This is a genomic window from Acinetobacter pittii (assembly GCF_022449185.1).
In the GTDB taxonomy this organism is placed as follows: Bacteria; Pseudomonadota; Gammaproteobacteria; order Pseudomonadales; family Moraxellaceae; genus Acinetobacter; species Acinetobacter pittii_I.
The window spans coordinates 1-57,671 of record NZ_JAKUKO010000010.1 but is presented as its reverse complement, the minus strand read 5'-3'; the positions used below and the strand labels follow the sequence as shown (position 1 = coordinate 57,671).

At 40.2% G+C, this 57,671-nt stretch carries 56 protein-coding genes, 4 tRNA genes and 1 riboswitch (1 of these 61 running past the window's edge); of the genes, 38 read left to right on the top strand and 22 right to left on the bottom strand.

The genetic code is table 11. From position 1 onward, the window contains the following. A protein-coding gene (gene mocR, locus MKX14_RS17260) for a PLP-dependent aminotransferase family protein (protein ID WP_133482132.1) crosses the window boundary here: on the top strand, window positions 1–733 show its 3' portion. Its footprint begins 701 nt before the window's first position; the window shows 733 of its 1,434 coding nt (coding positions 702–1,434); the start codon falls outside the window, past its left edge; it ends in the stop codon at window positions 731–733. A 24-nt stretch (window positions 734–757) separates the two neighbouring features. Here the strand turns inward: mocR and yieF are convergent, their stop codons facing one another. The 3 genes from yieF to MKX14_RS17245 form a co-directional block, all read right to left on the bottom strand. Beyond that, a complete protein-coding gene (gene yieF, locus MKX14_RS17255; protein WP_046812235.1) occupies window positions 758–1,303 on the bottom strand; it encodes an NADPH-dependent FMN reductase in 546 nt (181 codons plus the stop codon). 101 nt (window positions 1,304–1,404) lie between these two features. Next, entirely contained in the window at window positions 1,405–2,892 is a 1,488-nt protein-coding gene (gene yifB / locus MKX14_RS17250; RefSeq protein ID WP_133482136.1) for a YifB family Mg chelatase-like AAA ATPase, read from the bottom strand. A gap of 65 nt (window positions 2,893–2,957) precedes the next feature. Then, window positions 2,958–3,185 (bottom strand): accessory factor UbiK family protein, encoded by a 228-nt coding sequence (locus tag MKX14_RS17245; protein ID WP_002121136.1) that lies wholly within the window; start codon window positions 3,183–3,185, stop codon window positions 2,958–2,960. 278 nt (window positions 3,186–3,463) lie between these two features. On the opposite strand from MKX14_RS17245, the gene glnK reads away from it, so the two are divergent. From glnK to ribC, 6 genes are all read left to right on the top strand, one after another. Further along, window positions 3,464–3,802, top strand: coding sequence for a P-II family nitrogen regulator (glnK, locus tag MKX14_RS17240; protein ID WP_000780326.1), 339 nt, complete (start codon window positions 3,464–3,466; stop codon window positions 3,800–3,802). A gap of 57 nt (window positions 3,803–3,859) precedes the next feature. Then, complete coding sequence (gene amtB / locus MKX14_RS17235; protein ID WP_017385861.1) at window positions 3,860–5,257, top strand: ammonium transporter; 1,398 nt, start codon at window positions 3,860–3,862, stop codon at window positions 5,255–5,257. A gap of 123 nt (window positions 5,258–5,380) precedes the next feature. Further along, window positions 5,381–5,839 carry a transcriptional regulator NrdR gene (gene nrdR, locus MKX14_RS17230; RefSeq protein WP_000543541.1) on the top strand — a complete coding sequence of 153 codons (459 nt, stop codon included), beginning with the start codon at window positions 5,381–5,383 and terminating at the stop codon, window positions 5,837–5,839. A 15-nt stretch (window positions 5,840–5,854) separates the two neighbouring features. After that, complete coding sequence (gene ribD / locus MKX14_RS17225; protein ID WP_240283071.1) at window positions 5,855–6,940, top strand: bifunctional diaminohydroxyphosphoribosylaminopyrimidine deaminase/5-amino-6-(5-phosphoribosylamino)uracil reductase RibD; 1,086 nt, start codon at window positions 5,855–5,857, stop codon at window positions 6,938–6,940. Further along, the gene (locus tag MKX14_RS17220) at window positions 6,937–8,229 is read left to right on the top strand and encodes a DNA adenine methylase (protein WP_002121221.1); all 1,293 of its coding nucleotides are present in this window, start codon (window positions 6,937–6,939) and stop codon (window positions 8,227–8,229) included. The genes ribD and MKX14_RS17220 overlap by 4 nt, the downstream gene beginning before the upstream one ends. Window positions 8,230–8,272: 43 nt before the next feature. After that, complete coding sequence (gene ribC / locus MKX14_RS17215) at window positions 8,273–8,932, top strand: riboflavin synthase (RefSeq protein ID WP_002121149.1); 660 nt, start codon at window positions 8,273–8,275, stop codon at window positions 8,930–8,932. A 61-nt stretch (window positions 8,933–8,993) separates the two neighbouring features. Here ribC and MKX14_RS17210 read toward each other — a convergent pair whose 3' ends face one another. The 4 genes from MKX14_RS17210 to pepA form a co-directional block, all read right to left on the bottom strand. Next, window positions 8,994–9,212, bottom strand: coding sequence for a hypothetical protein (locus tag MKX14_RS17210; protein ID WP_002121224.1), 219 nt, complete (start codon window positions 9,210–9,212; stop codon window positions 8,994–8,996). Window positions 9,213–9,344: 132 nt separating this feature from the next. Continuing rightward, a complete protein-coding gene (blhA, locus tag MKX14_RS17205; RefSeq protein ID WP_002121184.1) occupies window positions 9,345–9,983 on the bottom strand; it encodes a cell division protein BlhA in 639 nt (212 codons plus the stop codon). Window positions 9,984–10,021: 38 nt separating this feature from the next. Further along, window positions 10,022–10,429, bottom strand: coding sequence for a DNA polymerase III subunit chi (gene holC / locus MKX14_RS17200; protein WP_032006852.1), 408 nt, complete (start codon window positions 10,427–10,429; stop codon window positions 10,022–10,024). Next, on the bottom strand, window positions 10,422–11,870 hold the full coding sequence (gene pepA / locus MKX14_RS17195; RefSeq protein ID WP_032055630.1) for a leucyl aminopeptidase: 1,449 nt from the start codon (window positions 11,868–11,870) through the stop codon (window positions 10,422–10,424). Before pepA ends, holC begins: the two co-directional genes overlap by 8 nt. A gap of 143 nt (window positions 11,871–12,013) precedes the next feature. Here pepA and lptF point away from each other — a divergent pair, with 143 nt between their 5' ends. From lptF to ctpA, 4 genes are all read left to right on the top strand, one after another. Then, window positions 12,014–13,114 (top strand): LPS export ABC transporter permease LptF, encoded by a 1,101-nt coding sequence (gene lptF / locus MKX14_RS17190; protein WP_240283070.1) that lies wholly within the window; start codon window positions 12,014–12,016, stop codon window positions 13,112–13,114. Further along, window positions 13,114–14,184, top strand: coding sequence for an LPS export ABC transporter permease LptG (gene lptG, locus MKX14_RS17185; RefSeq protein WP_046812230.1), 1,071 nt, complete (start codon window positions 13,114–13,116; stop codon window positions 14,182–14,184). Before lptF ends, lptG begins: the two co-directional genes overlap by 1 nt. A gap of 126 nt (window positions 14,185–14,310) precedes the next feature. Next, a complete protein-coding gene (gpmI, locus tag MKX14_RS17180) occupies window positions 14,311–15,858 on the top strand; it encodes a 2,3-bisphosphoglycerate-independent phosphoglycerate mutase (RefSeq protein WP_017400161.1) in 1,548 nt (515 codons plus the stop codon). A gap of 15 nt (window positions 15,859–15,873) precedes the next feature. Continuing rightward, window positions 15,874–17,058, top strand: a complete 1,185-nt coding sequence (ctpA, locus tag MKX14_RS17175; protein ID WP_002121269.1) for a S41 family peptidase — start codon at window positions 15,874–15,876, stop codon at window positions 17,056–17,058. A 3-nt stretch (window positions 17,059–17,061) separates the two neighbouring features. Here ctpA and pilR read toward each other — a convergent pair whose 3' ends face one another. The 3 genes from pilR to gacA are packed head-to-tail and all read right to left on the bottom strand — an operon-like array spanning window position 17,062 to window position 20,712. Beyond that, the gene (pilR, locus tag MKX14_RS17170) at window positions 17,062–18,474 is read right to left on the bottom strand and encodes a sigma-54-dependent transcriptional regulator (protein ID WP_032012536.1); all 1,413 of its coding nucleotides are present in this window, start codon (window positions 18,472–18,474) and stop codon (window positions 17,062–17,064) included. A gap of 23 nt (window positions 18,475–18,497) precedes the next feature. Further along, window positions 18,498–20,066 (bottom strand): sensor histidine kinase, encoded by a 1,569-nt coding sequence (gene pilS, locus MKX14_RS17165; protein ID WP_240283069.1) that lies wholly within the window; start codon window positions 20,064–20,066, stop codon window positions 18,498–18,500. Between the two features lie 10 nt (window positions 20,067–20,076). Next, window positions 20,077–20,712, bottom strand: coding sequence for a response regulator transcription factor GacA (gene gacA / locus MKX14_RS17160; RefSeq protein WP_002121174.1), 636 nt, complete (start codon window positions 20,710–20,712; stop codon window positions 20,077–20,079). Between the two features lie 212 nt (window positions 20,713–20,924). On the opposite strand from gacA, the gene pbpG reads away from it, so the two are divergent. Further along, window positions 20,925–21,971, top strand: coding sequence for a D-alanyl-D-alanine endopeptidase PBP7/8 (gene pbpG / locus MKX14_RS17155; protein WP_126645288.1), 1,047 nt, complete (start codon window positions 20,925–20,927; stop codon window positions 21,969–21,971). A gap of 108 nt (window positions 21,972–22,079) precedes the next feature. On the opposite strand, the gene thrC is transcribed toward pbpG, so the two are convergent. The 4 genes from thrC to xerD all read right to left on the bottom strand — a co-directional run bounded on the left by thrC (window position 22,080) and on the right by xerD (window position 26,698). Beyond that, the gene (gene thrC, locus MKX14_RS17150; protein WP_240283068.1) at window positions 22,080–23,219 is read right to left on the bottom strand and encodes a threonine synthase; all 1,140 of its coding nucleotides are present in this window, start codon (window positions 23,217–23,219) and stop codon (window positions 22,080–22,082) included. A 54-nt stretch (window positions 23,220–23,273) separates the two neighbouring features. Continuing rightward, on the bottom strand, window positions 23,274–24,575 hold the full coding sequence (gene hom, locus MKX14_RS17145; RefSeq protein ID WP_002121263.1) for a homoserine dehydrogenase: 1,302 nt from the start codon (window positions 24,573–24,575) through the stop codon (window positions 23,274–23,276). 243 nt (window positions 24,576–24,818) lie between these two features. Continuing rightward, the gene (gene dsbC / locus MKX14_RS17140) at window positions 24,819–25,631 is read right to left on the bottom strand and encodes a DsbC family protein (protein WP_017385869.1); all 813 of its coding nucleotides are present in this window, start codon (window positions 25,629–25,631) and stop codon (window positions 24,819–24,821) included. A 146-nt stretch (window positions 25,632–25,777) separates the two neighbouring features. Continuing rightward, window positions 25,778–26,698 carry a site-specific tyrosine recombinase XerD gene (xerD, locus tag MKX14_RS17135; RefSeq protein ID WP_240283067.1) on the bottom strand — a complete coding sequence of 307 codons (921 nt, stop codon included), beginning with the start codon at window positions 26,696–26,698 and terminating at the stop codon, window positions 25,778–25,780. 143 nt (window positions 26,699–26,841) lie between these two features. Here xerD and feoA point away from each other — a divergent pair, with 143 nt between their 5' ends. From feoA to ftsW, 5 genes are all read left to right on the top strand, one after another. Next, window positions 26,842–27,105 carry a FeoA family protein gene (gene feoA, locus MKX14_RS17130; protein ID WP_002121198.1) on the top strand — a complete coding sequence of 88 codons (264 nt, stop codon included), beginning with the start codon at window positions 26,842–26,844 and terminating at the stop codon, window positions 27,103–27,105. Beyond that, window positions 27,102–28,955: a ferrous iron transporter B gene (feoB, locus tag MKX14_RS17125; RefSeq protein WP_005079453.1), complete on the top strand. Its 1,854-nt coding sequence runs from the start codon at window positions 27,102–27,104 to the stop codon at window positions 28,953–28,955. The genes feoA and feoB overlap by 4 nt, the downstream gene beginning before the upstream one ends. A gap of 20 nt (window positions 28,956–28,975) precedes the next feature. Beyond that, window positions 28,976–29,227, top strand: coding sequence for a DUF6587 family protein (locus MKX14_RS17120; protein ID WP_032005839.1), 252 nt, complete (start codon window positions 28,976–28,978; stop codon window positions 29,225–29,227). 160 nt (window positions 29,228–29,387) lie between these two features. Beyond that, window positions 29,388–30,734, top strand: a complete 1,347-nt coding sequence (gene murD, locus MKX14_RS17115; RefSeq protein WP_032012542.1) for a UDP-N-acetylmuramoyl-L-alanine--D-glutamate ligase — start codon at window positions 29,388–29,390, stop codon at window positions 30,732–30,734. Between the two features lie 24 nt (window positions 30,735–30,758). After that, a complete protein-coding gene (gene ftsW / locus MKX14_RS17110; RefSeq protein WP_108008910.1) occupies window positions 30,759–31,955 on the top strand; it encodes a putative lipid II flippase FtsW in 1,197 nt (398 codons plus the stop codon). Window positions 31,956–32,008: 53 nt separating this feature from the next. Here ftsW and gluQRS read toward each other — a convergent pair whose 3' ends face one another. From gluQRS to MKX14_RS17080, 6 genes are all read right to left on the bottom strand, one after another. Further along, entirely contained in the window at window positions 32,009–32,992 is a 984-nt protein-coding gene (gene gluQRS / locus MKX14_RS17105; RefSeq protein WP_240283066.1) for a tRNA glutamyl-Q(34) synthetase GluQRS, read from the bottom strand. Between the two features lie 2 nt (window positions 32,993–32,994). Then, complete coding sequence (dksA, locus tag MKX14_RS17100; RefSeq protein ID WP_002121205.1) at window positions 32,995–33,531, bottom strand: RNA polymerase-binding protein DksA; 537 nt, start codon at window positions 33,529–33,531, stop codon at window positions 32,995–32,997. Window positions 33,532–33,742: 211 nt separating this feature from the next. After that, entirely contained in the window at window positions 33,743–34,555 is an 813-nt protein-coding gene (gene cpdA / locus MKX14_RS17095) for a 3',5'-cyclic-AMP phosphodiesterase (RefSeq protein ID WP_046812221.1), read from the bottom strand. Window positions 34,556–34,559: 4 nt separating this feature from the next. Further along, window positions 34,560–35,186, bottom strand: a complete 627-nt coding sequence (aspP, locus tag MKX14_RS17090; protein WP_014208182.1) for an NUDIX domain-containing protein — start codon at window positions 35,184–35,186, stop codon at window positions 34,560–34,562. Between the two features lie 75 nt (window positions 35,187–35,261). Further along, a complete protein-coding gene (gene thiC, locus MKX14_RS17085; protein ID WP_002121180.1) occupies window positions 35,262–37,139 on the bottom strand; it encodes a phosphomethylpyrimidine synthase ThiC in 1,878 nt (625 codons plus the stop codon). An 89-nt stretch (window positions 37,140–37,228) separates the two neighbouring features. After that, window positions 37,229–37,363: riboswitch (TPP riboswitch) on the bottom strand. A gap of 34 nt (window positions 37,364–37,397) precedes the next feature. Next, the gene (locus MKX14_RS17080) at window positions 37,398–38,480 is read right to left on the bottom strand and encodes a hypothetical protein (protein WP_240283065.1); all 1,083 of its coding nucleotides are present in this window, start codon (window positions 38,478–38,480) and stop codon (window positions 37,398–37,400) included. Between the two features lie 183 nt (window positions 38,481–38,663). On the opposite strand from MKX14_RS17080, the gene MKX14_RS17070 reads away from it, so the two are divergent. Together MKX14_RS17070 and phoU are read left to right on the top strand one after the other, a co-directional pair. Next, window positions 38,664–39,995 (top strand): TolC family outer membrane protein, encoded by a 1,332-nt coding sequence (locus MKX14_RS17070; RefSeq protein WP_108008901.1) that lies wholly within the window; start codon window positions 38,664–38,666, stop codon window positions 39,993–39,995. A 105-nt stretch (window positions 39,996–40,100) separates the two neighbouring features. Next, window positions 40,101–40,823, top strand: a complete 723-nt coding sequence (gene phoU / locus MKX14_RS17065) for a phosphate signaling complex protein PhoU (protein WP_000075183.1) — start codon at window positions 40,101–40,103, stop codon at window positions 40,821–40,823. Between the two features lie 305 nt (window positions 40,824–41,128). Here phoU and MKX14_RS17060 read toward each other — a convergent pair whose 3' ends face one another. Both MKX14_RS17060 and argH read right to left on the bottom strand, forming a co-directional pair. Beyond that, window positions 41,129–41,398, bottom strand: coding sequence for an oxidative damage protection protein (locus MKX14_RS17060; RefSeq protein ID WP_000089995.1), 270 nt, complete (start codon window positions 41,396–41,398; stop codon window positions 41,129–41,131). 9 nt (window positions 41,399–41,407) lie between these two features. Then, window positions 41,408–42,841 carry an argininosuccinate lyase gene (gene argH, locus MKX14_RS17055; RefSeq protein ID WP_240283064.1) on the bottom strand — a complete coding sequence of 478 codons (1,434 nt, stop codon included), beginning with the start codon at window positions 42,839–42,841 and terminating at the stop codon, window positions 41,408–41,410. Here argH and MKX14_RS17050 point away from each other — a divergent pair. The 19 genes from MKX14_RS17050 to MKX14_RS16960 form a co-directional block, all read left to right on the top strand. Beyond that, window positions 42,832–43,971 carry a sensor histidine kinase gene (locus MKX14_RS17050; protein ID WP_240283063.1) on the top strand — a complete coding sequence of 380 codons (1,140 nt, stop codon included), beginning with the start codon at window positions 42,832–42,834 and terminating at the stop codon, window positions 43,969–43,971. The two genes, argH and MKX14_RS17050, sit on opposite strands and share 10 nt — an antisense overlap. 60 nt (window positions 43,972–44,031) lie before the next feature. Then, window positions 44,032–44,772: a LytR/AlgR family response regulator transcription factor gene (gene algR, locus MKX14_RS17045; RefSeq protein WP_240283062.1), complete on the top strand. Its 741-nt coding sequence runs from the start codon at window positions 44,032–44,034 to the stop codon at window positions 44,770–44,772. A 100-nt stretch (window positions 44,773–44,872) separates the two neighbouring features. Then, on the top strand, window positions 44,873–45,790 hold the full coding sequence (gene hemC / locus MKX14_RS17040; protein ID WP_240283061.1) for a hydroxymethylbilane synthase: 918 nt from the start codon (window positions 44,873–44,875) through the stop codon (window positions 45,788–45,790). 3 nt (window positions 45,791–45,793) lie between these two features. Beyond that, window positions 45,794–46,561 carry a uroporphyrinogen-III synthase gene (gene hemD / locus MKX14_RS17035; protein WP_108008893.1) on the top strand — a complete coding sequence of 256 codons (768 nt, stop codon included), beginning with the start codon at window positions 45,794–45,796 and terminating at the stop codon, window positions 46,559–46,561. Window positions 46,562–46,569: 8 nt separating this feature from the next. Beyond that, a complete protein-coding gene (locus MKX14_RS17030) occupies window positions 46,570–47,412 on the top strand; it encodes a hypothetical protein (protein ID WP_240283060.1) in 843 nt (280 codons plus the stop codon). Window positions 47,413–47,421: 9 nt separating this feature from the next. Then, window positions 47,422–48,615 (top strand): heme biosynthesis protein HemY, encoded by a 1,194-nt coding sequence (locus MKX14_RS17025; RefSeq protein WP_206224500.1) that lies wholly within the window; start codon window positions 47,422–47,424, stop codon window positions 48,613–48,615. A gap of 7 nt (window positions 48,616–48,622) precedes the next feature. Continuing rightward, entirely contained in the window at window positions 48,623–49,063 is a 441-nt protein-coding gene (locus MKX14_RS17020; protein ID WP_032052774.1) for an acyl-CoA thioesterase, read from the top strand. 194 nt (window positions 49,064–49,257) lie between these two features. Continuing rightward, entirely contained in the window at window positions 49,258–49,584 is a 327-nt protein-coding gene (hvrA, locus tag MKX14_RS17015; protein ID WP_000801427.1) for an H-NS family nucleoid-associated regulatory protein, read from the top strand. 332 nt (window positions 49,585–49,916) lie between these two features. Then, complete coding sequence (gene gspN / locus MKX14_RS17010; protein WP_046812211.1) at window positions 49,917–50,660, top strand: type II secretion system protein N; 744 nt, start codon at window positions 49,917–49,919, stop codon at window positions 50,658–50,660. Further along, a complete protein-coding gene (locus MKX14_RS17005; RefSeq protein WP_046812210.1) occupies window positions 50,660–51,496 on the top strand; it encodes a type II secretion system protein N in 837 nt (278 codons plus the stop codon). The genes gspN and MKX14_RS17005 overlap by 1 nt, the downstream gene beginning before the upstream one ends. 41 nt (window positions 51,497–51,537) lie before the next feature. After that, window positions 51,538–53,814 carry a type II secretion system secretin GspD gene (gspD, locus tag MKX14_RS17000; RefSeq protein ID WP_240283059.1) on the top strand — a complete coding sequence of 759 codons (2,277 nt, stop codon included), beginning with the start codon at window positions 51,538–51,540 and terminating at the stop codon, window positions 53,812–53,814. Between the two features lie 40 nt (window positions 53,815–53,854). After that, entirely contained in the window at window positions 53,855–54,481 is a 627-nt protein-coding gene (locus MKX14_RS16995) for an FHA domain-containing protein (protein WP_046812208.1), read from the top strand. Between the two features lie 66 nt (window positions 54,482–54,547). Next, a complete protein-coding gene (gene gph, locus MKX14_RS16990; protein WP_240283058.1) occupies window positions 54,548–55,216 on the top strand; it encodes a phosphoglycolate phosphatase in 669 nt (222 codons plus the stop codon). Window positions 55,217–55,324: 108 nt separating this feature from the next. Then, entirely contained in the window at window positions 55,325–56,818 is a 1,494-nt protein-coding gene (trpE, locus tag MKX14_RS16985) for an anthranilate synthase component I (RefSeq protein WP_046812206.1), read from the top strand. Between the two features lie 98 nt (window positions 56,819–56,916). After that, window positions 56,917–56,992: transfer RNA gene (locus MKX14_RS16980), tRNA-Thr, on the top strand. Between the two features lie 54 nt (window positions 56,993–57,046). After that, a tRNA-Tyr gene (locus tag MKX14_RS16975) sits at window positions 57,047–57,130 on the top strand. Window positions 57,131–57,165: 35 nt separating this feature from the next. Then, window positions 57,166–57,241, top strand: a tRNA-Gly gene (locus MKX14_RS16970). Window positions 57,242–57,254: 13 nt separating this feature from the next. Continuing rightward, window positions 57,255–57,329: transfer RNA gene (locus MKX14_RS16965), tRNA-Thr, on the top strand. Between the two features lie 147 nt (window positions 57,330–57,476). Beyond that, window positions 57,477–57,671, top strand: a 195-nt coding sequence (locus tag MKX14_RS16960; RefSeq protein ID WP_001029593.1) for a GTP-binding protein, incomplete at its 3' end; no start/stop codon positions are given.

Below are 57,671 nucleotides of genomic sequence, written 5' to 3'. Positions count from 1 at the left end.
TGTCATTGAAGATTTAGAACGGATTTTACAAGAGCATTCTGTAGCTGCCATTTATACAACTCCGCATCATCAATATCCTACAACCGTTACCATGACAATGAGCCGTCGTCTTCAACTCTTGGAGCTTTCAAAAAAAAGGGGCTTTTATATTATTGAAGATGATTATGACCACGAATTCCACTATGACAGTCGGCCTATGCCACCCTTAGTGAGTTTGCCTCATTCTGAATTGGTCATTCATGTGGGTTCATTGTCTAAAGTTTTTGCACCCGGTATTCGCTTGGGTTACATCGTGGCATCTTCACCAATCATTCAATCCATTACTGAAGATATTTTATTGATTGATCGGCAAGGTAATAACATTACGGAACTTGCGTTAGCAGATTTAATGCAGCGAGGGGAGATCAAACGACACATCCGTAAAATGAAAAAAATATATCAACTACGCCGTGACCATGCATTAATTGAGTTCCATCGAATTTTTGCTGAGACTGTTCAGATACAATCACCTGCAGGTGGAATGGCTTTGTGGGTTAAATTCCAGAAACCATTTACTCAAGATCAGCTTATAAAATTAAAAGAACTCAACATTGATACAGAGCAGAAGTTTAAACAGGGGGAGCCATCTAACCATTGTATTCGTTTTGGCTTTGCTGCTTTATCAGAGAAGGAAATCACTGCTTTAATCGAGAAGCTAAATGAGATTCTTAATAAAAGAACAGTAAACTCATAATCCGCTGTTTTATTTTAAGAAAGTTCACTCTAATTCATTTCTACATTTTTGAATCTCTGAGACAAAGCTAAGCAAAAAAGGGGTAACTTGTGACTTATATTCTTCAGTTTGTAGCATCTCGCTAATTTGTTCAGGAGACTTGCCGATGAGAGAAATCCTTAAAAATAAATCTTCAAAGAAATTGCTGCTAACAGTCGACAATACTCTTCTTAAAGAAACTAGCATGTCGTCGCCGCGGCTGGATGCGTGAACCAGAACAATAGGTATGTCTATAATTTCGGTACGGGAAACCATCCAGTCAATTGCATTTTTAAGACCACCCGGAATACAACGAATATATTCAGGACTTGAGATAATAATGCCATCTGCATCGGAAACAGATTTGATGAAATCTTCCACTACAGTAGGCGTTTTTTCTCCTTCATTATCTGGAGAAAAGACAGGCAGATTATTAATATGATCAAAAACTGTGAATTCAATGTCGGACGGTGCTATATCCTTTATTGCCCTTAATAGAGCAGTATTTGTAGATTCTTTTCTTGCACTACCTGAGATAGCCAAAATTTTCATAGCGTCCTCTTTTTTGCCTTTTTATATAGGCATCAATAAATTCTTTAATGAACAAATTATATGCATATTAAAAAAGCGGATACACGATCCGCTGTTTTATCTTAAGAATGATTGCCTCGATAAGAGAGCGCTTCTGTAAGATGAGGACTTTGGATCATCTCACTTTGCGCCAAATCGGCAATGGTACGAGCAACCCGTAAAACACGATGATAAGCACGAGCCGACAGATTCAAACGTTGTTGAGCCATTTCAATCATTCGTTGAGAAGTACTATCAAGTACAGCATATTGCTCAAGTTGTTTCGGTGAAAGTGCTTGATTTAAACAATCTTGTCTTTGCATTTGTTGTTCATAAGCATAAATCACACGCTGTCTTACAGCCGTAGAGTCTTCAGCAGGCGTTGGATCTTGCAGTTCTTGAGCTTTTAAAGGCGGTACATCAATATGTAAATCGATACGGTCAAGTAATGGCCCCGATATACGATTTTGATAGCGCTTAATGCTCTCAGGCGAACATTGGCAACGGCTGTCTTGATTAAACGCATAACCACATGGGCAAGGGTTCATCGCTGCAATGAGCTGAAAGTTTGCAGGATAAGTAATTTGCCGAGCTGCACGTGAAATAATGATTTCTTTTGATTCAAGTGGCTGACGTAAGACTTCTAATACTTTGCGATCAAACTCAGGGAGTTCATCTAAAAATAAAACGCCTAAATGAGATAAGGTAATTTCACCCGGTTTAGGATGTGAACCGCCCCCAACTAGTGCAATCGCTGATGCCGTATGGTGGGGCGCGCGAAATGGACGCTGACCAAAGGTATGCGGTGTATTTGAAATAGAATAAATACTCGCGACTTCAAGCGTTTCCTGATTAGAAAGCGGTGGCAAAATTGAAGGAAGGCGTGAAGCGAGTAACGTCTTACCTGTACCTGGTGGCCCTTTAAAGAGCAGCGAGTGCCCGCCTGCCGCGGCTATTTCTAGTGCGCGACGTGGACGTAGCTGACCTTTTACATCTGCCAGATCAAATTTATAAGGCATTTGATTTGAAGTCACTGCAGGTTCAATCGAAGATAGTGATTTTATGCCCAAGAAATGATCACAGACTTCTTTTAAATGGCTCACTGGATAACATTCAAGATTCGGTAAATGGCTAATATCCTGACTATTATCGAGAGGTAAAAGCATTTTATGCTTGGCCTGTTGACACGCCATTGCCAAAGTTAAAGTACCTGATACTGGTCTTACATGGCCATCTAAAGCTAATTCACCAATTAATTCAAAATCTTCGGCACAGTTTTCTGGGAGCTGGCCAGATGCAATTAAAATACCTATAGCAATAGGTAAATCTAGACGCGATCCATCTTTGGGCAAATCTGCTGGTGCAAGATTAATGGTCAATCTTTTAGTTGGAAATTGAAAACCACTATTAATAATGGCTGAGCGAACTCGGTCTTTACTTTCTCTTACCGCCGCCTCTGCTAGGCCGACAATAGTAAGAGAAGGTAAGCCTTGACTCACATGTACCTCAACTTCAATCAGAGGTGCATGTAAACCTAAAAGTCCCCGTGTATAAATTTTAGAAAAAGACATCTTATTGTTCCATTATGGTGCTTCATTTTTAATCGTTGTAAAGTATAAATGCGCTACGTTGGTGCTTATTTTTTATTCTTTAAAGTTTCTTCTAACAAACTTACTTGTTTTTGTAGCTCTTCTAAACGTTGATTGGCTGATTGAAGTGCAGTCTTTTGACGGTCGATCTCTTGTTTGGAAACAAGATCCAACTTTTCGACCGCTTCATTTAATAATGCACGTAAATTTTTTTCCAAATCTTTTTTAGGCTCATCAATTTGTTCCAGAATGGCCTGTAGCAAAGTTTCTAGCATGAAATATCCAAAGTGTTGTATTACCTTATGGTTTACAGTTTAACACTGCTTAAGCGCTGGATATAGGTTTCAATTCTTTTAGTGCAAATAGATCATTAAATCAGCATATAACACTACTGAAAATTCATTTTATTTTTGATAGCTCATCTACATCTTGCTCACTAAATAGGTTATAAAGAAAGTTCATGCAAAAGATTCATTTCCCTCAACCTTTGAAATATTGGCATGAAAATTGAACATAAAACCTTACTGGTGAAAAGAAGCCGAAGGAAACAAACATGAAGCTTGTAACTGCAATTGTAAAACCGTTTAAATTGGATGACGTGCGTGAAGCACTCTCTGACATTGGTGTACAAGGGATTACCGTAACTGAAGTTAAAGGTTTTGGTCGTCAAAAAGGGCATACTGAACTCTACCGTGGTGCGGAGTATGTGGTTGATTTCTTACCTAAAGTAAAAATCGAGATTGCGATTAGTGATGAAATGGTCGACGCAGTAATTGAATCAATTACACGTGTAGCAAGCACTGGAAAAATCGGCGATGGTAAGATTTTTGTGACTAACCTGGAACAAGTAATCCGTATTCGTACGGGTGAAACTGGACCGGATGCTGTCTAAATTGGCACAAAGCTTGCTGAGTAGAAAATAACTCGCAAATGAGGTTGGGGGACACGAATGAAAAAAATGCTTATGGCGCTCAGTCTATCAGGCGCTCTTTTGGGTGGTACTGCCGTTTGGGCAGAAGAAGCTGTAACAACGCCAACATCGGAAGTTGCGGCTGCATCAACATCTCCAGCTACTGCAACTACTACTGCAGAAGCACCAGTTGCTGAAACTCCAGCAGCTCCAGCACCGACACCTACGCTTGATACGGGTGATACCTCTTGGATTTTAGTTTCAACCGCATTGGTTCTATTAATGACCATTCCGGGATTGGCATTATTCTATGGCGGTATGGTACGTAAAAAAAATGTACTCAGTACGATGATGTTCAGCCTTTCAGCTGCAATCTTGGTAAGTTTGCTGTGGGTGATTGCTGGTTACTCAATCGCGTTCTCTGGCACAGGTGCATTTTTTGGTGATTTGTCTAAAGCAATGCTAAACGGGGTAGCGTTTGATGCATTGAGTGGGACAATTCCTGAAAGTCTCTTTGTTATTTTCCAAATGACTTTTGCCATTATTACAGTTGCGATCCTTAGCGGTTCTATTGCAGACCGTATGAAGTATTCAGCTTTCATGGTGTTTATTGCAGTTTGGGTGCTCGTTGTCTACGCACCAATTACCCACTGGGTGTGGGCTGCAGATGGCTGGTTATTTAAAGCAGGTGCATTAGATTTTGCTGGTGGTACAGTTGTACATATCAACTCAGGTGTTGCAGGTCTAGTTGCTGCTTACATGCTTGGAAAACGTATTGGCCTTGGCCGCGAATCTATGGCTCCCCATAACCTGACTTTAACTGTAGTGGGTGCAAGCTTACTTTGGGTAGGTTGGTTCGGCTTTAACGGTGGTAGTGCTCTAGGCGCTGGTGCTCGTGCAAGTATGGCAATTTTAGTGACTCAAGTTGCTGCTGCCGCTGCTGCATTCTCTTGGTTAGTTGTTGAACGTATGATTCGTGGCAAAGCATCTGTATTAGGTGGTGCTTCTGGTGCGGTAGCTGGTTTAGTTGTGATTACACCAGCAGCAGGTTTTGTTGGGGTAGGCGGTGCTTTAGTGATGGGCCTTATTGGTGGCGTAGTGTGCTTCTGGGGTATTACAGCACTTAAACGCTTACTTAAAGCCGATGATGCTTTGGATGCGTTTGGTTTGCATGCGGTAGGTGGTATTGTCGGTGCGATTTTAACAGGCGTATTCTACAGTGACGAAATTATTAAAGCAGCCAACGTTGCATTAGCTCCAACATTCGCTGGCCAATTATGGGTACAAGTTGAAGGCGTATTGGCAACCATGGTTTACAGCGGTATCGCGACTTTCGTTATTCTTAAAGTGATTGATCTTGTGATTGGTATCCGTGTTAATGCTGATGATGAACGCATGGGTCTGGATTTAAGCCAACATGGCGAACGTATCGAATAATTCGTAATATATTCCAATCAAAAAACAGTCTTCGGACTGTTTTTTTGTCTTGAAGAATGCTGGTTCTGTAAGTGTAGAAATTTTGCTACACTAGGTCAAAGTAATCGACCCTATAAATCCGCTATGCATTGTCCATTTTGCAACGCCGCAGATAGTAAAGTCATCGATTCACGTTTAGCCGCCGAAGGCTGTCAGATTCGTCGACGTCGTGAGTGTGTAAGTTGCGGTGAACGTTTTACCACTTTTGAAAGCTATGAAGTGGTAATGCCCCGTGTGATCAAATCGAATGGAAAAAATGAACCTTTCGATGAGGCCAAATTGCGTCGTTCGTTAATGCATGCTTTGCAAAAACGTCCGGTCACACAAGAGCAGATCGAAACAGTTTTAAGTGATATTCAGTTGCAGATTCGCCGTTTAGGTGAGCGTGATGTGAAATCTAGAACAATTGGCGAAATTGTCATGCAATCTTTATTTGCCCTTGACCATGTTGCTTACGTCCGATTTGCTTCTGTCTATCAAGATTTTCAGGATGTTGAAGCGTTTCGCCGTCAAATAGAGCAAATGCAGCAACGTGAACACTAATCATTTGAGATTTTTATGTCTGAGTTGAAACAAGATCAGTATTGGATGCAGCAAGCTATTGAACTGGCCAAACGAGGACTATATTCGACCAAGCCTAATCCAAATGTGGGTTGTGTGATTGTCAAAGATGATCAGTTAATTGGACAAGGCTTTCATCCTAAAGCAGGTCAGCCACACGCTGAAGTTTTTGCCTTACGTGAGGCGGGTGAACATGCAGAAGGTGCAACGGCTTATGTCACGCTTGAACCATGTGCACATTATGGCAGAACCCCTCCTTGTGCCGAAGCATTGGTAAAAGCTCAAGTTAAAAAAGTAGTGGTCGCTTGTCCTGATCCAAATCCATTGGTGGCGGGTAAGGGTGTTCAGATTTTGAAAAATGCTGGAATTGAAGTAGAAGTTGGCATTTGTGAAGATTTAGCATCAAAACTTAATCAAGGTTTTTTAAAGGCAATGTCTACAGGCATACCTTATGTACGTTTAAAGGTAGCCTCAAGTTTAGATGGGCGTACTGCAATGGCATCAGGTGAGTCGAAGTGGATTACTGGTTCGGCTGCACGCCAAGATGTCCAGCATTGGCGTGCCATTTCTGGAGCAGTGATTACAGGTATTGAAACTGTGATTGCAGATGATTGTCAGCTTAATGTGCGTTCACTCAATAATTTTGATATCGAGATGGTTGCTCAGCCAAAACGTGTCGTTTTAGATCGCCAAGGACGTTTACCACTTAACGCTAAGATCTTAGAGAATCCTGAAACTGTGATGGTAATGGGGCCGTATCGTCAAGAACTTGCTGATTTAGGCGTGATACAATTAGAAATTCAGCCTTTAAAAATGCTGTTACAGACCCTATCTAAGCAACATCAAATTTATGATGTGTTGGTTGAAGCTGGCGCAACATTGTCTACTGCCTTTTTGCAAGAAGGTTTGGTGGACGAATTGATCAGTTATATTGCCCCGACCTTATTGGGGAAAAGTGCAAGGGCCATGTTCAATGGAGAGTTTGAATATATGGCAGAGCAACTTCGTTTTACACTTCTTGATGTGACACAAATTGATCAAGATATACGCTTAAGGTTAATCCCTACGCAAGAGAAAGTATGAATTCAGAGCCTTCGGTTTATCACAAACGTCGTCATGCAGCCCGTACGACAGACGAATATCTTTTCCATCAGCTTGTGCCGTACTTGGGTAACAAGCGCCGATTGCTCCATCTAATTTTAGAAGCCCTTGAAATTACAGGGACACTGAATAGCAAGAAAAAGAATCCACCGATTTTTGCCGATTTCTTTGCCGGCAGTGGCGTTGTATCTCGTTTAGCACGTCAAAATGGTTACCGTGTGATTGCGAATGACTGGGAACCTTATAGTCATGCTTTAAATCATGCGATTTTAGCCTGTGTAGATGCACCTGCTTTTAAAGAACTGGGGGGCTATCAAAAGGCAATCGATTATTTAAATCGCTTACCTGAAGTTAAAGGTTGGGTAACGCATAACCTTTGTCCACGTAACGATGATGTATACGATCCAACTCGTGACCGTTTATTCTTTAAACGTCGTAACGGTATGCGTATCGATGCAATTCGTCAGCAGATTGCAACATGGCAGGCACAAGGTGCAATTAATGATGTAGAGATGAGCGCTTTGCTTGCGCCATTGCTCTATTCAGCTAGTTTTGTCAGTAACACCAGTGGTGTATTTAAAAGCTTCCACCAAGGGTGGGGCGGACGTACTCAAACTGCGCTAGAACGAATTGAATCATTACTTTGGTTAACACCGAGCCGTTTTTGTGAGATTGGTGATCGCAAACGTCCGGCTGCTGAAATGTGGTGTGTAGATTCACAACATCTAGCAAATCAAATGAGTGGTTTTGAGGTTGATGTTGCCTATCTCGATCCACCATATAACCAGCACGCATATAGTAGTAATTACCACGTTTTAAATGCATTAACTTTATGGGATCAGGTGGATTTACCATCACCAGATACTAAAGGTTATAAGAGTGGTATTGATAGAGCATGGCGTAAAGAGCGTCCGAGTCCATATAACTCTTCTAAACATGCAAAAGATGCATATGAGAAATTACTCTCAACGATCAATGCGCGCTATATTCTGACCAGCTATTCAACTGATGGTAATATCGAACCGAAAGATTTACTTATGGCCAATCTGGAACGAGGCAAAGTAACCTTGTTAACACAAGATGTTCCGCGCTATCGAGTGAGTAAACAACGACAGTCTGAACGTGCACGCGTGCTTGAGTTTATTGTGATTACTGATACTCATGCTAAGTCAGGACCACCATTACGTCAGTTATTAGGCCAGCTTTACCACTTCGCTGAGCTAGGTGGTGTAGATACCTCAGGTAATAGTACACAGCTCGCACTTTGGTAAGCGCTGCAATTTAAGCAGTGTAAAAAGATTTGGAGATTGAGCCATGTTTACAGGCATTATTGAAAGTTTAGGTAAAGTTGAAAGCCTGCAAAGTGTAGGTGGTGATGTACGTCTACGTATTCAGACTGATCTGGATATGTCTGATGTACATTTGGGTGACTCGATTGCAACCAATGGTATTTGCCTCACAGTGATTGAATGGGGCGATAACTGGTACGCGGCAGATGTTTCCCGTGAAAGTTTAAATCGAACGACTTTGGGTAACTGGAAAGTTGGGCAACGTGTCAATGTTGAAAAGGCAATGTTACCGACAACGCGCTTTGGCGGGCACATTGTAAGTGGTCACGTTGATGGTGTAGGTGAAATTACCGTAGTGCGTGAAGATGCTCGTTCAATCTATTATGAAGTTACAGCACCAACCGAACTTGCTAAATATTTGGCGGAAAAAGGCTCTGTAACCGTTGACGGAATTAGCTTAACGATTAATCACTTACGTGGAAATATTTTAAGCTTGAATTTGATTCCGCATACTGCAGAACGTACCAATATTGGAACGTGGCAAGTAGGCAGTAAGGTCAACCTTGAAGTCGACGTGTTGGCGCGTTATATCGAGCGTTTATTGCTAGGTGATAAAGCAGCTGAGCAAAAAACTGAGTCAAATATTAGTATGGCTTTTTTAGCTGAAAATGGTTTTTTAAAATAAAAGCCAGATCATCAAAATAAAAAAACCGGACATATGTTCCGGTTTTTTTTATTTTTAAAAATTAATGCTTGGTGAGTGTAACCGAATGTGTGCCAACCCATGGTTTAGTATGCTGAGTGCGTGTAATTGAAAACTCACCTTTTTCCGACGCTCGTGTCAGCAAGATTGAAAGCGAATTAAAGTCGTTATGACTCATATAAAGTTCTTGTGCTGAAAATGTCCATTGCTCACCCTGATTAAGCTGCTCAAGTTGCTTTGAAATCTGATGCGGAATGTCCATTTCTTACCCTCATTAATTCTCTTAAAATCACTACTTTCTATTCTCATAATCATTTGATCTACAAGAATAATATTTATGTCTATTTTGTGACATATAGGTGTCAGTTTTATGACAGAAGAAGTTTTAAAAACTTTACTTCTCTATTTTTTCATCAGAAAACTTAGAGTTCTTTAAAATGTATTCAATTTCTTCTTGAGCTGCCGAATGTAGTTTAGCTCGGAAAGCCGTTACGGACTCTTCAATTAAGTTTTCAGCTTCAAGTTCTAAACGAATGCGTAAACTTTCAAGCTCAGATAAGATTTGATCATCGGTGATACTAAGTTTTACGCCAGCAGAGTAATTGACGGCTGGGGTTTCAGGGTTTTTCTGATAACGTGCAGTTTGTTCTGCAACTTCTTGTTCTAAATGACTACGTAATGTCTGTAATGTTTCAGTCTGTTCATTAAACTTGCGAATTTCGTCTGCTTGCAACTCCGCAGCATAAGCAGCTTCTGATGCACGTTTGTCAGCAAGCGCTTTTTCTAAAGCGAGCTGACGACGGATACGTGCTTGCTCAATAAGCTCTGCCTTAAGGTCCGCGTAAGCTTGTTCAATTTTTTGCTGCGATTCTAACTGCGCTTTTTCGTCATTTAAAACCCAAAGCTGAATAGGGGTTTGGGGTTCTAATAGGTCGCAAATACGTGCCAGATCCTGTTGATAGGCATGACGGACAGCTTCAGGCGCATTTAACCATCTTTTTTTAAAATCTTGCCCGACATTTAATGCCACCACAGTTCTCCTTTACTCAACAGTTTCAACATTTTATCGCGTTATAATTTAAAGGTCCGCGGTTCTATACCCAAACGGCGATACATTTTAAATTTTTCTCGACCAATTTGCTTGGCTGTTTCATTATTTTCAACAATTTCTATAATGTGGCTAAAATGATCAACTTGTTCAAGTGCATGATTGTTAAAATTAAATACTAACAGGCCTTGTTCAAGCGGTTGTTTAGCCGAAATACATACAGCAGCCTCAGCTTGATCAACTCCATGTGCAATGAAGCTGACAGGGTCGAAATCCCATAATCTTTCATCAAGAGTTTGTTGTAGCTGCACATCTGGGCAATACCACCAGATTTTAGGATGCTTCTGTAAAATCTTTCGGCATAAACGGCAAGCACTATCGACTTGCCGTTCTTCACTGGTTTCAAACAGATAAAAACTAACTTTAGCCATTCGTATTTACACGATTCGCTAAGAATTGCATGAGTAATGGCACTGGACGACCTGTTGCACCTTTAGCTGGACCAGATAACCACGCTGTTCCTGCTACATCTAAATGAGCCCAACGATACTCACGTGTAAAGCGCTCAAGGAAACAAGCTGCCGTAATTGCACCGCCGTATGGACCGCCGATGTTTGCAATATCCGCAAATGGTGAATCAAGTAATTCTTGATAATCTTCAATGACTGGCATACGCCATACACGGTCAAATGATTGCTCACCCGCTTGTTGGAGTTCAGCTGCTAAAGCATCATCTGGTGAGAACAAACCACTCAGTACTTTACCTAAAGCGACTACACATGCACCTGTTAATGTTGCGATATCAACCACGACAGCTGGATTGAAGCGTTTGATATAGGTCAATGTGTCACACAGTACTAAACGACCTTCCGCATCGGTATTTAAAATTTCAACAGTTTGTCCGCTCATGGTTGTCACAATATCACCTGGGCGAGTTGCTTTACCTGAAGGCATGTTTTCTGCAGCTGCAATTGCTCCAACGACATGAATAGGGAGTTTCGCTTCACATAGCGCACGAATGGTACCTAGTACAGAGGCTGCACCGCACATATCGAACTTCATTTCATCCATGCCTAGGCCTGGTTTTAAAGAAATACCGCCTGTATCAAAAGTAACGCCTTTACCAACAAGCACAACAGGCGCTTGGTCAATTCCAGCTTGGTATTCGAGTGTTACAATACGACCCGGACGTTCAGATCCTTTGCTGACTGCAAGAAAAGCATACATGCCTAAATCAGCCATTTGCTGTTCATTTAAGACAGTTACTTTGAGTAAGTCAGGGAATTCTGCAGCTAAAGCTAATGCTTGTTCTGCCAAATATTCAGGGAAACAAATGTTACCCGGACGGTTTCCAAGGTCACGTGCATACGACTGACCAGACTGTACGGCATGCACTAAAGCCAATTGTTTTTCATCGAGGCTCGTGGTTGAACTAATTAAATCAACCTGTTGTAACACAAATTCATTTTTTTTCGATTTAAACTCATCATAACCATAAGCTGCTTGAGTTAAGCTTAAAGCGAATAAATAATGGTATTCGACAGGTAACGCAGCAATATCAATCGCGATATGCTTAAATTTATTTTGTGTCGATTTGATAATGGTTTGGGCAAGTTTAGCGAGCTTAACTGCCTGAAGTTCAGCTGTTTTTCCTAGGCCAAGTAATTGGCTATGAGGTTGATTTGAAATCTGACCGAATAAAGGCAGAGTTTCATTGAAGTTGCCTTTGAATTGGGTGGCAGTAAGAACGCTTTCTAGGTTATTGATTTGATATGTGTTGATGTTGCTTTGTAGCTGTTCTGAATCAACTAAAACCCACAAAGATTCATTAGATGTCTGTTCGGGAAAAGTTGTATAAGTTGTAAATTTCATGGCTGCCGTGATTGCCTATAGAAAGTTATGTTGGATTAAAACATTGAAACACTTTCAAGCATAGCGTTGCAATGCGCGGTTTTATATTTTTAACATTCGGGTAAACTAGCACACGTCCCGATTAGCCTTTTGGAAGTATTACTTTGATTATTCGGCGTTATCTCGTCAAGCAAGTTGTCTCTACCTCATTGGTGGTCATTTCTTTACTGACCTTAATCATGATGGGTGGTCGTCTGATCAAATACTTTGGTGTGGCGGCGCAGGGGCGTTTAGATGCCAGTATCTTGTTTAGCATCATTGGATATCGTTTACCTGAATTTCTAACACTCATTTTACCATTGGGTTTTTTCATTGGTTTAATGTTGGTGTTTGGTCGTTTATATGTTGACCATGAAATGGCAGTACTGAATGGTAGTGGTGTAAGCCGTCATCAATTAGCACGATTACTCATTCCAATGACGCTTGTTTATATGGTGTTTCAGTCTGTACTTATGCTCTGGATGACGCCGTGGGGACTACACGAGTTTGAAAAACTAACAACTACACAAGCTGTTCGGACAGGTTTCGATTTGGTTCGACCAAGAGAGTTTATTTCTTCTGGGCCATATACGATCTATGCAGGTTCATTGTCAGAAGACCGAAAAAATTTGAAGGATATTTTCTTTTATCAGCGCGCTGCTAAAGAAGATAAGCCAGATGTTATGATTTTGGCAAAAGAAGCGACTCGTGTAGAAGTTGCAAATGACACCGCCAATGTCGTTGATCTGGTACAAGGTCGTCGCTATGAAATATTCCCGGGACAACCAAAATATACACAAGCAGAGTTTCAGTCTTATCGTCTACGTTTAGAAAATGACAAAGATGTTAAGTTTGAGAGTGGCGATGTAGAAGCACTATCAACAACAAAACTCTTTTCAAAAACGAATGATCCAGTCATCAGAAGTGAGTTGGGATGGCGTTTATTTGGGCCATTCACCATTGTTATTGCGTTAATGCTATCAGTGGCATTGTCTGAGGTGAGCCCACGACAAGGTCGTTATTACCGTCTTATTCCGGCGATTTTTATTTTTTCCAGTCTGATCGTATTAATGATTGCAATCAAGACTCGTATTAGTAAAGAAGAACTCGATATTTGGGCTTATCCTGCCGTGTTAGTTGTGTATGGCGTTGCTGCCGCTTTATTCTCACGTAAGCAGAAGTTAGGGCCAAAAATTAAGAAACAGATCAAGCGAGTGAAATTATAATGTTAGCACGTCGAATAGTCGCCAAATATGTGACGAAAACCACTGCGCTTGCGATGTTTGGCACCACAGTTGTTTTGTCCATTCTTCAGGTCTTATTTACATATCTTGGCGAGTTGGGTGAGCTCAAACCAGACTATAACGCATGGCAAGCTCTCGTTTATGTTTTGTGGGGAGCTCCTCGCTATCTTTATGAAATTTTACCTATCTCTGCCTTGATTGGTGCTGTAATTGGGCTGGGCTCATTAGCAACGAGTAGTGAGCTCATTGTTATGCGTTCAGTCGGTGTTAGCTTATGGCGTATTGTTGGTTGGGTTATGCGCTCAGCTTTACTGCTTATTATTTTGTCGTTTGCTTTAAGTGAATGGGTTATTCCTTATACCAATGAAAAAGCACAAAGTGTTAAAAATCATCGTTCTGTAGCTGCTTTAGGTGAAGTTAAAGGCTATTGGTCACGTGAAGGACAGCGATTTATCTATATCGACTATGCTAACTCTCAGGGTAATTTAAGAGACATTCAAGTGGTCGACTTTGACCAGAACTATTACTTGCAATCATTAATTAATGCTCAGCAAGGACAGTTTATTAAAAATGGTCAATGGGCTTTGAAAAAAGCTGAACAAATGGACATTTTGGCGGCAGGAAATGCCATCAAAACTGATCATGAAGAGCAATCGCTTTCGTTAGCATTACAGCCTAAATATGTGCACATGGTGACTTTAGATCCTGAAGATTTATCGCCAAGCCAACTGATTAGCTTTATGCGTTATATGGATGAATATAGTCAGGTGCCAAAAACTTACCAATTGGCTTTCTGGCAAAAAGTTGCTTCGCCATTTTCACTCATCGCATTAGTACTCGTAGCGTGTTCTTTTATTTTTGGACCATTACGCCAACAATCGATGGGATTCCGTTTGGTAATCGCATTGTTTATTGGTTTGAGTTTCTATTATTTGCAGGATTTCTTGGGCTATGCGAGCTTGGTTTATTCCCCATCTCCAGCATGGTTCGTACTTGTACCTATCTTACTAATGTTTGGTGCCGGAAGTTATTTGCTTTACCGCGCTCGCTAGAAATAAGTGATATTTATGGTTTTCATCAATCGCGGATATTGGTGAAAGCCATAGGAATAAATAGAGTCTTGACCGAAAATTCGGTAAGATATTGTGACGAAATTGTAGACAAAAGAGAAATTGATTATGACGGATGCAACTGCTGGCAAGATCCCTCACGTTCTGGTCATTATGGATGGTGTTGGACACCGTGAAGCGATTGAAGATAATGCTTTTCTTGCAGCAAAAACACCAAATTTGGCGGCAATGAAAGCCAAGCATCCGAATAGTCTAATTTCTGGTTCAGGTGAAGATGTTGGATTGCCTGATGGACAAATGGGGAACTCTGAAGTCGGCCACATGAATCTTGGCGCTGGCCGTGTGTTATATCAAGACTTTACCCGTATTACTAAAGATATCCGTACTGGTGACTTTTTCAAACATGAAGTGTTGATCGACGCTGTTGAAAAAGCCAAAGCTGCTGGCGGTGCTGTTCATATTATGGGACTACTTTCAGAAGGTGGCGTTCATTCACATGAAGATCATATTGTGGCGATGTGTGAGCTTGCATTAAAACGCGGTGCAAAAGTTTATTTACACGCCTTCCTTGATGGTCGTGATACACCTCCACGCAGTGCTCAGCCGTCTTTAGAAAAATTAGATGCATTATTTGCCCAATATCCAGGCCAAGGCCGTATCGCAACCATGATTGGTCGTTACTTTGCAATGGACCGTGACAACCGTTGGGATCGCGTTGAGCAAGCTTATCGCTTGTTAACTGAAGGCGAGGCACTTCGTACTGCGCAAACAGCAGTTGAAGGGTTGGAGTTAGCTTATGCAGCCAATGAAAATGATGAGTTTGTAAAAGCGACTCGTATTGGTGATATTGCTAAAGTTCAAGATGGTGATAGCGTTGTATTTATGAATTTCCGTGCTGACCGAGCTCGTGAAATTACTCGCGCGTTTGTAGAGAAAGACTTTGCTGGTTTTGAACGCAAAGTTGTACCGAATCTTTCTAAATTTGTGATGTTAACGCGTTATCAGGCGAGCATTGATGCACCAGTTGCCTACATGCCAGAAGCCCTCAAAAACTCATTGGGTGAGTATTTATCTTCACTTGGAAAGACTCAGTTACGTATTGCCGAAACTGAAAAATATGCTCATGTAACATTCTTCTTTAGTGGTGGCCGTGAAGATGAATATCCGGGTGAAAAGCGTATTTTAATTCCATCTCCAAACGTTGCGACATATGACCTTAAGCCTGAAATGAGTGCTTATGAAGTCACTGATGAGTTGGTTAAGGCAATTAATTCGGGTGAATACGACTTATTAGTTGTGAACTATGCAAATGGTGATATGGTCGGTCATACAGGTGTGTTTGATGCGGCGGTTAAAGCAGTTGAAGCGGTTGATACTTGTTTAGGTCGTGTCTATGAAGCAGTTATGGCGAAAAAAGGTCATATGCTCATTACTGCTGACCATGGTAACGTTGAACAAATGCAAGACTACGAAAGTGGGCAAGTGCATACTCAACATACAACCGAGCTTGTGCCGTTTATCTATGTTGGCCCAACACAAGCAACAATTGCAGAAGGTGGTGTGCTTGCAGACGTAGCACCGACAATTCTCAATTTAATGCAGATTCCTGTTCCTGCCGAAATGCAAGGACGTAATCTGATTACACTATCTGCATAAGTTAAAGGTGATTGGATGCTGCAACACATTAAATATAAAAAACTTATTGTAAGTATGTTGCTGTGTTGCAGCCAATTTACCTTTGCAGCGCCAGTTGTAAAAGAAAAAATGTCACCTTTGCATTCGGATTCGGAAGAACCGGAACATAGCTACGCAGAGGTGCCGATCGAGTCGATTCAACAGTTTGTGCAAATCTATGGAATTGTTCGAGATAACTACGTTGATGTGAAATCTGACGATGCCTTGTTTCAACAAGCCATAAAAGGGTTAGTGAGTGGGTTAGATCGTTATTCGCGTTATTTATCGGCAGAAGAATACCGCCAACTGATTCAATACACAGAGGGTGATCTTGCGTCAGTTGATTTTGCATTAAGCCCTGAATCACATGCTCATAAATGGATGATTCGTGATCTTAAAACAGGTTCAGATTCCTATAAATTAGGTTTGAGAAATGGTCAGACGATTCTCAAAATTGATAATCAAGATTTAAAAAATTTAAACCAAGATCAGGTGCTTGGCCTACTTTACGGTTCTATAGGAAGTACACTTCAAGTACAAGCAGAAGAGCTAAACGGAAATATCAACTTAGTTCGTAATAAAAAAATAGAAACCGATATAGAACCTGTAATGCTACATAATCAGGTGCTCGTACTCAAAATTAGAGTATTCCAACAAGACACTGCTAATGAAATTAAAAGATTAATTGAAGAAAACAGTTCTCCACGTTTAAAGGCTGTTTTAATCGATTTGCGAAACAATCCGGGTGGGTTGTTATCGGCAGCAGTTGAGTCAGCAGATTTATTTTTAAATAACGGAATTATTGTTTCAACCAAAAGCCGTTCGGAAGGTAACCAGCAGTTTCAGGCTTTGCCCGGTAATGAATTTCAGAATATAAAACTAGGTATATTAATTAATCACCGCTCTGCATCGGCAGCAGAAGTTTTTACTGCGGCCATGAAAGAACACCAGCGTGCTTGGGTGATGGGTGAAAAAAGTTATGGAAAAGGTGTTGTGCAAAAGCTATTTCCTTTGCCAAGTGGGGCGGCTCTACAAATGACGGTCTCACACTACTACACGCCAAATGGCAATATGATTGAAGGGCAGGGTATTCAACCTAACCAGACCTATCCATTACCTGCAGAAATGAAAGAAGACGTATATTTAGAGCGCGTTGCAGATTTATTCCTAAAGAGGAAGTAATTTTTATACTTCCTCTCCCATTTCAGTATCTAAGCCAAACTTTTTGAGTCGATAGCGCAAAGAACGGAATGTCATTCCTAGTTTTTTAGCTGCCAAAGTTCGATTCCAATGCGTCATATTTAGCGCATTCAGTAAAATATCTTTTTCGATATTTTCTAAGTAACGTTCTAAACCTTCCATTGGAAATTTTGGGTGAGTCTGAACAGTCGGTGTTTGATTTAGTTGTTTCGTTACGATTTGCGGACTCACACTACTACCTCTAAGTGGAGGTGCTAAGTGTGTCAAATCAATGCACTCATCATCACTTAAAGTAATAGCTCGTTCAATCATATTTCTTAATTCACGAACATTACCTGGGAAGTCTTGCTGCAATAAGTAAGTCTCAGCGCTCGCCGTTAATTGCTTGCTTGAAATTCCCCATTCCGTACAAACCTTTTGAATAAAATGATTGGCTAATAGCAAAATATCTCCACCACGGTCACGTAGTGGCGGCAACATAATATCCATAACATGAATACGGAAAAATAAGTCCTGACGGAATTTACCTTGCTGAACTAATAAATCTAAGTCTTGGTGACTCGCACTGATTACTCGAAAATCGACATCAATTTCCTGATCTGAACCTACTGGGCGAATCTTTTTCTCTTGTACTGCCCGAAGCAATTTAACTTGCATACTTAAAGGCAATTCGGCAATTTCATCTAAAAATAAACTGCCGCCGTGTGCCGATAAAATAAGACCTTGTTTGTCTTGGGTTGCTCCAGTAAAACTGCCTTTTTTATGCCCGAAAAGTTCACTTTCCATGAGCTCTGTTGGGATTGCTCCACAGTTAATTGCAATAAATGGTCCTTCACTGCGGTTGCTTAAGCGGTGAATCAGATTAGCAACAACTTCTTTACCCGTACCAGATTCGCCTGTAACAAATACAGGAGCTTGGGAGCGGGCTATTTTTTTAATAGCTGTCCGTAAGTTTTGTATAGGTGGCGAACGCCCAATTAATAAGTCATTTTCTAATGTTGTTTCACCGAACTCATGCTCTGGTTTTGGCTGGTTGAGCGCCTTTTTTAGCAATTGATCTAAATGAATTTGGTTGATAGGTTTGCTGACAAAATCAAAAGCTCCTGCTTTTAATGCTGCAATTGCAATATCCATATTGCCGTATGCAGTTAAGACTGCAATGGGTGTGTGTGGGTAAGTTTGAGAAACATGTTGGACCAATTCTAAGCCACTACCGTCAGGTAGATTTAAATCGGTCAAGCACGCATCGTAATGAAACTGAGTAAAGAGCTGTTTGGCCTGTTCAACCCGATAAGCAAGATGTGTCTTAATCCCCATTCGTGCAAGAGTCATTTGCATTAACAGGCACAAATCTTCTTCATCGTCTACAAGCAAAACGAGTGGTTGCTGTTCTGCCATTTCCCCAAAAACCTAATAAAAAATCAATATATTATTGAGCATTCTATTCTGAAGCATGCCCCTTGTTTTTGCTCTAAATAAGTGAGCTTCGCATGGTTTGCCTCACAAAAACTATGAGACAAATATAATCCTAAACCAGTTCCATTAATTTCGGTACTAAAAAATGGTTTAAATAATTGAGATATATCACGTTTTGAAACACCTTCACCGTAATCGATCACATCAATATAAATTTTATTTGTTTGTGAATGGATATTGATCAGAACATAGGGCGAATCGGGTGCATTGTGTCGTAGAGCATTCCTAACAAGATTAATTAGCACTTGTCTGAGTTGCTTTTCATCAAACAATAGCTTTAAGGATAAATCAGAACTTTTAAGCTGGATCGCATGTTTAACATCAGATAAATCTTCATCTAATAACGTTTTTATGAAGTCGTTTAATTCAATCTGGATTGGATACGTTCTTTCACTGCGGGCAAGTCCTAACGTGTCTTGAACAATACTATCAATGCGTTTCGTTTGCTTGCTAATCATATTGCGCAAAGTATTTTGCTGTTCCGCGTCACTATCTTTGAGTAATTCATTTGCTTGAACAATAGCTGCAAGAGGATTACGGATCTCATGTGCAATACTTGCTGAGAGTTGGCCTAAAGCGGCAAGTTTGAGTTGTTGAGCTTGCTGATTAATCTGCTGTGCATCTTGTAAAATGAGGAGTGTTAATGCTTGCTGTGGCACCAAAAGGTGTTGCACTTTAATATTAATAGAATAAGCCGACAGTCGGGACTCAAAAATAAATCGATCACCTTCTTTTAGGTTATCAAATTTAAGAATTTCAAATAAGTCAGCATGCCATTTTGCTAAGGGATATTTTTCACTGGCAAATTGAGGTGGAATTCCTAAAAGAGAGCAGGCGGCTGGATTACTTAAAACAATGTCGTAGTTTTCATCTAGAACTAAATAGCCCTCTTCAATTTGTTCCAAGATATAGCGGTTAATATTTTGTAGTTGATAGAGTTCTATTGATTGATGGAAAGTTAGCGCTTCAAGTAATTTAAAGCGCTGGACCGCAATTTGTCCGATTCCGTGTACTACAAAAAACAAGAATGCCAATAACGCACTATTACCAATCGTATTTAAATTATTGTAGTCAAATAAACTGCCAACGAAGCGTTGGTAAATAATCGCAATGACTGCAAGTAATGTAATGAGCAACGACATTCTTGCGCTAAGTAAAATGGCCGAAGTAAATATGGCAATAACATAGAGCAAGCTGAGTTGAAGATTTGGTTCACCTACAGAAAATGTAAGTAAACTCAGGCAAATAACATCAACTACAAAAAATAAAATGAGCTGCCTTGTTGCTTGAGTAGCAATAAACTTAAAGCATAAAAGTTGAAGAAGGCTTAAGAGCGAATAGCCGAGTAGTGTATAAGAATATAAAGCGGGTTGTTGTAGACTATTGTCGATTTGAGCATCGGTTAAAACCAAAATAATATTCAGACTAACCGCAATAATAAGGCGATATAAACCATACCACGTGCCCAAACGAAATATCGTATGGGACAAGGATGAGTTTACGGGAAATTGCATGTAAGTCTGATTAAGGCTTGATCAGACCATAGCGAATCGCGAGATGAGTTAGTTTAACATCACTATCAATGGCTAGCTTTTCAAAAATACGGTAGCGGTAAGTATTCACTGTTTTGACACTTACAAAAAGTTTGTCTGCAATTTCTTGAGCGCTAATACAATTTACAACCATCATTGCAACTTGCATTTCTCGTTCAGATAGTGAGTCAAAGGGCGATTGTTGTGTATCGGATAAATATGAGCTCGCTAATTGCTCGGCAATATCGGCGCTGAAATATTTGCCACCTTGCATCACTTTATTAATTGCGCGAACCATTTCTGTAATTGGGGCACCTTTGGTAATGTAACCTTTAGCTCCGGCTTTAAGTAAAAGAGATGGGTAAGGTTCTTCTGCTAAACCACTGACTGCAATCACTTTTGTATCTGGTGCGGTTTGTAGTAAACGGCGGGTTGTTTCTACGCCTCCGATGCCAGGCATATTGACATCAAGTAGCACAACTTGAGGATGTTTCTGACGAACAATAGCAATTGCTTCTTCACCCGATTCGGCTTGTCCAATGACCTCTACATCGGCATGATCTTCTAACATACGGCAGATACCTGTACGTACAAGTTCATGGTCATCCACAACTAAAACTGTAATCAAGAAGACCTCCTTTCTTTCAAAAAACAAGTTTTTTGTTACATAAAGCAAAATTAGCTTGCAATGGAATGACAAAATTAGCAATCCTATTCTCATATAGTGAGCGAATAGTTGTGCACAATTGTGTCGGTAAAAGCGTTATACCTTATCCCTCAAATGTAAGGCATAATGATAGTAAGCGCAAATGTGTATCACCCTGAGTCGAGTATTGTGCCGTGAAAAATTCTAAAAAGTCTTTAATGCATGTGCTAAGCATGTCTATTTTGCTTAGTTTGAGTTCAACAAGCTTTGCAGAACTCGTCAATAACCCGTCCTCAGGGAATAGCGGTACTGCAAGCTTAAATTGGTCTTCAGCTGACGCTAGCCAATTTTTAAATGATGATGATGACGAACCTACTCCGCAAGGTTCAACGTCTGTAACTACCACATTACGTGGTAGTAGTGCACCAAAAATTGTAGCATCTGTACCAAAGGTTGCTCCAATCCGTGATACGACCGGTTACAATGCCCAGCCGAGTGTAAGTGCTCGAGCTGCGTTAGTGATGGATGCGCAAACTGGTGAAGTGCTTTACAGTAAAAATACAAACGCTTCTGTGCCGATTGCTTCTATTACTAAGCTGATGACAGCAGTTGTAACAGCAGATGCACGTTTGAATATGTCTGAAGAAATTACACTTGAGCAAATTGATTTTGCTGGCGCAGGTGGTAAAAACTCAAGTTCAACACTCCGTGTTGGCGACAAAATGAACCGTGCAGAAGTTCTCCTGTTCGCTCTAATGAAGTCAGAAAACCCTGCAGCGGCGGCTCTAGCACGTACTTATCCAGGTGGTCGTCCTGCTTTCGTAGCAGCGATGAACGCTAAAGCACGTGCTTTAGGTATGACGGCTACCCATTATATTGAATCTACGGGCTTACATCCGCAAAATGTATCTTCGGCACGTGATTTAGGTATTTTGGTAAGTACAGCTTCTCAATATGGCTTGATTCGTCAATTCTCAACTACACCAACTTATGACTTTAACTTGGGTTATCGCGTGTTGAAATCTAACAATACCAATGCTCTAGTGCGCAATGGTGGTTGGAATATTAACTTGTCTAAAACTGGATATATTAATGAAGCAGGTCGCTGTGTTGTAATGCACACGACTGTAAATTCACGTCCAGCAGTCATTGTATTACTGGGTGAACCAAGTACACAGGCACGTAATAATGATGCAACTAACTTATTGGGTTGGTTAAGTAATTTACCAAAACGTATTTAAGTTCAATATTCTAAAAAACGCTTCTATCAAGAAGCGTTTTTTTATGGCTATAAAAAAAGACATAAAAAAACGGCTGTTTAATACAGCCGTTTTTTGAAAAATCAGATCTTACATATTAGATAAAATCGAATCTTTTACTTGGTCCATTGTTGCATCAATTGACAACATCACTGCATCAGCACATTGTTTGATTGCAGTGTCAGGATCTTTCAAGCCATTACCCGTTACTGTACATACAATTACAGAACCTTCAGCAATTTTACCCGCTTTAATATCACGGATCGCACCGCCGATAGAAGCAGCAGAAGCTGGCTCAACAAATACGCCTTCATATATAGAAAGTAAGCGTTGAGCTTCTAAAATTTCGCTGTCTTGAAGTTCATCAAACCAGCCTTTAGAGTCACGTACTACAGCTTTTGCATGGTTCCAGCTTTGTGGATTACCAATACGGATTGCAGTTGCAACAGTTTCAGGGCTTTCAACTGGAGCGCCACGTAAGAATGGAGCTGCGCCAGAAGCTTGGTAACCTACCATTGTTGGTAAACCTTCTGGTTTTGGACCAGTGAATTGATCAGTCGCAGCATCATAAATCACTTGTTCAAACTGATCAGCAGGCTGGTTTGCTACAGCTTCGGTATAACCCATCCAGTGAGCGGTGATGTTACCTGCGTTACCTACAGGTAAGCAGTGGTAATCAGGTGCACGGCCTAAAGCTTCAACGATTTCATAAGCAATAGTCTTTTGACCTTGCAAGCGGTAAGGGTTGATTGAGTTTACAATCGTTACAGGCGCTTGATCAGCAACTTCTTTTACAAGACGCATACCATCATCGAAGTTACCACGAATTTGCATCGTGATCGCACCATACATCATCGCTTGTGCCATTTTACCCATCGCAATTTTGCCTTCTGGAATCAAAACAAATGCTTTGATACCTGCACGTGCAGCATAGGCAGCAGCAGCAGCAGAAGTGTTACCAGTAGATGCACAGATAATCGCTTTAGAGCCTTCTTCAACCGCTTTGGTTACAGCCATGGTCATACCACGGTCTTTAAATGAACCAGTTGGGTTTAAACCCTCGTATTTCACATAAATTTCAACATCTTTGCCAATAATACGTGGAATATTCTCAAGTTTAATGAGTGGGGTGTTGCCTTCACCCAAAGAGATAGCACGAGTAGTTGCCGAAACTGGCAAACGGTCACGATAACGATCTACAAGACCAGTATAACGATTGGCATTAGACATGATGGTGTTCCAATTAGAGGTGAAGCGGGAGAGGGAATCTTTCCCTCAACCTGATTAACTATCGAGCGATTCTAAACGAATTCTTACGATTTCGCCACGAATTGCAGGTAATGCTTGAATTTGTGCAAGAGCATCATCCATTTTTGATTCAACGATTGGATCGGTCAGAATCACGATTGGAATAAGGTCTTTTAAACGAGATTGTTGCATGATTGCATCAATACTGATTCCAGCGCGACTTAAGATGGTAGTAACATCTGCAAGTACGCCAGTTTGGTCTTCTGCATTTAAGCGGATGTAATAACCTGTGGTCATTTCTTCGCGGCTTAAAATTGGCACATTGGTTAATGCTTCAAAAGCCAACTGAGGAATTGTTCCTGCGCCGTCTTCGGTATAAGAGATGTCACGAACAATATCAATAACGTCGGCAACAACCGCAGAAGCTGTTGGACCTGCGCCTGCACCCGCGCCGTAATAGAGTGTTGGACCTACGGCATTTGCCTGAACTAAAACAGCATTTTTAACGCCGTTTACATTCGCAATAAGCTGTTCATCTGGAATAAGTGTTGGGTGAACACGTAACTCAATACCTTTTTCAGCACGACGTGCAATACCGAGATGTTTAATGCGGAAACCAAGATCTTCTGCATATTTCACATCTTGTGCAGTGATTTTGCTGATACCTTCGGTATAAACCTTATCAAACTGAAGAGGAATACCAAACGCACAAGACGCTAAAATGGTAAGTTTGTGCGCAGCATCAATACCTTCAACGTCAAAAGTTGGGTCTGCTTCTGCATAACCGAGTTCTTGAGCTTCTTTTAATACATCATCAAATGCACGACCTTTCTCACGCATTTCAGTCAGAATAAAGTTACCTGTACCATTAATAATACCTGCCAACCATTCGATATGGTTTGCAGCAAGACCTTCACGGATCACTTTAATAATTGGAATACCGCCAGCAACTGCTGCTTCATAAGCAATTTGCACAGCATTGTCTTCTGCTGCTTTAAATAATTCATTGCCATGTTCAGCGAGTAACGCTTTGTTTGCAGTCACGACTTGTTTGCCGTGTTTGATCGCTTCCATGATAACTTCGTAAGCAGGGTGGATCCCACCCATAACTTCTACAACTACATCAACGTCTGGTTGACGAACGATGTCAAGTAAATCGGCGCTTTGTTTAATCCCTTCCAATTCAAGATCTGGACGAGGGCGGCGTGTTCCAACGTGGGTAATTTGAATTTCTCGACCGGTGCGACGTTTAATTTCAGCGGCATTTTCTTGTAGTAGTTTAAGGGCTCCTCCACCTACGGTTCCTAGACCGAGTATTGCCAGGCGAACTGGTTTCACGTCACACTCCATTCATCATTTAATCATTTAGTTGAAGCTAGATCATAGCTAAAAAAAACGCCAGACTCTAGCGCTTTTAGTGCTTGTTCAATGAATTAGAGTGCGATGTTTGGAAAAGAAGAGTAGATCAGTCTTTAAACAGAGGTTGTTTAAATATTAATTATTGAAAAAACAAAGCGCTGCAATCAGAGCAGCGCTTTTTAAAAGAGATAGATGATTAATCATTCATCAGCTTAAAGGGTGTTATTTATCCAGACGTTTAATTAATTCATCTGGTGTTAGGTATCCACCTAAGTACTCGCCATCAACATTGTAAATAGCTGGTGTTCCATTTACACCCATGTTTAAGCCAAGTTGATATTGTTCACGGACAGGGTTTTTACATTGAGCTGGTGGAATATTAATGCCTTGTACTGCTTGGTTAAAGGCAGCTTTACGATCTGCACTACACCATACAGCTTCCATGGTCGGCATAAATTGTTCACCGCGTGGCCAAGCGATATAGCGTACCTCAATACCTTTTTCATTAATTTCAGGTAAATGCTCATGTAGCTTATGGCAATAAGGGCAACTTGCATCGGTAAACACATAAATCACATGTTTCGCTTTACCTTTTGCAGGGTAGACGATCAAATCTTCATTTTTTAAAGCTGCAAGGTGCTTTTTATTTTCCGATGCTTGGAGGCTATCGCCAATATTATGCAGTTCTTTACCGCCTAAACGAATGACATCACCTTGAATCAGGTATTTGCCATCACTGGTTGTATAAATCGACGTCATTCCTTCGAGATTTACCCAATATAAGTTAGGAACTTCAGTAGGCTTGATATCTAAAATTTTGGCGTTGATGTTTGCATTCTTAAATTGTTTTTGCAAAGTTTCAATTAAACGCTGTTTCGCATTGCGTTCAATGATGGTTGAAGCTTCCCCAGTAGCAGGTGCGGTCGCAGTGAGCGCATCTTCTTTTTGTGGTTTGTTTTCTTTAGAACAAGCACTGAATAACAGGCTAGAAGCCAAAGCACAGGCAAGAAACAGTTGAGATCGGGTAAAAGACATAGATAACCCTTATTTCATCAGTATTTATAGTCAGAAGCTGCTAAGCATAACAAAAAAACTAGTGTGTATTGTTAAAACTTTCTTAACCTTTGTGAACGAAATCAATTGATTGTTGGATGTATTTCAAATAATAAGTTTTAAATTTTTTAACCTCTAGGATGATGTTTTTCATGCAATTGTTGCATTCTTACTTGGGCTACATGCGTGTAAATTTGAGTAGTTGATAAGTCACTATGGCCCAATAACATTTGTACTACGCGTAAATCGGCGCCGTGATTGAGCAGGTGTGTTGCAAAGGCGTGACGTAAGGTGTGAGGTGAGAGTTCAGCTTGAATATCGGCTTGTAAGGCGTAACGCTTAATGGCATACCAGAAGTTCTGACGGCTCATAATTCCGCCGTGTTGAGTTAAAAAGAGATAGTCAGTAGAGCTTTTATAGAGTTGAGGCCGAGCATCCTGCAAGTAGCGTTCTACCCATTCACAAGCAAATTGCCCTAGCGGGACCAAACGCTCTTTATTACCTTTACCCGTAATTCTTAAATAGCCTTGTTTTAAGTTAATAAGTTCTAGGCGCAAGTTCAGTAGTTCTGAAACACGTAAACCACATGCATAAAGGACTTCAAACATTGCCCGATCACGTAAACCCAGTGCTGTATCAATATCAGGAGCCTGAATCAGTGCTTCGACATCTTCTTCTGATAAATCTTTGGGTAAGGCTCTGCCAATTTTTGGAGAATGATGAGTTGCTACAGGATTATCGCTTCGTAATTTCTGTTCACGTAAAAATTTGTAAAACTGGCGTAGGGCAGATAAGCAGCGGGCAATCGAGCGTGGGCTTTTTCCCGCTTTAGTTAACTCAATCAAAACATCAGCGATATCATCACTTGTCCACTCTGGAAGAGCTGATTTTTTATGTAGTTCACTACATTGAATAAGGTCAGATAAATAAGCATTACGTGTATGTGGACTTACCGTCTGAGCAACGAGATAGTCACGAAAACCTTGTAAAAAGCTTAAATGTTCAGGAATTTGAACAGGGCTTGGAATACGCGGTTTTTTATTCAACATACACTAGATCCTCTAAACCTCTGTACTGTAAAAGAAACTTTAAGGTTTGTCGATTAAACTAGATAAGAAGTGAAATTTAACCTTATTTGGTAATTATTCTCATTTATATGTATACTATTAAAAAAGGTTTAGGATCGGATGCGGTGCGTTTATCAGCTTTAAAAGTGAAGCAAGCGGCGACCATCACCAAAGTGAATCGGATAGAACTAGAGTCCGAGCAGCAAGATTTGGTCGCAATTCGTTTGGAAAGTCTGGGCTTTGTACCGGGCACACGAGTGGAAGTGATTACCAAAGGTATTTTTGGTGGTGATCCGATCTTAATCCAAATTGGCTTTACTCGTTTCGCTTTACGTAAAGCAGAAGCGGAAAAAATTGAAATTCAAGTAGAAGAAGGAGTACCCGCATGAGTGATGCGTTACGTATTGCCCTTGTGGGAAACCCTAACTGTGGTAAAACCTCTCTTTTTAACCATTTAACGGGAACTCGACAAAAAGTTGCAAACTATGCTGGTGTAACGGTCGAGCGTAAGGTTGGTCATTTTCAGTTGCCTTCAGGCCGAGCAGTGCGTGTACTTGATTTGCCGGGTACATATAGCCTTAATGCCACCAGTCCTGATGAAGTGATTACCCGTGACGTTTGTTTGGGTAAGATTGCAGAAGAAGGGCAGCAAGATGCCTTTTTATGTGTGGTTGATGCCACTAACTTAAAATTGCATTTAGGACTAGTACTCGAAATGATTGAGTTGGGTCGTCCGATTTTACTTGTACTGAATATGATGGATGAAGCGCGTCGTCGTGGCATCCAAATTAATACTCAAAAGTTGTCTCAACGTTTGGGTGTACCAGTTGTTGAAACAGTTGCCGTCCGTAATGCGGGTATTGAAAATTTATTACATGCCCTTGATCAAGAAAAATACAGTGTGCCACAAACCGAACTGAGTGGTTTAACTGGAACTCATCATCAAAAAATCGATATGATTTTTAAAGATGTAGTTCATTATGTTGATCAGGGAGATAAGCGTACTGATTTTCTAGATCGAATTTTCTTACATCCGGTTTTAGGCCTACTTAGCCTTGCCATCATGATGTTTATTGTGTTCCAAGCAGTGTTTGCATGGGCAGCTCCATTCATGGATGGTATTGAAGGCTTCTTCGGCTGGCTTGGTGAGGTAGTGGGAACTGTGATTACCCAACCACTACTGCATAGTTTGGTTGTTGACGGAATTATTGCAGGCGCGGGTGGCGTAGTTGTGTTCTTGCCACAAATTTTGATCTTGTTCTTCTTTATTTTAGTACTCGAAGAATCAGGCTATTTACCGCGTGCAGCATTCTTGCTTGATAAATTAATGTTCCAAGCTGGTTTAAGTGGCCGTGCCTTTATTCCTTTACTTTCGAGCTTTGCTTGTGCAGTACCGGGAATTATGGCAACGCGTAGTATTAGTGACCCTCGTGATCGTTTTACGACCATTATGGTTGCGCCTTTAATGACTTGTTCGGCACGTTTACCCGTCTATGCCTTGCTGATTGCTGCCTTCATTCCAGAGAAAATGGTCTGGGGTATTTTTAACCTACAAGGTTTAGTGCTTTTTGGTCTGTATATGGCTGGTATTGTGAGTGCGCTTTGCGTTTCATTTTTAATGAAGTTTTTGCAAAAAGATAAGTCGCAGCATGCTTTACTGCTAGAGCTACCAAGTTATCGTTTCCCTGATTTAAAAAGTGTGGGAATCGGTTTATTGGATCGTGCAAAGATCTTCTTGAAACGCGTCGGTGGAATCATTTTTGCGCTCTCTATTTTGCTCTGGTTCTTGTGTACTTTCCCGCAGCCACCAGAAGGGGCGACATTACCTGCCATAGATTATAGTTTTGCAGGTATGCTCGGACATCTTATCCAACCTTTATTTGCTCCAGTTGGTTTTAATTGGCAAATCTGTATCGCCTTAATTCCAGCTATGGCTGCTCGTGAAGTGGTTGTCGCGGCATTAGGTACAGTTTATGCCTTGTCTGCAACAGATGATGATGCTGTGGCACAAGGTTTGTCACATCTGATTAGTGCGGATGGAACAGGTTGGTCTTTGGCAACAGGTTTATCACTTTTAGTGTGGTTCATTTATGCTCCACATTGTTTGGCAACACTGGCAACGGTACGTCGCGAAACAGGTTCATGGAAACATGTTGCAGCTATGACTGCATATCTGTTTGGTTTAGCTTATTTTGCATCGTTTGTTACCTATCAAATTGCTTCCCACTACTGGGGCTAAAGCAATAAAGGAGGTTGTATATGGTTCAATATCTGATTATTGCGGTTTTAGTGATTTGGAGTGCTGTAGTTGTTTTTAAGAAAGTATTTCCAAAAACAGCAAATTCAGTCTTTTCTTCACTCTCTGCATTTTGCGAAAAGCAAGGTTGGGTAACCTTGGCAAAATGGCTTAAACCGAAAATGGCCTTTGGTTGTGCTGGCGGTTGTGGGTGTTCAAGCGAAGATAAACCTACCAATACAGTTCAAGAAATTAAGCCGATTAAATGGCAATAAATTTAGTATTTCTTGTTTCGTTTAAAAAGCCATCATATTGATGGCTTTTTTACGCACTGACACAAAAAAAGATGAATAAAGTTCAAACTGAAAAAGCATTCAAAACAGCAAAGTGCTAACATTTTTGCCATTCTGTCGATTGATAAATTGTGGGGCAAAAATGTTAATACAACGTGGTGGGTTAAAAGTTGTAGCAGGCTTGGGAATATCAGGCGTTTCTGCTGTAAATTTCCTGCATGAACAAGGCTACCAAGTTGCAGTAACAGACTCTCGTCCCACGCCACCAGGGCATGATCAGATCCCAGCTGGCGTTAAAACCAGTTTTGGTCAACTTGACCAAGAATTATTATTACAAGCAGAAGAAATTATTTTAAGCCCAGGCCTTGCACCGCAATTACCGGAAATTCAGTCAGCTATTGCTAAAGGTGTTTCTGTGGTAGGTGATATTCAATTATTACGCCGTGCAACCGATGTGCCTATTGTGGCGATCACTGGCTCTAATGCTAAAAGTACAGTAACGACTTTAATTGGCTTAATGGCTAAAGATGCGGGTAAGAAAGTTGCCGTGGGTGGCAATCTTGGACGCCCAGCTCTAGATTTATTAAAAGATCAACCTGAATTAATTGTACTTGAGCTATCAAGTTTTCAGCTAGAAACCACGTCTCACTTAAATGCTGAAGTTGCTGTGGTTCTCAATATGAGTGAAGACCACTTAGATCGTCACGGCAATATGTTGGGTTACCATCAAGCAAAACACCGTATTTTCCAAGGCGTTAAAAAAGTAGTATTTAACCGTGATGACGCTTTAAGTCGTCCTCTTGTTCCAGATACCACACCAATGCAAAGCTTTGGTTTAAATGCACCAGATTTAAATCAATATGGTGTTTTAAGAGATGGCGATGGCACGCTTTGGCTTGCGCGTGGTTTACAGCGTTTAATTAAAAGCTCAGATTTATATATTCAAGGCATGCATAACGTAGCAAATGCTTTAGCTTGTCTCGCATTAGGAGAGGCAATAGGCCTGCCTATGGAATCTATGCTTGAAACTTTAAAACAATTTAAAGGCTTAGAGCATCGCTGTGAATATGTAAAGACTGTGCATGATGTACGTTATTACAATGATTCTAAAGGCACTAATGTTGGCGCTACGCTTGCAGCGATTGATGGTTTAGGCGCTGCAATTGAGGTTAAAAAAGGTAAGGTTGCCTTGATTTTAGGTGGGCAAGGTAAAGGTCAGGATTTTGGCCCATTACGTTCTTCTATCGAAAAATATGCCAAAGTTGTGGTATTGATTGGTGAGGATGCTCCGGTGATTGAACAAGCCATTCAAGGTGCAACCAAAATTTTACATGCAGCAACGCTTAAAGAAGCTGTAGAGCTGTCTCAACGTGAAACACAGGCCGAAGATGTGGTGTTGTTATCACCAGCATGTGCAAGTTTTGATATGTTTAAAAGTTATAATGACCGTGGTCAGCAGTTTGTTGCCTGCGTCAATTCGTTGGTTTAAAGAAAACATGATTAGGAATGTAGTATGGCAGGCTTAGCTCAGACCACAATCCAGAAAATCAATCATTGGTATGAACGGATATTGCCTAAATGGCCAGCGGAAGTGACGCCACGTAATGTCCTGATTTTCTGTGTCGTTGCATTATTGTGTATCGGTTCAGTGATGGTTGCATCTGCTTCGATGCCCTATGCTGAATATATGCATGAAAACCCGTTTCACTATGTGATTCGTCATGGTATTTCGATTGTCGCTGCGGGTGTAGTGGCTTATTTGACCTATCGAATATCACTCAATACATGGTTTAAAAATACCTTTCCTTTATGGTTGTTAACCATGCTTTTGCTGCTTGCTGCTTTGGTAGTAGGTTCAGAGGTCAACGGTTCTACGCGCTGGATTAAAATCGGTGGTTTTACCTTGCAGCCAACTGAGGTTGCTAAGGTCATGATGGCAATCTTTACCGCAGACTATGTGGTACGCCGTGCCAAAGAGGTTCGTACTCATTGGAAAGGCTTATTGCGTTTAAGTGGTGTTATGGCCATTACGGTCGGTTTAATTATTGCTGAGCCTGACTTGGGAGCAACCGTCGTTATTGTCATGATGATGGTTGGGGTGTTCTTTTTAGCTGGTGCACCGCCAACTCAGTTCTTAATTATGTTGGGTGCGATTGTCACAGGTATCGTGTTTTTGATCTTATTTGAACCCTACCGTTTCCAACGTTTGATTTCGTTTACTGACCCATGGGCAGATCCATTAGGTGTGGGCTACCAGTTATCAAATGCGTTAATGGCTTTTGGCCGTGGTGAGTGGTTTGGTACAGGCTTAGGGCATAGTGTACAAAAACTATCTTATTTACCTGAAGCGCATACTGACTTTATGTTGGCAGTGCTAGGGGAAGAGTTTGGTTTCGTGGGTATTTCTATTGTTATTGGCTTGTCTTTCTTGATGCTGGCATGTTGTATCAAAATTGGTCACCGTGCTTTGAAACATCATTACCTTCGTGCAGGCTATCTAGCTTACGGTATTAGTATTATTTTCTTGCTCCAGATTTTGGTAAATGCGGGCATGAATATGGGCTTAATGCCGACGAAAGGTTTGACTTTGCCATTCATTAGTTATGGTGGTACGTCTTTAATGATGTGTGCTGCGATGATTAGCTTAATCTTAAAGATTGATGCATCAACACAAGAAGTCAACCCAGAACGAGAAGAGTCAAACTTCTAATTGAGTACTTAGAAGTTTAAAAAGCCCGATTTGATATCGGGCTTTTTTATTATTTATAGATATGTTCCGCTGAGCTCTTGCCCATGGGGAATCAAATTAACATTCCACTGTGCTACAGCTTGTTTGAGCATCAGTCTAGGTTGATCTAAATCAACGTTGGGTTGTCCCAAGGCGAGTATCGCTTTTTGAAGTAATTCAGGAGCTTTTGATAAATCGAGTGCTTGAGCTAGATTTTGTTTAGAGAGCTTTTGCCCTTGATCATTCATGGCAAGGGGAAGGTGCATATAGCTTAGTTGAGGATAACCTAGAAGCTGGCTTAACCAGATCTGACGTTCAGTGTTATCTAATAAGTCTGCACCTCGAACGACATGGGTAATACCTTGTAAATAATCATCCACGACGACCGCAAGTTGATAGTTAATAATCCCATCACGGCGCTTAAGAACAAAATCTCCAAGATCGTGTTGTAGATTGGAGCAATGATGTCCTTGTAATCGGTCATCAAAACAGATCTGCTGATCTTGAACTTTTACCCGAATCGCTTGACCTTGAAAATCAAGATTGAGATCGCGGCAAGTACCTGCATAGATTGCATTTGAACCAAGCTTTTTGCGGGTACATTGACATGCATAGATAAGACCTTCTTTTTTGAGTTGGTCTAATACGCTTTCATAAATATCTAAACGATTTTTTTGAAAGATGATCTCTGCATCGGGTTCGAACTGGAAGGCTTCCAGTGATGTGAGAATATGCTCTTCACTGCCGGGATAAATACGGGGAATATCTGTATCTTCGACACGAACGAGCCATTTGCCTTGATGGGCTTTTGCATCGCAATAGCTGGCAACAGCAGTAATGAGTGATCCAAAATGCAAAGGGCCGGTTGGCGATGGCGCAAACCGACCTGAGTATGAGCAGCGATTAAGCGGAACATTGTTCCGCCGCTGCGCAAGAGAAAAGCTATGCTTTTCTGTCAGACGATTTAACTGCTGTGCAAGAGCCGAGTTGTGCTCGGCTGGAGAATTGTCAACAGTCACAATTAACCGTTATTTTGCTTCTCTTTGATTTCTGCCAAAGTTTTGCAATCAATACATAAGGTTGCAGTTGGACGTGCTTCTAAACGACGTAACCCGATTTCAATACCACAAGTTTCACAGAAACCGTAGTCTTCATTCTTAATAGCTTCCATAGATTGTTCGATTTTACGAATTAACTTACGTTCACGGTCACGTGTACGTAATTCAATTGCAAATTCTTCTTCTTGGGTAGCACGGTCGTTTACATCTGGCAGTGCAGTTGATTCGTCTTGCATCGTATTTAAAGTACGATCAACTTCAGACATTAATTCAGCTTTCCATGCTTGCAGAATTTGTCGGAAATGCTCGAGCTGTCCTTCAGACATGTACTCTTCATTTTTCTTAGGTTGATAAGGTGCAATACCAAATAAACTTGCAGTTGTGCCTATGTCAGAAGTTTTAGGTTTCACTTTACGTGCACGTTTTGCAGAAGCTTTGTCACCTTCCACTACAACTTCTGTATGTTCATCCAAAACTTGGTTGTGGTTGTCATTCGCCATAATAGGGCATTCCTCATCATACACGTATTATCTATACGCAAAAAATATGGTGATATGCAAGTGTTTTTATAGAAAACCATCGATGGGATTTTCCCATCGGGTCGTCATCATATAGATTTTTCCTGCAAGATGATAGTCATTCCGACCCGTAAATATTTTCAAAACGTGTTTACCCCAGTCATAATTATATATAAGCATATAAGAAATAGGGCTAATAGCCTGAAATATCAGTGTTTATATGGCCTTGAAAATTTTCAAGACGGAAGACTTCGGTTTCAAAACTACCATCGTTTTTTAGACGAATGTAACGGTAGCCGGGAGCATTTTGATCTAAAGCAAAATCATTGCTAAAGGGTTTAAACTGCACACTTGTCGAGGGTGTAGAGAAAAATTCGATCCCTTGCCAAGTGTTTATTGAGTCCTGATGAACATGCCCGCAGACTAAAGCTTTTACATTTTTAAATGGAGCCAAGGTAGTAAGTAAGGCATTAGAATTTTGTAACTTGTGATGATCAATCCATTTTGACTTCATGGCAAAAGGATGGTGATGACAAGCCAGCAAAATCGGGTTATCTGCATACTCTTCAAGTAAATTCGTTAAGTTCTCTAGCTGTTCTGCTGATAGATGTCCATCAATATGACCTTTTACCGCACTATTTAATAAAATAACCCGCCAGTTCCCTAAGCAAATAACTACAGGTTCCTGATGATTCTCTTTATGCAATGGAAAATGGTCAACATTGTCATGATTACCTAAGGTCTGAAAAAAGGGCAGACCAAGCGTTTGCATATATTGAATATAACGTTTGTAGGTAATAGGCGTTGGTGCCTGAGCTAGGTCCCCAGTATGGATAATTGCATCAATTTCAGGATGTTTATTAATTATCTGTTGAATAATCGCATGAAAGCTTTCTTCAGGATTCATACCCACAAATTCTAAATGCGGATACTCCAATAGGTGGGTATCGGTAATTTGTATAATGACATGGTCTTTTTGTGAAAGTGTTGAGACTTGAAAAGTCACCGTCCTACCTCTTCGGATTTATTATCGTTTTGCTGTGTTGGGCCAGCCATTGTAATGCCATAATGACAGGAGCATTTCTTAAACGTCCGCTGTCGAGTAGAGTCTGGATTTCACTATAATTAAATAAGTGTAATTGAATATTTTCCCCCTCATCATCTACGCCAAATACACCCCCTTCAGCGGGTAATTCAGTTTCAGCAACATAGAGATGAAATAACTCTGAGCAAGCACCAGCTGACGGGTAAAAGCTAAATAGATGCTCTAAATCTTGAACTTCGCAACCTGATTCTTCAAGGCTCTCTCGTCGAATACAACTTTCTGGCGATTCATCACCATCTAACACGCCTGCAATTATTTCCAGCTGCCATGGGGATTGAGAGTCGTCTAAAGCCCCAACACGGAACTGTTCAATCAGTGCAAATTGTTGTTTTTGATCGTTGTAGAGTAGTACACCAGCTGCTTCAGGCCGATGAACGAGTTCACGCTGCAATACATGAGTATATTCAGATTGATTAAATAGACGATGTCGAAGGCTGACTTTTTCAACTTGAATAAAACCACGGAATAGAGATTCACGTGATGTTACTTCGACATCTTTAGATGTATAACTTGGACGTTCAACAATACTCATGATTCGGTCAGGACGAAATCTATTTATTTCATCCTAACCGAGAATCAGGGCTAGGCAAGTGTTTTTTTTGAATATTTACACTTTATGATACAGTTTTTGGCCTTGTTCCTGATAAACCTCTTTCATCGCTTTGAGGCCTTCTTCAACCTCTGAATCGTTATTGGTGAGGTTGTTGGCATAGTCACGTACATTCTGAGTGATTTTCATTGAACAGAATTTTGGACCACACATTGAGCAGAAGTGTGCAGATTTATGAGCCTCTTTTGGTAAGGTTTCATCGTGCATACTACGCGCTGTGTCAGGGTCTAAACTTAAGTTGAACTGATCATCCCAACGGAATTCAAAACGTGCTTTTGATAAGGCATTATCACGTACCTGTGCACCCGGATGACCTTTCGCAAGGTCAGCGGCATGTGCTGCAAGCTTGTAGGTAATAATCCCGTCTTTAACATCTTTTTTGTTTGGTAGACCCAAATGCTCTTTTGGTGTGACATAGCAAAGCATTGCTGTGCCGTACCAACCAATCATGGCTGCACCAATTGCAGATGTAATGTGGTCATAACCTGGAGCGATATCTGTTGTTAATGGTCCAAGTGTATAGAATGGCGCTTCTTTACACACTTCTAGCTGAAGGTCCATGTTTTCTTTAATCATGTGCATTGGTACGTGACCAGGGCCTTCAATCATGACCTGAACATCATGTTCCCATGCACGGTGAGTCAGTTCACCTAATGTTTTAAGTTCGCTGAACTGTGCTTCATCATTCGCATCTTGAATACAGCCTGGACGTAAGCCATCACCTAAGCTAAATGAAACGTCATAAGCCTTCATGATTTCACAGATTTCATCGAAATGTGTGTATAAGAAGTTTTCTTCATGATGTGCTAGACACCACTGCGCCATGATTGAACCACCACGAGATACAATACCTGTTAAACGGTTTGCTGTAAGTGGTACATAGCGAAGTAATACACCTGCGTGAATTGTGAAGTAGTCAACACCTTGCTCGGCTTGTTCAATTAGTGTGTCTTTGAAGATTTCCCAAGTCAGATCTTCTGCAACACCATCAACTTTTTCAAGCGCTTGATAAATAGGTACAGTACCGATTGGAACAGGTGAGTTACGAATAATCCATTCACGTGTTTCATGGATATTTTTACCTGTCGACAAGTCCATAATGGTGTCGGCACCCCAACGGGTTGCCCAAGTCATTTTTGCAACTTCTTCATCAATTGAAGAGCCAAGCGCTGAGTTACCAATATTGGCATTAATTTTAACCAAGAAGTTACGACCAATAATCATTGGTTCAAGTTCTGGGTGATTAATGTTTGCAGGAATGATCGCACGACCTTCAGCAACTTCTTGGCGAACAAATTCAGGTGTAATTTCTTTTAAGTTTTTTGCACCGAAATTTTGTCCAGCATGTTGACGCATATCAACACCTTCACGCTGGCGTTGATTTTCACGAATTGCAATATATTCCATTTCAGGTGTGATAATACCTTGCTTGGCATAGTGCATTTGAGTGACATTTTTGCCTGCTTTGGCACGGCGCGGATTTTGAATATGGGCAAAACGAATATCAGCGGTACGAATGTCTTTTAAACGTTCTTGACCAAACTTTGAAGTTAAACCAGAAAGTACGTCAGTATCGTTACGCTCTTCAATCCAGTTTTGGCGAACTGAAGGTAAACCTTTGTCTAAATCAATTTGAACATTTGGGTCGGTATAAACACCTGAAGTGTCATATACCATAACAGGAGGGTTATGTTCACCGCCAAGACCAGTAGGGGTGTCGGTTAAAGAAATTTCTCGCATTGGAACCTGAATGTCAGGGCGAGAACCCTCAATATAAACTTTTTTAGAAGCGGGTAAGATGCGGGTTAAATCTTTTGCATCTTGTTCATGTTGTGCTGAAATTTCAGCAGAAGAGAGATTCGTTAACTGGTTCATCACATGATCCTTATGAATAACATCAACGAATCAAGCACGACCAAAAACGATGGCGGATTTATCTTTATGAGATAAATTTAAGGCTTTAAGTTTTCAGATGGCTTGATTCCTACGCAGGTCTTAACCTGATCAGGTTCAACGGTACTTGTGATCAAACTTATGTTGCGATAACACGGAATTTACACAATCTCAGCGAGCTATTACTCGCGCTCCGTCAAGCGATTTACAGACTAACATGTTTTAGGTTGGCTGGCATTGTCAATTTGTATCTATACAAACCGCATCCATATGGCAGTCACGATAGACTTCCGTGTTCCATGGCGAATCAAATTTTAAGAGCTGCTCAAGTTGTTCATGAGTCATCTGATAATTTGATTTTTTATCACCATTTTTATCAGTTAAATCTATTTTAAATTGCTTATTACGCTCATCGATAGGCGTGGCAATAAACTTAAGAAACAGTTGAGCAGGTTTGGCTAAACTCGACTCATTTTGTGTAGAGAGAAACCGAATTTGTTGAAGAGCATCTTTATCAAACCATGTGTTCGGCGCATATTCATCTGACACGGGTGTATTGTCTAAGCCAAAGAAAATAAAATAGCGATATTCATTAAACAGTAGTTTTGCATCATTAATAAAGTGGCTCTTTGGATATTTCTGAATAAAATTTTCCCAAAATAATGCGCGTTCAGTGAGCTCTTTCCATGAAATAGCCAAAGCACCATCGTTATAAAAAATATCTTGATTGTCTTTCGCCATACGAGTTAAAAACTCTTTTTGGTCCGCGGGTAAGGACTTAGAAAAAACGTCAACTAAATAGCTTGGCTGGCGTCGATAGGTAAACATGCCTTCGCCTTGATAAAGGAGTTCAATGTAGGCTTGGCCTTCATGTTGAAGTAAATATTGATCACGCGGGCTCAGTTGGGCGAAGAGTTTTTTTTGAGTTTGGATGACCTTTTTAAGATCTTGTTTGTGTTCTAAAACGGCATAGCCAAATGCTTCAAAAGCTCTACCTGTTTTTTCAGTGTAGTCTTGTTTTAGAAAACGTTGATACATGGCAGTTGATGCATCAATCAGCTTAAGCTGCTCATGATTTTTTAAAGAGGGAACACAGGTTTTAAGCTTTTCATTAATTTGATTTAAGTCTTCTATTTTGCTGTTTTGATTAATCGTGTGCATAGCTACCATAATTTGTAAGCAGCTACTGTCTTGTTTTTGAGTGGTCTTTTGCTCAGTTGGTTTTTGCTCTTTAGATACAGTTTGATCTTGCTCTGATGTTTTATTACATCCAGCTAAAAGTAGTGCACTGCACATACTCATTATTAGAACTTTTTTCATCATTGTACTTTTATAGAAATTAATATTGCTCAAATTATAACTCGGAAAAAGATTGCATGATTGCTATCGCTAAAACCTAAGAAATATATAAAGAACTAAAACTTTTACTAACTTGAGTTTGATTTGAATTTTTCTTAGTCTTAAAGGCAAGTTTTATCGTTGATTTGAACAATGAAAATAAAATTAATGGTCGCTGTTGGCCTTTGGAGTTTTGCATCTTCGAGTTTTGCTCTAGATTTGGTTGAAGCTTATGAGCGCGCAAAACAAAATGACCCGACGTGGCAAGCCAATCAACAACAATATGAAGCAGATCAACTGAACTTAGGCTTAGCAACGGGGGCATTATTACCCACTGTCACATTGTCTGGAAATATTACCCGTAATCGGCAAACTGTAAAGCGTTCAAACTTTCCAGGTGTTGATCAAGAAGGTCTTTCTGATGCTTTGGTGAGTAATACCTCAACGACTCGGCAAGCGACCTTAACAGCGCGTCAGCCATTATTTCGAATGGATGCTTGGGAAGGTTATAAGCAAGTTAAAACTTCGGTTGCCTTAAGTGAAATTACCTTAAGACTGCAAAAACAAGATCATGTTTTAAATGTAGCAGAAGCCTATTTTAATGTACTGCGTCAGCAGGCATTGAGTGTTGCATACCTACAAGAAGAAAAAGCTTTGCTTGAGCAGCTTAATATGATGAATGCCAAACTCAAAGAAGGTTTGGTGGCGCGTAGTGATGTGAGTGAAGCAAATGCTCAATATCAAAATGCGAGAGCCAATCGTATTTCAACCAATGTTCAATTACTTTTAGCCCAAGAGCAGCTTTCTGAATATATTGGTTCTTATCAAGATAAACTTGCTGTACTGCGAAGTGATTTTAGTTTTCAAAAGCCTTATCCAGCAGAACTTAATGACTGGCTTTCTTTGGCGCAGCAAAAAAACTTAAAGATCCAGCAAGCCCGCTTACAGCAACAATATAGTGAAGATCAGCGCCGTGTCGAAAAGGCAGCGCTTTATCCTCAAATAGATGCTGTAGCAAGCTATGGCTATACCAAACAAACACCAGAGACACTCATTTCAACTGACGGAAAATTTGATCAGGTCGGGGTAGAAATGAACTGGAATCTATTTAATGGTGGAAGGACCCGAACATCCATTAAAAAAGCGACTGTAGAAGTCAGTAAAGCTCAGGCTCAACTTGATGCAGCCATCCGCCGTGCCAATGTCGATGTAAAAAGTGCATTTATGCAGGTCGATACAGACCAAGCCAAGCTCGAAGCAAGAAAAGCTGCAATGGATTCATCTTCTTTAGTTTCTCAAGCCTCGAAAGCGAGCTATAACGAAGGCTTAAAAAGTATGGTTGATGTTTTATTGGCGCAGCGTAATGCTTTTTCTGCAAAACAGGATTATCTTAATGCTCAGTATGACTATTTATTGAATGTGCTTCGTTTAAAAGCTGCGGTAGGCCAGTTAGGTGAAAAGGATCTGGTTGAGCTTAATAGCTGGTTAACTTATCAGTAATTAAATGCTTTTATCTGAAATTTAATTTTGTCATAAAAACTTAATGATTGCTGTGTTTTAATGCTCAATCATTTTATTCCCGCGCCATCATGTTGGAGGCTTCCCTTGAGTCCGAGTAATCCGGTGTTAAGCCATCATATTTCTTCTCAATTTAATGAAGATTTGCAAGATGTAAACACAAAGTTTATGACCATGGGTGGCTTGGTCGAACAGCAGGTTGCAAATGCAATTCATTCTTTACTTGATACTGACGCAAATTTAGCGATTGATGTTCAATTTAAAGATAATGCAGTCAATCAATATGAACGTGATATTGATGAAGGCTTAACGTTGATTTTGGCGCGTCGTCATCCGGCAGCGATTGACTTGCGTATGGTTATTGCCATGAGCAAAGCCAATACTGACCTTGAGCGTATTGGTGATGAAGCTGCAAAAATTGCCCGTATTGCACAAAACCTGTGTGAAGAGGGCGGGTCACCGCGTGGCTACATGGAAACACGTCATATTGGTAACCAAGTTCGTGTCATGATTCATGATGCACTTGACGCTTTTGCACGTTTAGATGCAGATCAAGCTTTACGTGTACTTTTAGCTGATGCTGACATCGACCGTGAATATCAATCAGCAACACGTACATTAATGACCTATATGATTGAAGACCCGCGCCATATTGCTCGTGTGATTAATGTCATGTGGGTTTTACGTTCATTAGAGCGTATTGGCGATCATGCGCGTAACATTGCTGAGCAAGTCATTTATATGGCAAAAGGCTTTGATGCTCGTCATACCAAAATTGAAGAAATTGAAGCCAAAGTCCACGAAAAGTAATCTTGAGCTGAAATATTTAAAGGCCTTGTTTGAAGCAAGGCCTTTTTATTTTTAAAAATAATAGATAAAAAAATGTCCCGAACTTTGGGGGGAAGTTCAGGACAGAAAATCAAGTGCATAAACACGACAGGGATCGTGTTCTTCTTGCTATAAAGTGATATTAAGTTCTTCGCTTTTTGATGTCATGTAGAGTCCTGTGCGCTCTATGTAAGGCTTTTTATGTTTGTGTAAGTTTCACGTAAAAAAAGGCGGATCTATGTATATAGACCCGCCTTTTTAATGATGATTAAGCTAAAACAAATCGATTATTCTGGTTTCCAGCCTTCAGCTTTTTCTACACTTTCATCATTATTGAAGAATTTCTCACGTTGTTCTTCCAGAAACTTTTTAGCTTCTGGTTCAAACACGTTTAAACGCTTTTCATTAATGAGCGTAGTTTGATGCTGTAACCATTCTTGCCATGCTTGTTTAGAAACATTTTCAAAAAAATCTTGGCCTTTAGCACCTGGGAAAGGAGCGAAGTCTAAACCTTCCATTTCCTTTTGATATTTACGGCAAAATACTTGGCGACTCATGTTTTATCCTTAAGCGTATAACTGTTCTAAACGTGCGTGGGCACGCGCAATTGCAGCTTCAACCTGTTTTGGAGAAGTTCCACCAATATGATCACGAGCATTTACAGAAGCTTCAAGTGTTAAAGCTTTATCAAACACATCTGCTGTAATTAAGTCAGAGAATTGCTGTAATTGCTCAAGTGTGAGTTCAGATAAATCTTTTTCTTCTGCAACACCTAATGCGACTGCTTTACCCACAATTTCATGCGCATCACGGAACGCAACGCCTTTTTTCACTAAGTAGTCAGCAAGGTCAGTTGCAGTTGAGAATCCACGAAGTGCAGCTTCACGCATGATTTCAATATTTGGAATCAATGCAGGAATCATGTCTGCAAATGCCATGAGTGAACCACGAACCGTATCGATTGCATCAAATAATGGTTCTTTGTCTTCTTGGTTGTCTTTGTTATATGCCAAGGGTTGACCTTTCATGAGCGTAAGTAAGCTAATTAAGTCACCAAATACACGGCCAGATTTACCACGAATAAGTTCTGGAACATCCGGATTCTTCTTCTGTGGCATGATTGAAGAACCAGTACAGAAGCGGTCAGGAATATTCACAAATTTGAACTGCGCAGAAGTCCAAAGAATGAGCTCTTCTGACATACGTGATAAATGCATCATGATAAGCGCAGCAGCAGCATTAAATTCGATGGCAAAGTCACGGTCAGATACAGCATCAAGAGAGTTTTCAGATACAGCTTCAAAACCTAAAAGTTCTGCTGTATAAGCACGGTCAATCGGATAAGTGGTACCAGCAAGAGCAGCTGAACCAAGTGGCATACGGTTAACACGTTTACGGCAGTCTTGGAGACGTTCAGTGTCACGTACCAACATTTCAAACCACGCTAACAAGTGATGACCAAAAGTTACTGGTTGAGCGGTTTGTAGGTGTGTAAAGCCCGGCATAATCGTATTTACATTTTTGGCAGCCAAGCTTAACAAGCCTTTTTGTAAACGTTCTAATAATTTTAAAATATCATCAATTTCGTCGCGCAGGTAAAGACGAATATCAGTTGCAACCTGATCGTTACGGCTACGACCTGTATGTAATTTTTTACCTGTAATGCCAATACGTTGAGTCAAACGTGATTCAATGTTCATGTGAACATCTTCAAGATCGATGCGCCACTCAAAGTTTCCAGCCTCAATTTCTGAGCGAATGGTGCTTAAACCTTCAATAATGTCATCGCGTTCTGCTTCTGTGAGTACGCCAACTTTCGCAAGCATGGTAGCATGCGCAATCGAACCAGCGATGTCTTGTTTATAAAAACGTTGGTCAAACTGAACAGAGGCGGTAAATTCGGCTACAAAAGCGTCCGTCGCTTCAGAAAAACGACCACCCCACATACCTGAGGTTTGGTCTGGGGTTACTGAATTAGGGGGATTTGAAGATGTGGTCATGGTGGCTCAGTAAAATAAAAAAGAGTATATCACTTGCCGAAGCTCAACAAACAAAGTTGTTTCCTACAGCATACCGAAATCAAAATTCCTCCTATTTTTTTACGAAAAGTGGGCGTTGGCAACACTTATTCGAATTAATTATCGCAAGTAATGTTTTGGCACTGGTTCTGGCATTGGCTGAAGCGCAGTCTTGGCAAGCCTTAAGCGGGGGAAGGCTTTTTCAATACATCGTTTTTATTAATTGGGTAATATTGTCCTTTTTTGCATTGGTTGAACGCTTTCAAGGTTTTTTTAGCAGCTTGCGTCAAGAATTTGCTTTAACTATTGGTTTTGTCATGCTGCAAAGTATTGTTGTTTTGACCAGTTTAATCAGTAATTTTTTTCAGTTTGGTCTTTTAAATAAACATGCTTCTTTAACGCAGGGCTGGAGTGTTTATTTTACCAATGTACCTTTATATCTAAGCTATGGAATATTACTCGGGGCTTTCTGTTTACGTTATTTATATGTCAGGGAACAATGGTTGCATCAGCAATATGCCGAATTAAATGCCCGTATTCAGGCCATGCAAGCACGAATTCATCCTCACTTCTTATTTAATAGTTTAAATAATGTGGTGAGTTTAATTGCGATAGATCCAGATAAAGCAGAAAGTATGCTCATTAGTTTGTCGCGTTTATTTCGAGCAAGTTTCCAAGAATTAAAATTGGTGAGTCTGCATGAAGAAATCGAGCTGAGTAAACAATATTTAATGATTGAACAGGTTCGTTTGGGAGAACGTTTAAAAATAGACTGGAAGATCGAGCTTTCATCTGTGCAATTAAAACAGATCACTATTCCTTTATTGACATTACAACCTTTGTTAGAGAATAGTATTTTTCATGGGGTAGAACCAATGATGGGCAAAGCAACCATAGGGGTATTGGTTGAAATATTGCAAAATCAGGTCAGTATAGTCATTACCAACCCATATACAGACGATACAATAAATTCACGGAAAGGGCATGGAATCGCTCTTGAAAATGTTAAGCAGCGCCTGAAAGCGTATTATGGGAACACCGTTAGATTTCAGGTTTATAAAGGTGAAGCTTTATATACCACTATTATGAGCTATCAATATCAAACAAAATAATAAGTCAGTCAGAGTTAACCATAAAAAAATGGACCAAGTTAACGGTGACAAGGAGGATGAATGAAGGTGCTAATTTGTGATGATGAACCACTTGCAGTGGAGCGTTTGTCACGTTTAGTTTCAAAGATGGGACATGAGGTTGTATCAACGGCTCATCATGGACAGGAGGCCTTGGAACAGGCACGGCTTCATCAACCGGATGTAATCTTACTTGATATTCAAATGCCAGGTATGAATGGGCTTGTCTGTGCAGAACAGTTAAGTCAACTCAATCCTCGACCTGCGATTGTATTTTGTACCGCCTACGATCAGCATGCATTAGAAGCTTTTAAAGCTCAGGCTCAAGCTTATCTTCTTAAACCGATTGATCCGGTTGAACTTGAGCAAGCTTTAAACCAGCTAACCCAACTTACTCAAGCACAGCTCAATGCATTACCGAATTCTGAGCTTTTACAAGATTTAAAAACACAGCGTCATCAAATTGCTGCAAAAACCTATCGTGGTGTTGAGCTGATCCCTGTTGAAAATATCTATTACTTTTTAGCAGATCAGAAATATGTCACTGTGAGACATAAAAATGGCAGTGTATTAATAGATGAAACATTGAAAGAGCTTGAAACCGAATTCGCAGATCAGTTTATTCGTATTCATCGAAATGCGTTGGTTGCAGTCGCATATTTAGATGGGTTGGAGCTAGTCAGTTCGGGGCAATATCAGGTTAGATTACGTGGTCTTGATGAAAGACTTTCGGTGAGCCGTCGGCATTTATCTACGCTTAGAGAGCGAATTCATCAGCTTTAAATTTAAAAGAGTTATCTGGGACTTGCGAGATTTTACTTGCAATTTTAAGGGATCAAGTTAAGTTTAGGGTGTATTGTTTGACCAGCCCATGCTTGAATTTATGAAAACCTTGAAAATTGCTACACGACAAAGCCCACTTGCTCTTTGGCAGGCAGAACATATTCGTGCCCGTTTACAGGAGCTTCACCCTGATTTAACGGTGGAATTGGTTAAGTTTGTCACGCAGGGCGATAAAATTTTAGATACGCCTTTAGCAAAAATTGGGGGTAAAGGGCTGTTCGTTAAAGAGTTAGAAGCAGCACTTTTAGATGGGCGTGCGGACTTAGCTGTACATTCAATGAAAGATGTACCAATGGCTTTGCCAGAGGGTTTAACTTTAGCAGTGATTTGTGAGCGTGAAGATCCGTTAGATGCTTTTGTTTCAAATCAGTTTGAAAAATTCGCTGATTTACCACAAGGTGCAAAAGTCGGTACATCAAGCTTACGTCGTAAATCTCAAATATTAAAACAACGTCCTGATTTGCAAATTATTGACTTGCGTGGAAATGTTGGTACACGGTTAGCGAAGCTAGATGACGGTCAATACGATGCAATTATTCTAGCTAGTGCCGGTTTGAAGCGTTTAGGTTTGTCAGAACGTATTCGTCATTGTTTAACACCAGATGTTAGTTTGCCTGCTGTGGGGCAAGGTGCATTGGGTTTAGAGTGCCGTGCAGCTGACCAAGATGTATTGGCTTTAATTCAACCTTTATTACACGAAGAAACAGATGTTTGTGTACGTGCTGAACGTGCATTTAATGCCTATCTTGAAGGTGGTTGTCAGGTCCCAATTGCAGGTTATGCCACACTGCAAAATGGTCAAATCCATATCGAAGGTCGTGTTGGAAGCCCTGATGGCCAAACATTATTACGTGCTGAACTGACAGATGAAGCCAGCAATGCTCATCAATTGGGTGAAAACCTTGCTCGAAACTTACTTGATCAAGGTGCTGGCGAGCTATTAAAGGCCCTCTACTAAACCATGCTGTTTATTAATACTCGACCTGATTCGCGTGCAGCTGAATTAACAGAAGCTTTGCAGAATGAAGGTTATCAGGTTGAGTCTTTACCCCTTTTAGAGCTCGTTGCAAAACCCTTTTCTGAACACTTACTTCAGCTTTACCAACAATTAATTAAGGCGCAAGCTATTGTTGTCGTCAGCCCAACTGCTGTTGAATTGGGTATGGAGTATTTAGTAAAAAGTGGTTTAAAAATTAGCGACTTAAAACATATTCAATGGATTGCGGTAGGGCAAGCAACAGCCAATTGTCTAAACGAATATGGAATAGAAGCACATATCCCAGATGTTGAAACTTCTGAGGGGATGTTGAACCTACCTATTCTGCACAATATGCAACAGACGGGTAGTGTGGCTTTTTGGAGAGGGGAAGGCGGCCGCCAATTTATGATGGAGACCTTGCAACAACAAGGAATTCAGATTTTAAATTTTGTTCTATATCATCGGCAGTGCCCAGAAGTTTCATATTCTACATTCAAACATCTGACACAGAATTCAAATTATAATTTAAATAAATGGCTCGTCTTAATTACCAGTGAAGCGAGCTGGAAATATTGGTTAGAGCTTTGTTCAAAAAATAATGTACAACCTGATGGTGTATATCTGGTTTTAGGACCTCGTCTTTTTCAAATTGTTAAAGAGTATCGCGATCAGCAACAGACTCATTTTCACATTATTCAACTTGAAAATTTATCGCCTTCGGGGATGATTCATCACATTCAGGCATTATAAGGATTCGTATGAGAAAACTTGTTTCTATCATCATTTTACTGGGCATAGCTTGGTTGGCTAAGCTCAGTTACGATATGTGGCAAATTTCTCGTACTGTTCCCGAGCTTAAACAAAGTCTGCTGCAATCAGAACAGCACTATGCCAATTTAAATGATCAATTGGTTGCTTTACAGCGACAGTTGCAGAATCAACCCGTAAGTACAGGGAATAAAGCGAGTTCAGTCGTTCAACCAGATGCTCCACCGACAGGTATTGCACCTACAGTTTTAATTAAACAAAAGTTGGATTTAATTCAATTTGCGATTGATCAGCAGCAGTTGATTTATGCAGTTGATCAATTAAATCAGTTAGAGCAATCGCTCGTACACTATGAAATTGCTCCTGCATTGCAGCATAGCTTGAATCAATCGCTCGAGCAGGATAAACAGGCAGTTCAACAGTTTACTTTGGCTCAAAATCAACGCCATCAATTAATCGATGATTTATTACAGAACATTGATAAGAATATTCAACAAGCCTTAGCCCAGCCAAAACTTGAAATGGATCAATCCGAGACTGTGTCTTGGTGGAAAAAGTGGTTCCGTATAGAAAAGGTAGAAACGCCGTCTATTAATTTAATGAGTCGAAGCGTGGTGCTTAAAGAAGTGCAATTAAGATTGTTAATTGCCGAACAGGCACTCAATCAAGGAAAAATGACTGAGTATCAAAATGAGTTGCAATCTGTGATGCAAAAGTTAGATGAAATGCCTGATGCAACCAGTCAGCAGTTAAAAAAACGTATTGCTAAAGTGGCACATTTATCTATCGTGCCTGTTCCTAAACTCTCTACACTTGGGCTAATCGGCTCATAAGGAGGATATATGAAACACCTCCTGTGGGTTTATTTCGTAATCAGCTTAATACTCTTTGCAGCCTTAGCTTTATTTAGTTATGGCTATGGAATGGGGTATGTCTATATTTACTGGCGACAATTGCAGCTGCAAACAAATGTCTGGGGATTAACTCTTACTTTTGTAGTGATGAGTTTTATTGCTCAACTCGTATGGCTCTGGATTAAACGTTATTCATCTCGTGAACAAAGAAAAAGTGAAAACATCTTCCAGTTTAAAAACCTTCATCCCTATGAACAATTAGGTATTGTTTGGTTATTAGAAGCGGCCGAAGATCAACGTGTATTTATTGAACGTGTTTTTACTCAATCAGGGCTTTTAAAAAATATTATCGATGCCAAGTTTCTGGTTTTAAGTGGGGACTATCCAAAAGCATTAGCTGCTCTCGATCAATCACCACCGATGGCATTTGAATTGGCAGAGTTACAACGAATTGAAATCTTTTTAGCCGAAAATGAAGCCGATCGTGCATTAACTCATCTCGAATTTTTATATCAACACCAGTTATCACCGTGGTTACAAGAAATAGAAACTGCTTACCAGCAAAGATTAACGGCTTTATGGGGGCAATTAGCGCTGCAACATCCATGGGTGTATTTGCGTTCCATGAAATACGGTTTGCTAGATGCAGAACACCGTGATTTATGGTTACAGCAGCTTCTTCAGCAATTTGACCAAGCCTCTATTGATGACTTACATGCCTTGCAGCAACGTTATTTAGATTTAGAGTCTGAAATTCAAACTCGACCTTATAGCAGTAAGTTGTTATGGCTAAAACTATTAGCACGCATGCCAGATATGAGCATGCAACATGCGGCGCTAACACTCCACTTATTAAAAGAGCAATTTGACCCAGAAGTATTTTATCTATGGTTTCAGCAACAATTGCTTAAACAAGTTCCAGACTATGCCGATGTTGAAGAAAAAATTATTCAATTTGAAAATCAATATATGAATTTGCCAGTTTTAACCTTTGCAAAATGGCATGTCTATATGGCAACTGGACGTCAAACAGAAGCTGAAACATTATTATCATTATATCCAGATAATATTTTAATGAGCTATTTACGCATTAAGTCTACGCTTAAAGAAGATGACGTGTTAATCAAACAGTTAAACCTAATCTTTGAAAATGATGCAAATTTTTTAAAGTTTAAAATATGAGGTAAAAATGAAAGAACTGTCTGTCTATCCGATAATATATGAACAGAAAGTAGCGTGGGGAGATATGGACGCTTTTGGTCATGTCAATAATGTACAGTATTATCGATATATTGAAAGCTCACGTATTTTATATATGGAAGCAATCAATATATTAACTCCACATTTATATACCGTTGTAGCTTCGAGTCAGTGTAAGTATTTAAAGCCTGTTTTTTATCCAGATGTATTGAAAGTAGGAGTTCGTGTGGAAGAGCTTCGTAATAGTGCATTCCGTATGGCTTATATATTGTGGAGTGAAACCCAACAGCAAATTGTGGCTACTGGTGAAGCTGTTATGGTATGCGTAGATAAATTAACAGAACGAAAATGTGAAATACCGCAGGAAATAAAACAAAAAATTATTGAGCTAGAAAAATCAGTTGGGCATGACTTAATACATCTATCTTAAATAAATATTAATAAGATATATTTCATTTATAATTGATAATGTAATTAAAAAGTAATTTTTTGGATTATTCTGATAAACAATGCGATCAAACTATTGCTTATTGAATAGATTATAAATAATATTGGTCTTGATTTTATGTTTTTAAATTTTGTCTGTATTATTTTGAATTGTCAGTAAGACTGGAGTATTTATTAATGAAGCCGGATATCAGTGAATTATCTGTTGAAGAGTTAAAACGCTTACAAGAAGAAGCAGAAGCTTTAATTGCAAGTAAGAAAGATCAAGCAATCGAAGATGCTTATAATCAAATTATCGAGATTGCTGAAAATGTTGGTTTTAGTGTTGAACAACTTCTCGAGTTTGGTGCTCAAAAACGTAAGAAAACAACACGTAAATCTGTTGAACCTCGTTACCGTAACAAAAACAATGCTGAAGAAACTTGGACTGGTCGTGGTAAACAACCACGCTGGTTAGTTGCTGAAATTGAAAAAGGTGCAAAACTTGAAGATTTCTTAATCTAATCGAATTGCCCATTTAAAAGCCAAGCAAATTTGCTTGGCTTTTTTATTGATAAAAATATCTCAAATTTTTTCTATAAATATTATTTAAAAAATGAGTGTTTAAATTCTTCTTTAAATGAATTATTGAGATCAAATATGCATTTAGTTTGTTGAGTCTTAAGTTTTCATGATTTTGTCATACGTTCAACTTATAGTCTTTAGCGAGACGCCAAGCCTGATTGCTTGGTTTTTTTATATGAAGTGAATTGGCGATGTTGAAAAAGTATGCATAATGTCAGACTAGGGAGCTACTCTCAAAATAAGGACGATAATTTGCATGTTGGTAAGGCTGAATGAAGAAAAAGTCTAAGCAATGGAAGTGGTGGTTTTTTGCCCTCATTGCATTTTTAATTTTTATTATTTTACAGATTCCGGCGACGTGGCTTATTTCTAAATTTTCAAAGAATAATCAAACTCTACACAATGTAAGTGGAAATATCTGGCAAGGCCAAGCAGATTGGCGGCGTGGTACTTTGAGAGGTTCGATTCATTGGAAAACTAGACCTCTTGACCTGTTTTTATTAAGGTTCGCTGCTGATGTAGATATCCATAGCGGAAATACCCAACTAGCTGGGGTAATGGGCTATGGTGTGGGGAAAAAAGTAATTGTAAAGGCTATGAACGGTCAAGTTGCGCCTGAAACATTAAAACAAGTTGTAAATTGGCAATGGCCTGCGAACAGCATTCAACTGAAAGATATTGAGTTTAATTATAAGAAAGAGCAGGGGTTCGCAGCAGTTGATGGTCAATTACATTGGGGCGGCGGTGCTTTAATTTATAATATCGGTGATCGCCAAGACCGTATGAATATGCCTTCTTTAAATGGGCAATTAACGGATCAGAATGGGCAATTGCAAGTTGATATACGTGATCAACGCAGTCAAAAAATGGCGAATCTTTTATTAGATGCCAACATGATGCTTGATGTACAGCTCACCCAAAGGTTATTACTTAATATCCCATCTTATGATGGAAAAGCTGGTTTAGATACGTTTGTCATTAGTTCTCGTCAACCCTTAATACAAGGGGGTAACTAATGAAAGTATGGATTGAGAAATTACAGCAATTACAGTGGCAAAAATTAGATCGGTTAAGTGTGGTTATATTTGCCGTTTTAATTCTATGGCTGTGCTGGAAATTGGCTTCATTATTTTGGTGGGTAATTGCCCCTCCTCAAATGATGCAATTTGATCGGGTCGAGTTAGGATCGCAGCAACCACAAATTCCTAACATTAGTACTTTTTCGCTTTTTAATGAACCTTCAGCCAATGCAGCTCAGGAAAATATCAACCTAGAATTACAAGGTGTAATGCTGGGGTATCCGAACCATTTTTCGTCTGCTGTTATTAAGCTTGATAATACTGCCGACCGATATCGGGTCGGAGAAACGATAGGTTCTACATCTTATCAGTTGGCGGAAGTTTATTGGGACCATGTGATATTGCGTCAAGGTAATGGTAGTACTCGTGAACTTCAGTTTAAAGGTTTGCCAAACGGTTTATATCAGCCTATGACACCAGATGCCTCGCAGCCACCTGCTATTACGCCTCAATCATCGGCACCAGTTAATACGGCTCAAGAGGCGTTAGGACAGGCCATTCAGCAAATGCAAGGTAACCGTGAACAATATCTGCGTGACATGGGTGTTAGTGGGAACTCCGGTGAGGGTTTTGAAGTTACAGAACGTACACCCACTGCGCTTCGAAATAAGTTAGGTTTAAGGCCAGGTGATCGGATTGTTTCTTTAAACGGTCAAACGGTTGGGCAGGGGCAAACGGATGTGCAGTTACTTGAGCAAGCTCGTCGAGCTGGGCAAGTGAAAATAGAAATAAAACGTGGTGATCAAGTGATGACCATACAACAAAATTTTTAGTGATAACACGTCACCATAAGAGTTAGGAATTATCGCAAGTTATGGCTTTATTGAATCATCAACGTCCACTTTGGGCATTACTTGCAGCAGCCCCATTGATTGCGACAGTGAGCAGCAGCGTCTATGCCCAAACATGGAAGATCAATTTACGTGATGCCGACTTAACTGCATTTATTAATGAAGTGGCAGACATTACGGGTAAAAACTTTGCAGTAGATCCACGAGTACGTGGTAACGTCACAGTAATATCGAATAAACCACTCAATAAAAATGAAGTTTACGACCTATTTCTTGGGGTTTTAAATGTAAATGGAGTGGTGGCAATTCCTTCGGGAAATACCATTAAGCTGGTTCCGGATAGCAATGTTAAAAACTCGGGAATTCCTTACGACTCTCGGAATAAGGTTCGTGGTGATCAGATCGTTACCCGAGTCATTTGGCTTGAAAATACTAATCCTAATGATTTAATTCCAGCACTTCGTCCTTTAATGCCGCAGTTTGCGCATATGGCCGCGATTGCAGGAACCAATGCACTAATTGTTTCGGACCGTGCCGCAAATATTTATCAACTTGAAAATATTATTCGTAATTTAGATGGTACTGGTCAAAATGATATTGAGGCGATAAGCCTTCAGTCGAGCCAAGCGGAAGAAATCATTACTCAACTTGAGGAGATGAGTGCTACAGGAGCATCTAAAGACTTTAATGGTGCACGTATCCGTATTATTGCAGATAACCGAACCAATCGTATTTTAGTAAAGGGCGATCCAGGAACGCGTAAACGCATTCGCCACATGATTGAAATGTTGGATGTGCCATCGGCCGACCGTTTAGGTGGTTTAAAAGTTTTTCGCTTGAAATATGCAAGTGCAAAAAATTTATCTGAAATTTTACAAGGTCTTGTGACAGGACAGGCCGTTTCTTCGTCAAATGGTAATAACAGTTCTTCTAATTCATCGAATCCTATCAATAATTTGATTGGTAATAATCAGAATTCTAGTTCAAATACCTCTGGTTCAAATGGTAGCTCAATTTCTACACCATCTATTAATTTAAACGGTAATTCGAACAATAATAATCAGAATAGTATCTCTAGCTTTAGCCAAAATGGTGTGAGTATTATTGCGGATAATGCCCAAAACTCGTTAGTGGTTAAGGCAGATCCTCAATTAATGCGTGAAATTGAATCTGCTATTCAGCAGCTTGATGTTCGCCGTCAGCAAGTTCTGATTGAAGCTGCAATTATCGAAGTATCAGGAGATGATGCAGATCAACTTGGTATTCAATGGGCGCTTGGTGACTTATCTAGTGGGATTGGTTTACTAAGCTTTAGTAATGTGGGGGCTAGTTTATCTTCTATTGCTGCTGGTTATTTATCGGGTGGTTCAGCTGGAGCTGCATCAGCTATCGCTAGCGGTGCTAATAAAGGTAATGGGGCAACCTTGGCTCTGGGTAACTTTGAGAATTCCCGTAAGGCTTATGGTGCATTAATTCAAGCGCTTAAAACGAATACCAAATCAAACTTGCTTTCAACACCATCCATTGTGACGATGGATAATGAAGAGGCTTATATTGTTGTAGGTCAGAACGTTCCATTTGTAACAGGCTCGGTTACTACCAATAGTACAGGTATCAATCCATATACAACTGTAGAGCGAAAGGATGTCGGTGTGACATTAAAAGTCATTCCACATATTGGTGAAGGTGGTACAGTTCGTCTAGAAGTAGAACAAGAAGTCTCTGCTGTTCAAGATAATCGAGGGCAAGCAGCTGATTTGGTGACAAGTAAACGTGCCATTAAAACTGCTGTTTTGGCTGAACACGGACAGACGGTAGTACTTGGTGGTTTGGTGTCAGATGACACGTCGCTTTCAAGACAGGGGATACCTGGGTTAAGTAGTATTCCTTATGTTGGGCGATTGTTCCGTTCGGACAATAGAAGCAATGTGAAGCGTAATCTTCTTGTTTTTATCCATCCAACAATTGTGGGTGATGCAAATGATGTGCGCCGTTTGTCTCAGCAGCGCTATAACCAGCTTTATAGCTTGCAATTGGCTATGGACAAAAATGGTAATTTTGCAAAACTGCCTGAACAGGTTGATGACGTCTATAATCAAAAGATGACTGCTCCAAGTATTGCCTCTCAGCCAAAAAACTATCAACAGGTTCCTTCAGGTGGAAAAACCTCGACGGTAACTACACCTGTAGCGGTAGAGCCAGCAGTGCAAAAACAAACTTTACAGTTACCTGATCCTGAAGTGAATCGTACTAAAAATACAGTAACAACAACGACACTGCGCCCAAGCACAGCACAGTAGTAGCATGTTATGATTGATAAAAAATGAATAGGACATACGCATGACTTGGAAACTACAAGCAATTACTGGTGAAATTACTGGCCAAGAAATTAGTGTTGATCGCGATATGTTGGTAGGGCGTCATCAAGATGCTGATTTGTTATTACAGGCTGCTGAAATTTCGCGTCGCCATGCTGCATTGCTTTTAAAAGATCAATCGCTATGGGTACAAGACCTTAATTCATCGAATGGCACATTTGTAAACGATATTCGTATTGAACAAGAAAAGCAGCTACATGATGGTGATATTGTTCAGTTTGCCAGTTTTAAATTTTCTGTGTTAGCGCCTGCACAGAAAATCATGGACTTGCCTGAAATTGAAGCTGAACCAGTAAATACGACATCATCTCCAGATTTAAGCGATCAAGGAATGCCGAGTCTTGCTGAGCGTGCTACAGAAGTAGAGGTTCGCCGTGACGGTATGCCTCAGAATATTTCTATTCCAAAACCTGCACCTATTCCAGAGGGTGTAGATATCAATGCCCCACAAGAAAAGCCTATCGCTTTTGATGAGCCAGTTTCTCGTGTTGCTCAGGAAAAAGAGCAACAGAAGAATGCCTCAGTTGGTTTAATCAGTATTATTATTTTAGTAATTTTAGCTGTATTAGCATGGTTATTCTTTAAATAATTCGTTGCTGCTTTTACAATCAAGGCATGCATGAACGCATGCCTTTTTAATTTTGAGTAGAATAAGATGTCTGTTGCACAACTAAATAAACGTAATTTAATTTTATTTGATTTAGATGGAACGTTAGTTGATTCCGCTGCTGATTTATATCGATCAATGAACCTAAGTTTGCGAGAACTAGAATGGCCTTTAGTAACAGAAAAACAAATTCGAGAATGGGTTGGTAAAGGAGTATCTAAGCTCTGTGAAAGTGTTCTGCTTCATATTTTTGGAAAATTAGATTCTGAACAACATAAAGTCTTATTGCAGAAATTTATTGATATATATGGTGTAGAACTCTGTGTAAATACTCAAATCTACCCTGGCGTAACCGAGTTTTTAAAACACTGTAAAACCTTGGACATACAAATGGCATGCGTTACTAATAAGCCTCTGCAACTTGCCCAAGGGTTGCTTGATGCTTTACAGCTTTCCCCATATTTCCAAGTTGTACTTGGTGGAGATAGCTTACCTGAGAGAAAGCCTCATCCATTGCCATTATTGCATTGCATGCAAACCCTAAAAATATCTGCTTCACAATCGTTAATGATTGGCGATTCAAGTAATGATATTGAGGCTGCACGTCGTGCTGGAATTGATTGTATTGTAGTTAGCTATGGCTATAATCATGGAGAAAATATCTATGATTGCCAACCTCAGCAAGTTGTTGATAGTCTTGCTGAGTTAATTATCTAATGAATGAAATGGAGATCAGAATGAATAAGCGTATGGTTTTTCGATGGCGTGTCTAAACCGAATCTAGAAAAACACACTTTTAAATCGAAACCATATTAGAGAAAATTCATGACAACATTAGCGCAATTCGAGCAACTAAAGGCTGCTGGTTACAACACGATTCCAGTCTATCGCCAACGCTTAGCAGACACAGAAACTCCTTTATCTGTTTTTGCTCGTTTTAAAGACCACACACAAGCTTATTTATTTGAGTCAGTCGAAGGTGGCGAAAATTGGGCGCGCTATTCTATGATTGGTTTGGGGGAGTCGACGGTTTTCTCATGTAATGCAGGTGTTCTGTCTATACAACATGCTGATGGCTCAATTACACAAGAAGATTGCCAAGACCCATTTCAGTATATTCGTGAATTTCAGAAGCAATTTAAAGTGCCATCTGCTGAGCTCTTACCAAACTTACCGAGTTTTACGGGCGGATTAGTAGGTTATTTAGGCTATGATGCAGTCCGTTATATTGAGCCACGTTTAAAGAATGTTCCTACAGCTGACCCAATTACATTGCCAGATTTATGGTTAATGCTATCCAAGACAGTCATTGTCTTTGATAACCTTAAAGATACTTTATTTTTAATTGTTCATGCGGATACAGAGCAGAGTAATGCTTATGAAGACGCTCAGCAAAAATTAGATCAATTAGAGCAATTGTTAGCTACACCAGTAAGTCTGCAAGCTAAGCCACATACACCTCCACATTTTGAGTCAATTACTGGAAAAGCGAAATTCTTAGAAACAGTCGAAAAAGTTAAAGAATATATACGTGCTGGTGATGTGATGCAGGTTGTTCCGGGGCAGCGTATGGTTTCTGATTTCGATGGAGAGGCTTTACAGGTTTATCGTGCTTTACGTCATTTGAATCCATCGCCTTATTTATTCTTGGTACAAGGGCAAACGATTACTGATAAAAAGCCATTCCATATTGTAGGGTCATCGCCAGAAATTCTTTCTCGTTTGGAAAATGGCATTGCTACAGTGCGTCCTCTTGCAGGTACCAGACCACGTGGAAAAACTAAAGAAGAAGATCTTGCTTTAGAAAAAGACTTACTTTCTGATGAGAAAGAAATTGCGGAACACTTAATGTTGATTGACCTTGGTCGAAATGACGTTGGACGAGTTTCTAAAATTGGTAAGGTCCAAGTAACGGATCAAATGGTGATTGAGCGCTATTCGCATGTCATGCACATTGTGTCAAATGTACAAGGTGAAGTTCGTGATGATATCGATGCGCTAGATGTATTTAAAGCAACTTTCCCGGCAGGTACTTTATCGGGTGCACCAAAAATTCGTGCAATGGAAATTATTGATGAAGTTGAGCCTGTGAAAAGAGGTGTATTTGGTGGGGCAGTGGGATATTTAGGATGGCACGGCGAAATGGATATGTCGATTGCAATCCGTACTTGTGTTATTCGAGATAAAAGGGTCTATGTGCAGGCTGGAGCAGGCCTAGTTGCGGACTCAAATCCTGAATCTGAATGGAATGAAACGCAAATAAAAGCTCGCGCAGTGATCAAAGCGGTTGAATTATCATCAAACGGATTGATTTTATGAGTTTTTAGCGGTTTTTTTAAAAAAACCGCTTGCATCGTTTGGAAGTTTTGCTAAACTGCACACCGTTCCGATACGAAACGTACGAAACACTAAGAAGAGCCGGCATAGCTCAGTTGGTAGAGCAACTGACTTGTAATCAGTAGGTCCACAGTTCGAATCCGTGTGCCGGCACCATCTTAAAGGTGTGTAGTTGTGAAGTAAAGAACAACACTGAAATAAGTGTGATATGGTGAGATTCCCGAGCGGTCAAAGGGGGCGGACTGTAACTCCGCTACGAAAGTTTCGAAGGTTCGAATCCTTCTCTCACCACCATTAACTTCGATTGAAGTGGTATATACCAACACAGTGCGGGAGTAGCTCAGTTGGTAGAGCGGCAGCCTTCCAAGCTGCATGTCGCGAGTTCGATCCTCGTCTCCCGCTCCATCGAAGGATAATCGCTCTTATAGCTCAGTGGTAGAGCACTCCCTTGGTAAGGGAGAGGTCTCGAGTTCAAATCTCGATAAGAGCTCCAGATACAGTTTAGTAGATTTTCTACAAAGATTTAAAAAGCAGGCTTATTAGTCTGCTTTTCAAGTATTGGGTGTTTGATTTTTTAGGCGATATGTCGATGCTGAGTTTTTGCTCAGAATTGTGTTCGACGTAAACGAGGACTATAAACATGGCTAAGGCTAAGTTTGAACGTAATAAGCCACACGTAAACGTGGGCACAATCGGTCACGTTGACCATGGTAAAACAACTTTAACTGCTGCGATTGCAACAATTTGTGCAAAAACTTACGGCGGTGAAGCGAAAGATTACTCACAAATCGACTCAGCACCTGAAGAAAAAGCACGTGGTATTACAATTAATACT

Coding starts and splice junctions, on each gene's coding strand:
- yieF (WP_046812235.1), bottom strand. CDS start 1,303: ATGAAAATTTTGGCTATCTCAGGTAGTGCAAGAAAAGAATCTACAAAT.
- yifB (WP_133482136.1), bottom strand. CDS start 2,892: ATGTCTTTTTCTAAAATTTATACACGGGGACTTTTAGGTTTACATGCA.
- MKX14_RS17245 (WP_002121136.1), bottom strand. CDS start 3,185: ATGCTAGAAACTTTGCTACAGGCCATTCTGGAACAAATTGATGAGCCT.
- glnK (WP_000780326.1), top strand. CDS start 3,464: ATGAAGCTTGTAACTGCAATTGTAAAACCGTTTAAATTGGATGACGTG.
- amtB (WP_017385861.1), top strand. CDS start 3,860: ATGAAAAAAATGCTTATGGCGCTCAGTCTATCAGGCGCTCTTTTGGGT.
- nrdR (WP_000543541.1), top strand. CDS start 5,381: ATGCATTGTCCATTTTGCAACGCCGCAGATAGTAAAGTCATCGATTCA.
- ribD (WP_240283071.1), top strand. CDS start 5,855: ATGTCTGAGTTGAAACAAGATCAGTATTGGATGCAGCAAGCTATTGAA.
- MKX14_RS17220 (WP_002121221.1), top strand. CDS start 6,937: ATGAATTCAGAGCCTTCGGTTTATCACAAACGTCGTCATGCAGCCCGT.
- ribC (WP_002121149.1), top strand. CDS start 8,273: ATGTTTACAGGCATTATTGAAAGTTTAGGTAAAGTTGAAAGCCTGCAA.
- MKX14_RS17210 (WP_002121224.1), bottom strand. CDS start 9,212: ATGGACATTCCGCATCAGATTTCAAAGCAACTTGAGCAGCTTAATCAG.
- holC (WP_032006852.1), bottom strand. CDS start 10,429: ATGGCTAAAGTTAGTTTTTATCTGTTTGAAACCAGTGAAGAACGGCAA.
- pepA (WP_032055630.1), bottom strand. CDS start 11,870: ATGAAATTTACAACTTATACAACTTTTCCCGAACAGACATCTAATGAA.
- lptG (WP_046812230.1), top strand. CDS start 13,114: ATGTTAGCACGTCGAATAGTCGCCAAATATGTGACGAAAACCACTGCG.
- gpmI (WP_017400161.1), top strand. CDS start 14,311: ATGACGGATGCAACTGCTGGCAAGATCCCTCACGTTCTGGTCATTATG.
- ctpA (WP_002121269.1), top strand. CDS start 15,874: ATGCTGCAACACATTAAATATAAAAAACTTATTGTAAGTATGTTGCTG.
- pilR (WP_032012536.1), bottom strand. CDS start 18,474: ATGGCAGAACAGCAACCACTCGTTTTGCTTGTAGACGATGAAGAAGAT.
- pilS (WP_240283069.1), bottom strand. CDS start 20,066: ATGCAATTTCCCGTAAACTCATCCTTGTCCCATACGATATTTCGTTTG.
- thrC (WP_240283068.1), bottom strand. CDS start 23,219: ATGTCTAATGCCAATCGTTATACTGGTCTTGTAGATCGTTATCGTGAC.
- dsbC (WP_017385869.1), bottom strand. CDS start 25,631: ATGTCTTTTACCCGATCTCAACTGTTTCTTGCCTGTGCTTTGGCTTCT.
- xerD (WP_240283067.1), bottom strand. CDS start 26,698: ATGTTGAATAAAAAACCGCGTATTCCAAGCCCTGTTCAAATTCCTGAA.
- feoB (WP_005079453.1), top strand. CDS start 27,102: ATGAGTGATGCGTTACGTATTGCCCTTGTGGGAAACCCTAACTGTGGT.
- MKX14_RS17120 (WP_032005839.1), top strand. CDS start 28,976: ATGGTTCAATATCTGATTATTGCGGTTTTAGTGATTTGGAGTGCTGTA.
- murD (WP_032012542.1), top strand. CDS start 29,388: ATGTTAATACAACGTGGTGGGTTAAAAGTTGTAGCAGGCTTGGGAATA.
- ftsW (WP_108008910.1), top strand. CDS start 30,759: ATGGCAGGCTTAGCTCAGACCACAATCCAGAAAATCAATCATTGGTAT.
- dksA (WP_002121205.1), bottom strand. CDS start 33,531: ATGGCGAATGACAACCACAACCAAGTTTTGGATGAACATACAGAAGTT.
- aspP (WP_014208182.1), bottom strand. CDS start 35,186: ATGAGTATTGTTGAACGTCCAAGTTATACATCTAAAGATGTCGAAGTA.
- thiC (WP_002121180.1), bottom strand. CDS start 37,139: ATGAACCAGTTAACGAATCTCTCTTCTGCTGAAATTTCAGCACAACAT.
- MKX14_RS17080 (WP_240283065.1), bottom strand. CDS start 38,480: ATGATGAAAAAAGTTCTAATAATGAGTATGTGCAGTGCACTACTTTTA.
- MKX14_RS17070 (WP_108008901.1), top strand. CDS start 38,664: ATGGTCGCTGTTGGCCTTTGGAGTTTTGCATCTTCGAGTTTTGCTCTA.
- MKX14_RS17060 (WP_000089995.1), bottom strand. CDS start 41,398: ATGAGTCGCCAAGTATTTTGCCGTAAATATCAAAAGGAAATGGAAGGT.
- MKX14_RS17050 (WP_240283063.1), top strand. CDS start 42,832: ATGTGGTCATGGTGGCTCAGTAAAATAAAAAAGAGTATATCACTTGCC.
- argH (WP_240283064.1), bottom strand. CDS start 42,841: ATGACCACATCTTCAAATCCCCCTAATTCAGTAACCCCAGACCAAACC.
- algR (WP_240283062.1), top strand. CDS start 44,032: ATGAAGGTGCTAATTTGTGATGATGAACCACTTGCAGTGGAGCGTTTG.
- hemC (WP_240283061.1), top strand. CDS start 44,873: ATGAAAACCTTGAAAATTGCTACACGACAAAGCCCACTTGCTCTTTGG.
- hemD (WP_108008893.1), top strand. CDS start 45,794: ATGCTGTTTATTAATACTCGACCTGATTCGCGTGCAGCTGAATTAACA.
- MKX14_RS17030 (WP_240283060.1), top strand. CDS start 46,570: ATGAGAAAACTTGTTTCTATCATCATTTTACTGGGCATAGCTTGGTTG.
- MKX14_RS17025 (WP_206224500.1), top strand. CDS start 47,422: ATGAAACACCTCCTGTGGGTTTATTTCGTAATCAGCTTAATACTCTTT.
- MKX14_RS17020 (WP_032052774.1), top strand. CDS start 48,623: ATGAAAGAACTGTCTGTCTATCCGATAATATATGAACAGAAAGTAGCG.
- hvrA (WP_000801427.1), top strand. CDS start 49,258: ATGAAGCCGGATATCAGTGAATTATCTGTTGAAGAGTTAAAACGCTTA.
- gspN (WP_046812211.1), top strand. CDS start 49,917: ATGAAGAAAAAGTCTAAGCAATGGAAGTGGTGGTTTTTTGCCCTCATT.
- MKX14_RS17005 (WP_046812210.1), top strand. CDS start 50,660: ATGAAAGTATGGATTGAGAAATTACAGCAATTACAGTGGCAAAAATTA.
- gspD (WP_240283059.1), top strand. CDS start 51,538: ATGGCTTTATTGAATCATCAACGTCCACTTTGGGCATTACTTGCAGCA.
- MKX14_RS16995 (WP_046812208.1), top strand. CDS start 53,855: ATGACTTGGAAACTACAAGCAATTACTGGTGAAATTACTGGCCAAGAA.
- gph (WP_240283058.1), top strand. CDS start 54,548: ATGTCTGTTGCACAACTAAATAAACGTAATTTAATTTTATTTGATTTA.
- trpE (WP_046812206.1), top strand. CDS start 55,325: ATGACAACATTAGCGCAATTCGAGCAACTAAAGGCTGCTGGTTACAAC.